The sequence below is a fragment of the Actinoplanes sp. KI2 genome, from assembly GCF_025630775.1.
Lineage (GTDB): Bacteria > Actinomycetota > Actinomycetes > Mycobacteriales > Micromonosporaceae > Actinoplanes.
This window is the reverse complement of the sequence record NZ_JAOSZE010000013.1, coordinates 113,562-167,699: the sequence shown is the minus strand read 5'-3', so window position 1 is coordinate 167,699 and position 54,138 is coordinate 113,562. Positions and strand designations below refer to the sequence as shown.

The 54,138-nt window shown below is 71.3% G+C and carries 58 protein-coding genes (2 of these 58 running past the window's edge); 30 read left to right on the top strand and 28 right to left on the bottom strand.

Annotated features, from left to right (window positions below):
• The 3 genes in view from ODJ79_RS15890 to ODJ79_RS15880 are tightly spaced (at most 3 nt apart) and all read left to right on the top strand, a layout consistent with a single transcriptional unit that may run on beyond the window.
• A protein-coding gene (locus ODJ79_RS15890; protein WP_263024219.1) for an ArsR/SmtB family transcription factor crosses the window boundary here: on the top strand, window positions 1–138 show its final stretch. It extends 225 nt beyond the left edge of the window; only the last 138 of its 363 coding nucleotides appear in the window; the start codon falls outside the window, past its left edge; its stop codon occupies window positions 136–138.
• A gap of 3 nt (window positions 139–141) precedes the next feature.
• Complete coding sequence (locus tag ODJ79_RS15885; protein ID WP_263024218.1) at window positions 142–648, top strand: SRPBCC family protein; 507 nt, start codon at window positions 142–144, stop codon at window positions 646–648.
• Window positions 648–1,268 (top strand): dihydrofolate reductase family protein, encoded by a 621-nt coding sequence (locus tag ODJ79_RS15880; RefSeq protein WP_263024217.1) that lies wholly within the window; start codon window positions 648–650, stop codon window positions 1,266–1,268. The genes ODJ79_RS15885 and ODJ79_RS15880 overlap by 1 nt, the downstream gene beginning before the upstream one ends.
• On the opposite strand, the gene ODJ79_RS15875 is transcribed toward ODJ79_RS15880, so the two are convergent.
• Window positions 1,265–1,846: a hypothetical protein gene (locus ODJ79_RS15875; RefSeq protein WP_263024216.1), complete on the bottom strand. Its 582-nt coding sequence runs from the start codon at window positions 1,844–1,846 to the stop codon at window positions 1,265–1,267. The two genes, ODJ79_RS15880 and ODJ79_RS15875, sit on opposite strands and share 4 nt — an antisense overlap.
• Before the next feature lie 77 nt (window positions 1,847–1,923).
• On the opposite strand from ODJ79_RS15875, the gene ODJ79_RS15870 reads away from it, so the two are divergent.
• The 3 genes from ODJ79_RS15870 to ODJ79_RS15860 all read left to right on the top strand — a co-directional run bounded on the left by ODJ79_RS15870 (window position 1,924) and on the right by ODJ79_RS15860 (window position 3,796).
• Window positions 1,924–2,700 carry an FKBP-type peptidyl-prolyl cis-trans isomerase gene (locus ODJ79_RS15870; RefSeq protein WP_263024215.1) on the top strand — a complete coding sequence of 259 codons (777 nt, stop codon included), beginning with the start codon at window positions 1,924–1,926 and terminating at the stop codon, window positions 2,698–2,700.
• 207 nt (window positions 2,701–2,907) lie between these two features.
• The gene (locus tag ODJ79_RS15865; RefSeq protein ID WP_263024214.1) at window positions 2,908–3,189 is read left to right on the top strand and encodes a hypothetical protein; all 282 of its coding nucleotides are present in this window, start codon (window positions 2,908–2,910) and stop codon (window positions 3,187–3,189) included.
• Between the two features lie 175 nt (window positions 3,190–3,364).
• Window positions 3,365–3,796: a PH domain-containing protein gene (locus ODJ79_RS15860; RefSeq protein WP_263024213.1), complete on the top strand. Its 432-nt coding sequence runs from the start codon at window positions 3,365–3,367 to the stop codon at window positions 3,794–3,796.
• A 348-nt stretch (window positions 3,797–4,144) separates the two neighbouring features.
• On the opposite strand, the gene ODJ79_RS15855 is transcribed toward ODJ79_RS15860, so the two are convergent.
• On the bottom strand, window positions 4,145–4,789 hold the full coding sequence (locus ODJ79_RS15855; protein WP_263024212.1) for a dihydrofolate reductase family protein: 645 nt from the start codon (window positions 4,787–4,789) through the stop codon (window positions 4,145–4,147).
• A gap of 131 nt (window positions 4,790–4,920) precedes the next feature.
• Here ODJ79_RS15855 and ODJ79_RS15850 point away from each other — a divergent pair, with 131 nt between their 5' ends.
• Together ODJ79_RS15850 and ODJ79_RS15845 are read left to right on the top strand one after the other, a co-directional pair.
• Window positions 4,921–6,258: an FAD-dependent oxidoreductase gene (locus ODJ79_RS15850; protein WP_263024211.1), complete on the top strand. Its 1,338-nt coding sequence runs from the start codon at window positions 4,921–4,923 to the stop codon at window positions 6,256–6,258.
• Window positions 6,259–6,366: 108 nt separating this feature from the next.
• Window positions 6,367–6,789: a hypothetical protein gene (locus ODJ79_RS15845; RefSeq protein WP_263024210.1), complete on the top strand. Its 423-nt coding sequence runs from the start codon at window positions 6,367–6,369 to the stop codon at window positions 6,787–6,789.
• Window positions 6,790–6,958: 169 nt separating this feature from the next.
• Here ODJ79_RS15845 and ODJ79_RS15840 read toward each other — a convergent pair whose 3' ends face one another.
• Window positions 6,959–7,336 carry a nitroreductase family deazaflavin-dependent oxidoreductase gene (locus tag ODJ79_RS15840; protein WP_263024209.1) on the bottom strand — a complete coding sequence of 126 codons (378 nt, stop codon included), beginning with the start codon at window positions 7,334–7,336 and terminating at the stop codon, window positions 6,959–6,961.
• Window positions 7,337–7,620: 284 nt separating this feature from the next.
• On the opposite strand from ODJ79_RS15840, the gene ODJ79_RS15835 reads away from it, so the two are divergent.
• The 5 genes from ODJ79_RS15835 (at window position 7,621) to ODJ79_RS15815 (ending at window position 13,769) form a co-directional block, all read left to right on the top strand.
• The gene (locus ODJ79_RS15835; RefSeq protein WP_263024208.1) at window positions 7,621–10,758 is read left to right on the top strand and encodes a cyclic nucleotide-binding protein; all 3,138 of its coding nucleotides are present in this window, start codon (window positions 7,621–7,623) and stop codon (window positions 10,756–10,758) included.
• Between the two features lie 15 nt (window positions 10,759–10,773).
• Entirely contained in the window at window positions 10,774–10,989 is a 216-nt protein-coding gene (locus ODJ79_RS15830) for a hypothetical protein (protein WP_263024207.1), read from the top strand.
• 45 nt (window positions 10,990–11,034) lie between these two features.
• On the top strand, window positions 11,035–11,973 hold the full coding sequence (locus ODJ79_RS15825; RefSeq protein ID WP_263024206.1) for a hypothetical protein: 939 nt from the start codon (window positions 11,035–11,037) through the stop codon (window positions 11,971–11,973).
• Window positions 11,974–12,068: 95 nt separating this feature from the next.
• A complete protein-coding gene (locus ODJ79_RS15820; protein WP_263024205.1) occupies window positions 12,069–12,425 on the top strand; it encodes a YciI family protein in 357 nt (118 codons plus the stop codon).
• 81 nt (window positions 12,426–12,506) lie between these two features.
• The gene (locus ODJ79_RS15815) at window positions 12,507–13,769 is read left to right on the top strand and encodes an RNA polymerase sigma factor (protein ID WP_263024204.1); all 1,263 of its coding nucleotides are present in this window, start codon (window positions 12,507–12,509) and stop codon (window positions 13,767–13,769) included.
• Window positions 13,770–13,775: 6 nt separating this feature from the next.
• On the opposite strand, the gene ODJ79_RS15810 is transcribed toward ODJ79_RS15815, so the two are convergent.
• From ODJ79_RS15810 to ODJ79_RS15765, 10 genes are all read right to left on the bottom strand, one after another.
• The gene (locus tag ODJ79_RS15810; protein WP_263024203.1) at window positions 13,776–14,822 is read right to left on the bottom strand and encodes a hypothetical protein; all 1,047 of its coding nucleotides are present in this window, start codon (window positions 14,820–14,822) and stop codon (window positions 13,776–13,778) included.
• Between the two features lie 132 nt (window positions 14,823–14,954).
• Window positions 14,955–15,932 carry an alpha-ketoacid dehydrogenase subunit beta gene (locus ODJ79_RS15805; protein WP_263024202.1) on the bottom strand — a complete coding sequence of 326 codons (978 nt, stop codon included), beginning with the start codon at window positions 15,930–15,932 and terminating at the stop codon, window positions 14,955–14,957.
• Complete coding sequence (locus ODJ79_RS15800; RefSeq protein WP_263024201.1) at window positions 15,920–16,948, bottom strand: thiamine pyrophosphate-dependent dehydrogenase E1 component subunit alpha; 1,029 nt, start codon at window positions 16,946–16,948, stop codon at window positions 15,920–15,922. The genes ODJ79_RS15805 and ODJ79_RS15800 overlap by 13 nt, the downstream gene beginning before the upstream one ends.
• A gap of 17 nt (window positions 16,949–16,965) precedes the next feature.
• On the bottom strand, window positions 16,966–18,198 hold the full coding sequence (locus ODJ79_RS15795) for a M24 family metallopeptidase (protein WP_263024200.1): 1,233 nt from the start codon (window positions 18,196–18,198) through the stop codon (window positions 16,966–16,968).
• Complete coding sequence (locus tag ODJ79_RS15790; RefSeq protein WP_263024199.1) at window positions 18,195–19,106, bottom strand: NAD(P)-dependent oxidoreductase; 912 nt, start codon at window positions 19,104–19,106, stop codon at window positions 18,195–18,197. The genes ODJ79_RS15795 and ODJ79_RS15790 overlap by 4 nt, the downstream gene beginning before the upstream one ends.
• Entirely contained in the window at window positions 19,099–19,833 is a 735-nt protein-coding gene (locus ODJ79_RS15785) for an ABC transporter ATP-binding protein (RefSeq protein WP_263024198.1), read from the bottom strand. The genes ODJ79_RS15790 and ODJ79_RS15785 overlap by 8 nt, the downstream gene beginning before the upstream one ends.
• Before the next feature lies 1 nt (window position 19,834).
• Window positions 19,835–20,569: an ABC transporter ATP-binding protein gene (locus ODJ79_RS15780; RefSeq protein WP_263024197.1), complete on the bottom strand. Its 735-nt coding sequence runs from the start codon at window positions 20,567–20,569 to the stop codon at window positions 19,835–19,837.
• Window positions 20,566–21,498 carry a branched-chain amino acid ABC transporter permease gene (locus ODJ79_RS15775; RefSeq protein WP_263024196.1) on the bottom strand — a complete coding sequence of 311 codons (933 nt, stop codon included), beginning with the start codon at window positions 21,496–21,498 and terminating at the stop codon, window positions 20,566–20,568. Before ODJ79_RS15775 ends, ODJ79_RS15780 begins: the two co-directional genes overlap by 4 nt.
• Window positions 21,495–22,361 carry a branched-chain amino acid ABC transporter permease gene (locus ODJ79_RS15770; protein ID WP_263024195.1) on the bottom strand — a complete coding sequence of 289 codons (867 nt, stop codon included), beginning with the start codon at window positions 22,359–22,361 and terminating at the stop codon, window positions 21,495–21,497. Before ODJ79_RS15770 ends, ODJ79_RS15775 begins: the two co-directional genes overlap by 4 nt.
• Before the next feature lie 4 nt (window positions 22,362–22,365).
• A complete protein-coding gene (locus ODJ79_RS15765; protein WP_263024194.1) occupies window positions 22,366–23,604 on the bottom strand; it encodes an amino acid ABC transporter substrate-binding protein in 1,239 nt (412 codons plus the stop codon).
• A 112-nt stretch (window positions 23,605–23,716) separates the two neighbouring features.
• On the opposite strand from ODJ79_RS15765, the gene ODJ79_RS15760 reads away from it, so the two are divergent.
• A complete protein-coding gene (locus ODJ79_RS15760; protein ID WP_263024193.1) occupies window positions 23,717–24,739 on the top strand; it encodes a LacI family DNA-binding transcriptional regulator in 1,023 nt (340 codons plus the stop codon).
• A 77-nt stretch (window positions 24,740–24,816) separates the two neighbouring features.
• On the top strand, window positions 24,817–26,010 hold the full coding sequence (locus ODJ79_RS15755; RefSeq protein ID WP_263024192.1) for a TetR/AcrR family transcriptional regulator: 1,194 nt from the start codon (window positions 24,817–24,819) through the stop codon (window positions 26,008–26,010).
• Window positions 26,011–26,031: 21 nt separating this feature from the next.
• Here the strand turns inward: ODJ79_RS15755 and ODJ79_RS15750 are convergent, their stop codons facing one another.
• Together ODJ79_RS15750 and ODJ79_RS15745 are read right to left on the bottom strand one after the other, a co-directional pair.
• Window positions 26,032–27,240, bottom strand: a complete 1,209-nt coding sequence (locus ODJ79_RS15750; RefSeq protein WP_263024191.1) for an oxygenase MpaB family protein — start codon at window positions 27,238–27,240, stop codon at window positions 26,032–26,034.
• Window positions 27,241–27,360: 120 nt separating this feature from the next.
• The gene (locus ODJ79_RS15745; protein ID WP_263024190.1) at window positions 27,361–27,738 is read right to left on the bottom strand and encodes a VOC family protein; all 378 of its coding nucleotides are present in this window, start codon (window positions 27,736–27,738) and stop codon (window positions 27,361–27,363) included.
• A 178-nt stretch (window positions 27,739–27,916) separates the two neighbouring features.
• On the opposite strand from ODJ79_RS15745, the gene ODJ79_RS15740 reads away from it, so the two are divergent.
• Together ODJ79_RS15740 and ODJ79_RS15735 are read left to right on the top strand one after the other, a co-directional pair.
• Entirely contained in the window at window positions 27,917–29,908 is a 1,992-nt protein-coding gene (locus ODJ79_RS15740; protein WP_263024189.1) for a purple acid phosphatase family protein, read from the top strand.
• 98 nt (window positions 29,909–30,006) lie between these two features.
• On the top strand, window positions 30,007–30,300 hold the full coding sequence (locus ODJ79_RS15735) for a hypothetical protein (protein WP_263024188.1): 294 nt from the start codon (window positions 30,007–30,009) through the stop codon (window positions 30,298–30,300).
• Between the two features lie 6 nt (window positions 30,301–30,306).
• Here ODJ79_RS15735 and ODJ79_RS15730 read toward each other — a convergent pair whose 3' ends face one another.
• A complete protein-coding gene (locus ODJ79_RS15730; protein WP_263024187.1) occupies window positions 30,307–31,290 on the bottom strand; it encodes an NAD(P)H-dependent flavin oxidoreductase in 984 nt (327 codons plus the stop codon).
• Between the two features lie 94 nt (window positions 31,291–31,384).
• Here ODJ79_RS15730 and ODJ79_RS15725 point away from each other — a divergent pair, with 94 nt between their 5' ends.
• Window positions 31,385–33,910 (top strand): glycoside hydrolase family 3 C-terminal domain-containing protein, encoded by a 2,526-nt coding sequence (locus ODJ79_RS15725; protein ID WP_263024186.1) that lies wholly within the window; start codon window positions 31,385–31,387, stop codon window positions 33,908–33,910.
• Here ODJ79_RS15725 and ODJ79_RS15720 read toward each other — a convergent pair.
• Genes ODJ79_RS15720 through ODJ79_RS15695 form a run of 6 tightly spaced genes read right to left on the bottom strand, consistent with a single transcriptional unit; the run spans window position 33,907 to window position 39,665 of the window.
• Window positions 33,907–34,602, bottom strand: coding sequence for a GNAT family N-acetyltransferase (locus ODJ79_RS15720; protein ID WP_263024185.1), 696 nt, complete (start codon window positions 34,600–34,602; stop codon window positions 33,907–33,909). The two genes, ODJ79_RS15725 and ODJ79_RS15720, sit on opposite strands and share 4 nt — an antisense overlap.
• Window positions 34,599–35,930, bottom strand: a complete 1,332-nt coding sequence (locus ODJ79_RS15715) for an NtaA/DmoA family FMN-dependent monooxygenase (protein ID WP_263024184.1) — start codon at window positions 35,928–35,930, stop codon at window positions 34,599–34,601. Before ODJ79_RS15715 ends, ODJ79_RS15720 begins: the two co-directional genes overlap by 4 nt.
• Entirely contained in the window at window positions 35,923–37,068 is a 1,146-nt protein-coding gene (locus ODJ79_RS15710; RefSeq protein ID WP_263024183.1) for an LLM class flavin-dependent oxidoreductase, read from the bottom strand. The genes ODJ79_RS15715 and ODJ79_RS15710 overlap by 8 nt, the downstream gene beginning before the upstream one ends.
• A gap of 4 nt (window positions 37,069–37,072) precedes the next feature.
• Complete coding sequence (locus tag ODJ79_RS15705) at window positions 37,073–38,041, bottom strand: ABC transporter substrate-binding protein (protein ID WP_263024182.1); 969 nt, start codon at window positions 38,039–38,041, stop codon at window positions 37,073–37,075.
• Window positions 38,042–38,055: 14 nt separating this feature from the next.
• Window positions 38,056–38,796 carry an amino acid ABC transporter ATP-binding protein gene (locus ODJ79_RS15700; protein WP_263024181.1) on the bottom strand — a complete coding sequence of 247 codons (741 nt, stop codon included), beginning with the start codon at window positions 38,794–38,796 and terminating at the stop codon, window positions 38,056–38,058.
• Complete coding sequence (locus ODJ79_RS15695; protein ID WP_263024180.1) at window positions 38,793–39,665, bottom strand: amino acid ABC transporter permease; 873 nt, start codon at window positions 39,663–39,665, stop codon at window positions 38,793–38,795. Before ODJ79_RS15695 ends, ODJ79_RS15700 begins: the two co-directional genes overlap by 4 nt.
• 121 nt (window positions 39,666–39,786) lie before the next feature.
• Here ODJ79_RS15695 and ODJ79_RS15690 point away from each other — a divergent pair, with 121 nt between their 5' ends.
• The 6 genes from ODJ79_RS15690 to ODJ79_RS15665 all read left to right on the top strand — a co-directional run bounded on the left by ODJ79_RS15690 (window position 39,787) and on the right by ODJ79_RS15665 (window position 43,618).
• A complete protein-coding gene (locus ODJ79_RS15690) occupies window positions 39,787–40,890 on the top strand; it encodes an LLM class flavin-dependent oxidoreductase (protein WP_263024179.1) in 1,104 nt (367 codons plus the stop codon).
• 182 nt (window positions 40,891–41,072) lie between these two features.
• Window positions 41,073–41,708 carry a TetR/AcrR family transcriptional regulator gene (locus tag ODJ79_RS15685; protein ID WP_263024178.1) on the top strand — a complete coding sequence of 212 codons (636 nt, stop codon included), beginning with the start codon at window positions 41,073–41,075 and terminating at the stop codon, window positions 41,706–41,708.
• Complete coding sequence (locus ODJ79_RS15680) at window positions 41,705–42,148, top strand: acyl-CoA thioesterase (protein WP_263024177.1); 444 nt, start codon at window positions 41,705–41,707, stop codon at window positions 42,146–42,148. The genes ODJ79_RS15685 and ODJ79_RS15680 overlap by 4 nt, the downstream gene beginning before the upstream one ends.
• Before the next feature lie 247 nt (window positions 42,149–42,395).
• Complete coding sequence (locus ODJ79_RS15675) at window positions 42,396–42,557, top strand: hypothetical protein (protein ID WP_263024176.1); 162 nt, start codon at window positions 42,396–42,398, stop codon at window positions 42,555–42,557.
• 184 nt (window positions 42,558–42,741) lie between these two features.
• Window positions 42,742–43,167: an NUDIX hydrolase gene (locus tag ODJ79_RS15670; protein WP_317620670.1), complete on the top strand. Its 426-nt coding sequence runs from the start codon at window positions 42,742–42,744 to the stop codon at window positions 43,165–43,167.
• A 16-nt stretch (window positions 43,168–43,183) separates the two neighbouring features.
• Complete coding sequence (locus ODJ79_RS15665; protein WP_263024175.1) at window positions 43,184–43,618, top strand: oxidoreductase; 435 nt, start codon at window positions 43,184–43,186, stop codon at window positions 43,616–43,618.
• A gap of 40 nt (window positions 43,619–43,658) precedes the next feature.
• Here ODJ79_RS15665 and thrS read toward each other — a convergent pair whose 3' ends face one another.
• The 3 genes from thrS to ODJ79_RS15650 all read right to left on the bottom strand — a co-directional run bounded on the left by thrS (window position 43,659) and on the right by ODJ79_RS15650 (window position 47,029).
• Entirely contained in the window at window positions 43,659–45,668 is a 2,010-nt protein-coding gene (gene thrS, locus ODJ79_RS15660; RefSeq protein ID WP_263024174.1) for a threonine--tRNA ligase, read from the bottom strand.
• A gap of 90 nt (window positions 45,669–45,758) precedes the next feature.
• A complete protein-coding gene (locus tag ODJ79_RS15655) occupies window positions 45,759–46,718 on the bottom strand; it encodes a WXG100 family type VII secretion target (RefSeq protein WP_263024173.1) in 960 nt (319 codons plus the stop codon).
• Window positions 46,718–47,029, bottom strand: a complete 312-nt coding sequence (locus ODJ79_RS15650; protein ID WP_263024172.1) for a hypothetical protein — start codon at window positions 47,027–47,029, stop codon at window positions 46,718–46,720. The genes ODJ79_RS15655 and ODJ79_RS15650 overlap by 1 nt, the downstream gene beginning before the upstream one ends.
• Before the next feature lie 100 nt (window positions 47,030–47,129).
• On the opposite strand from ODJ79_RS15650, the gene ODJ79_RS15645 reads away from it, so the two are divergent.
• The 5 genes from ODJ79_RS15645 to ODJ79_RS15625 all read left to right on the top strand — a co-directional run bounded on the left by ODJ79_RS15645 (window position 47,130) and on the right by ODJ79_RS15625 (window position 51,133).
• Window positions 47,130–48,743, top strand: coding sequence for a CocE/NonD family hydrolase (locus ODJ79_RS15645; RefSeq protein WP_263024171.1), 1,614 nt, complete (start codon window positions 47,130–47,132; stop codon window positions 48,741–48,743).
• Window positions 48,744–48,855: 112 nt separating this feature from the next.
• Window positions 48,856–49,065, top strand: a complete 210-nt coding sequence (locus ODJ79_RS15640) for a ribbon-helix-helix domain-containing protein (protein ID WP_263024170.1) — start codon at window positions 48,856–48,858, stop codon at window positions 49,063–49,065.
• Window positions 49,066–49,121: 56 nt separating this feature from the next.
• Entirely contained in the window at window positions 49,122–49,361 is a 240-nt protein-coding gene (locus tag ODJ79_RS15635) for a hypothetical protein (RefSeq protein WP_263024169.1), read from the top strand.
• A gap of 89 nt (window positions 49,362–49,450) precedes the next feature.
• On the top strand, window positions 49,451–50,449 hold the full coding sequence (locus ODJ79_RS15630) for a magnesium transporter CorA family protein (protein ID WP_263024168.1): 999 nt from the start codon (window positions 49,451–49,453) through the stop codon (window positions 50,447–50,449).
• A 30-nt stretch (window positions 50,450–50,479) separates the two neighbouring features.
• Window positions 50,480–51,133, top strand: coding sequence for an ABC transporter ATP-binding protein (locus tag ODJ79_RS15625; RefSeq protein ID WP_263024167.1), 654 nt, complete (start codon window positions 50,480–50,482; stop codon window positions 51,131–51,133).
• Between the two features lie 32 nt (window positions 51,134–51,165).
• Here the strand turns inward: ODJ79_RS15625 and ODJ79_RS15620 are convergent, their stop codons facing one another.
• The gene (locus ODJ79_RS15620) at window positions 51,166–52,008 is read right to left on the bottom strand and encodes an ABC transporter ATP-binding protein (protein ID WP_263024166.1); all 843 of its coding nucleotides are present in this window, start codon (window positions 52,006–52,008) and stop codon (window positions 51,166–51,168) included.
• 68 nt (window positions 52,009–52,076) lie between these two features.
• Here ODJ79_RS15620 and ODJ79_RS15615 point away from each other — a divergent pair, with 68 nt between their 5' ends.
• Window positions 52,077–53,015 (top strand): ribose-phosphate diphosphokinase, encoded by a 939-nt coding sequence (locus tag ODJ79_RS15615; RefSeq protein WP_263024165.1) that lies wholly within the window; start codon window positions 52,077–52,079, stop codon window positions 53,013–53,015.
• Between the two features lie 96 nt (window positions 53,016–53,111).
• On the opposite strand, the gene ODJ79_RS15610 is transcribed toward ODJ79_RS15615, so the two are convergent.
• Together ODJ79_RS15610 and ODJ79_RS15605 are read right to left on the bottom strand one after the other, a co-directional pair.
• Window positions 53,112–53,747, bottom strand: coding sequence for an NADPH-dependent F420 reductase (locus ODJ79_RS15610; RefSeq protein ID WP_263024164.1), 636 nt, complete (start codon window positions 53,745–53,747; stop codon window positions 53,112–53,114).
• Window positions 53,748–54,004: 257 nt separating this feature from the next.
• Window positions 54,005–54,138: the end of a lytic polysaccharide monooxygenase gene (locus tag ODJ79_RS15605; protein ID WP_263024163.1), read on the bottom strand. It continues 964 nt past the right edge of the window; 134 of the gene's 1,098 nt are visible here — the last part of the coding sequence; its start codon lies beyond the right edge, outside the window; it ends in the stop codon at window positions 54,005–54,007.

Below are 54,138 nucleotides of genomic sequence, written 5' to 3'. Positions count from 1 at the left end.
CGCGGGCTGCGGCCGATCCACGAGTGGGTCGGCGGGTTCGAGCGGTTCTGGGCCGAGAGCTTCGACCGGCTGGATGCGTACGTGCAGGACCTCAAGCAGACACGGCAGGACCTCAAGCAGACACGGCAGGAGGAATGACCGATGGCAGAGGCGGGGCGGGAAATGCGGGCGGGGCCGGCCACGGCCGATCGGGAGATTGTGCTCTCCCGGGTCATCGACGCGCCGCGGGAGCTGGTGTTCGAGGCGTTCACCGAGGTTCGGCACCTGTCGCAGTGGTGGGGACCGGCGGGGTTCAGCACCACCACGCGGTCGTTCGAGTTCCGCGTCGGCGGTGAGTGGGCCTTCGTGATGCACGGACCGGACGGTACGGACTATCCCGAGTGGATCACCTGGACCGAGATCGTCCCGCCGGAGCGGATCGCGCTGCGGCACGGCGAGTTCCGCGACAACCCGAACACCTTCGAGTCGACCCTGGCCTTCGCGCCGCACGGCACCGCGACCCGGATCGAGATGCGCACGGTCTTCCCCACCAAGCACCTGCGCGACCAGGCCGTGGAGAAATACCACGCGATCGAGGGCGGCGAGCAGACGCTGAGCAACCTGGCGGCCTACGTCGCCGGGATCGTACGGAAGGGAGCCGAGCGCTGATGGCCGGGAAGGTGTTCTTCAGCGTGTCGATGTCACTGGACGGGTTCATCGCGCCCGAGTCCGCCGAGGAGTTGATGGGACAGCGGTGGAGGGAGCTGCAGGCGTGGGTCTTCCCGCTGCGGTTCTTCCGGGAGAACCTGAAGTTCGGCGAGGGCGGTGAGGAAGGACGCGACAACGACATCGCGCGGGAGACGTTCGAGCGCACCGGCGCGAGCGTCATGGGCAAGCGCATGTTCGACGCCGGCGAGCACGCATGGCCGGCGGAGGCGCCGTTCCACACGCCGGTCTTCGTCGTGACGCATGAGAAGCGTGACCCCTGGGAACGGCCGGGCGGGACCACCTTCCACTTCGTCAACGACGGCATCGAGGCCGCGCTCGACCAGGCGCGGGCGGCCGCCGGCGACCGCGACGTGCGCATCGCGGGCGGCGGCGCGACGATCCTGCAGTACGTGAACGCCGGCCTGGTCGACGAGTTCTCGATCGCGTTGTCGCCGGTGCTGTTCGGCTCCGGAGTTCGCCTGTTCGACGGCGTGGACGCGGATCGGGTCGCGCTGGAGCCGATCCGTTCGGAGTCGTCGCCGCGGGTGACGCACCTTGCTTATACCGTCCGCCGACGCTAGCCGGTCGCGCCGAGCCGCAGCGGGCCGGGCGCGGGCCGCCCGGTCAACGCCGTCGGGTCGATGCTCCAGGCGTCGGCCACCCGGAGCACGTCCTTCTCGCCGACCAGAATGGTCTGGTCCTCGTCGAGCTCGGCCGGCAGGCCCGCGTCCCGCTCGGCCGGGCCGGGCTCGCCGTGCCAGCTGGTGACCTCGCCGGTCTGGCCCACATAGCCGAAGGCGCGGACCAGCTCGCCGCCGACGGCCCGCTGCCAGCGGTGCAGCTCGGTCACCCGATGGGTGGCGAAGAACTGCACCTCGGTGTCGAGAGCCGCGGACAGGCCGATCACGTCGACCGGCGCGGCCGGCAGCAGCAGCCGGCGGCCGGTCGCCAGGATCCAGTCGGTGTCGCGGGCGCCGGGCAGCGGCGGGGTCACCGCCACTCGGTCGTCGGTCAGGTACGCCAGGTCGATGCCCTCGCGCCACGGCACCGGGCCGAGGTCGCGCAGGCCGAGCGCCTCGATCAGCGCCACCGGGTCGTCGCCGGCCACCGCCAGCCACGCCTGCTTTCCGCCGAATCCGACCATCGCGCCGTCGCTCATGCTCCCACGCTATCCGGGACGGCGCGGCGACGCGCCGGGCCGAGCTGCTTCCGGACCGGGTGCCTTATTGTCGTACGGTGTCCGATTCCGTGGAGGGTCGCAGCAGCGACGCCGCCAAGCGTGCCGCCGCTCCGCAGAGCAAGAGCGCGAGCGGGCAGCCAATGCCGCGTAAGAGCGCCGGCGGGCAGCCGATGCCGCGTAAGAGCGCCGGCGGGCAGCCGATCAAGACGAAGGCCGAGAAGCGGGCCGAGGCCAAGGCGGCCAAGGCACGCGCACGGGCGGCGCAGAAGCGCCGCCAGGCATTGACCGTCGGCGGCGTCGCGGCGGTCGTGGTGGCGCTGCTCGTCGGGCTGGTCGTGTGGATCGGTCACTCGTCGTCGTCGCCGCCGAGCCCGGGCGCCGCGACCGCGAGCGCGGAAGCCGGCTCCAGCCCTGCCCCCACCGCGTCGAGCGCGGCGTTCCCGCCGGTGCCACCGGGCGCCGACCCCGCCCTGAGCACGAAACCGACCGTGACCGCGGGCACCGGCACCCTCACCGAGCTCAAGACGACGACCCTCATCAAGGGCAAGGGCGCGCCGGTCCAGTCGGGTCAGACGGTCACCGTGAACTACGTCGGCGCCACCTACGCCGACGGCAAGGAGTTCGACTCGTCCTGGAGCCGTAAGGAGGCGTTCAGCTTCCCGATCGGGGCCGGCCGCGTCATCCCGGGCTGGGACAAGGGGCTGATCGGGGTGCCGGTGGGCAGCCGGGTGCAGCTCGACATCCCGGCCGACCTGGCGTACGGCGACAACCCGGGTGGCGGCCAACCGGCCGGCGCGCTGCGGTTCGTCGTCGACGTCCTGGCGGCGTCCTGACCCACCGCTCGGCCTTCTAGTGCCGTGACCACGAACGTTCACGGTGTTGACTGACACGCCGTTGGCCCTGCCGTGGTTGCGACGTCGCGGCGGTCAGGCCGTTGCGGTGGCAGATCCCGTACGCGTGCGGCGGCTGAGTGACCAGGAAGGTCGAGGCTGGCGATCGAGAGCGGCAGAAGAGCTTCCCGGTTAGCTAGCCTCGGATCCGTGGTGGACGATCAACTGGCTGACGTTCGCTCCGCGGTCAGCGTGCTGTCGGAGATGTTCGGCCAGTGTGCCGACTGCATGGTCCGGGCCGACCCGGCTGACCTCGAACGCTGCCGCGCGGTCTGCGAGGCGCTGCGCGCGATGTCGACCGTTGATGACCGCATTCTGTTCCTGGTGGGGCAGTTGGAGGCACTCGTCCGCGATCAGGATCCATCCTGGGGCGGCGTGGGAGCTATCGCCCTGGTGCTGGGCGACTTGGATGCCGCGCTTCGGCCCGTCTGAGTGACAAGGCTCTGGTATCGGGAGTGGTCGCTGCGTGGCGGCGTACTGGGCGTCAGGCAGGCCAGCATCCAGCTGGCGATCACCGGTTCTGCCCGGCGATCGCAACGGCGAAGCAGGTCAGCGCGGGCGTCCGTCCCGCCCCCACCGCTTTCCGTTCCGGAGGCACGATGGCGGGGTGCTGCTTAACGAACTCATTCTGCTCGGGCTCAGCGGGCGCGGCCGACCCCTGCCACGGGTGCGTATCCAGGACGACGGGCTGCTGCTGCGTCCCCTGTTCGGACGCTCGTCGTTCGTGCCCTGGACGAAGATCAAGGGAGTGCGGACCGCGCCGGCCGATCGATGGTCGGGCCCGAACGCGTCCCGCGGGCAAGACGGCTACTACATGATCCAGGTGAAGTTGGCCGGCGAGTGGCGGCGGGTGGGCGAGATCCGCCGTGTGGAGCACACCATCCTGCCGCCGTCCGTCCGGGAGAATTTGTTCGGCCCGAGGCACGCCCTGCCGGCCAGGGAGGTCGGCCTGCTGACCGGGTACGAATTGATCCGCTACCGGTGGGTGGCCGCCGGCGGCAAACCCGGCGAGGAGGACGACAATTGGCCGCCGCTGTGAGGGACGTCGAGGTGACCGGGCCGCACGGCGATCCGGCCCATCTCGATCGCGGTGTGCTCGGTCAATTCCGCACTTGCCGGATCGTGTCCTCGTCCGCCTGGACCAGGCGAGCGATCGCCGGCACGGTGTTACCACCGGCCGAGGCCAGCACAACCATCGCCCGCCGTTATCGAATCGGTGAACCGGTACCTCTACGAGTGATGCGCAGCAGCTGCCGACCTTCCTGGTCACTCAGCCGCCGCACGCGTACGGGATCTGCCACCGCAACGGCCTGACCGCCGCGACGTCGCAACCACGGCAGGGCCAACGGCGTGTCAGTCAAAACCGTGAACGTTCGTGGTCTCGGCACTAGCGACGGGTGCAGGTCACATGGGTGACGCCGCTCGGGGTTGTCACCGACTCGATCGTGAAGCGGTCCTCCAGGCTCTCCAACCCGTCCCAGAGGCGTACGCCGCGGCCCAGCACGATCGGGACCAGGACGACGTGCAGGTGGTCGATCAGGTCCGCCGCGAGGAACTGGCGGACCGTGCTGGGGCCGCCGCCGATGCGTACGTCCCGACCGCCCGCCGCGTCACGCGCCTGCGCGAGCGCCTCGGCCGGACTCGCGTCGACGAAGTGGAAGGTGTTGCCGCCCTCCATCGCCAGGGTCGGCCGCGGATGATGGGTCAGCACGAAGACCGGCGTGTGGAACGGCGGGTTGTCGCCCCACCAGCCCTTCCACTCCTCGTCCTGCCACGCTCCCCGCTGCGGCCCGAACTTGTTGCGGCCCATGATCTCGGCTCCGATGCCGGGCCCCCACGCCGCGGCGAACGCGTTGTCGACGCCCTCGCTCCCGCCGTCCCGCCCGTTCATCGACCGGAACGTACGCGTCTCGAAGAACCACTCCATGAGCCGTACGCCCGCATGCCCGAACGGCGCCTGCAGGCTCTGCCCCTCCCCGGTGGCGAACCCGTCCAGGGAGACCGCGAAGTTGTGCACCCGTACTTTCGACACCGCCTCAATCTACGTTGACATGTCGCATGCACGGCAGCACCGATGCCGGAACCCTCCGCCGGTGTCAGCCTCGGCCTCGGGGAACGACCGGCTCGGGCGAACCGGGCCGACACCTGGGGGGAGCAAACGTCATGGTCGGAAACACCGGCAAACACGCGCTGGTCCTGGGCGGGAGCATCGCCGGCCTGCTGGCCGCGCGCGTGCTGGCGGACCGGTACGCCACCGTCACGATCGTCGAGCGAGACCGTCTACCCAGCACGGCGGTGCAGCGGCGGGGCGTGCCGCACGGGCAGCACGTGCACGCCATGCTGCCCCGCGGCCTGCAGATCATCGAGGGCCTGCTGCCGGGCTTCACCGCGCAGGTGGTCTCCGCCGGCGGGCTGACCGGCGACATCCTGGCCAACGTCCGCTGGTACCTCAACGGGCTGCCGCTGCGGCGGACCGCCATCGGCCTGACCGCCCTGTCGGCCAGCCGCCCGCTGCTGGAAGGAACCGTGCGGGACCGGGTGCGGGCGCTGGCCAACGTCACCATCCTCGACGGGTACGACGTGACCGGGCTGTGCGCGTCGGCCGGCCGGGACCGGATCACCGGCGTCGTCGTGGCGCGCCGCGGCGGTGCGGGCCCGCGCGTCGTGGACGCCGACCTGGTCGTCGACGCCACCGGCCGCGGTTCCCGGACGCCGCGCTGGCTGGCCGAGCTGGGCTACGAGACACCGCCGGCCGACCGGGTCGCCATCGACCTGGCGTACAGCTCGTTCCTGGTCACGGCGCCGGACCATCTCATGGGTGACGACCTCGTGGTGGTCACTGCCCGCTTCCCCGGACAGCGGCGCAGTTCGGTGATGCAGCGCCTGGAGGGCGGCCGGGTCCTCGTCACGCTCGCCGGGGTGCAGGGCGAGCGGCCGCCGGTCACGCCCGCGGATCTCCCGGCGTACGCGCGCACGCTGGCCAGGGACGACACCTACGACGTCCTGCGCGCGGCGAAACCGCTGGGCACACCGGTGGCGTACCGCTTCCCGACGTACGTGCGGCATCGCTACGACCACCTGCGCCGGCTGCCCGCCGGCCTGCTCGTCACCGGCGACGCGACCTGCGGCTTCAACCCGGTGTACGGCCAGGGCATGTCCGTCGCCGCGATGAACGCCGCCGCTCTCGCCGAGGAGCTCGGTCACGGTGACGAGCCCGACCCGTACCGTTACTTCCAGGCCGTCGCCCAGATCCTGGAGGCGCCGTGGCGTCTGGCCGTCGGTGCCGACCTGGCACTTCCCGGCGTGACCGGCCCGGCCCTGCCCGCCTCCCCGCTCACCCCCGACTACCTTCGGCGGTTGCAGCTGGCGGCGACCGAGGACGCCGAGGCCGCCGCGGCCCTGGTGCGAGTCACCAGCCTGGTCGAGCCGCCGCAGACCCTCCTTGGCGCCGAGGTCGTCCGGCGCGTCGAGCGGGTTCCGGTAGCTCCCGCCGCACCCTGATCGGCCGGGATTGATTGATCTCTCGCCGATTTGGTCGAGATCAATCAATACGGCCGGTAGAAAGTTGCCGCGACGAGAAGACACGTCAATGGCACGAAGGGAACCCTCATGAAACTCATCCGACTGGCCCAGGTCGGTCTGGCCCTGGCGGCGAGCGCGATCATGGTCGCCGGGCCGGCGAGCTCCGCCTCCGCGAGCGGGTCCAACGTGACCATCAGCAAGAGCTGGGGCACGACGACGTTCATCCCGGACGGTGACTGGCTCTACGTCCACGACCTCGACGCCGACACCTACGCGGTGCACGGCAAGATCCAGGAGTACGTCTGCGCCAACGTCGGCTGCGACGGGTACCACTGGGTGGACCTGCGTACCGGCTGCAACGACAACACCAGCATCGGCGACGACGGCACCGAGGTCCGCCACTGCAACTACGACATCAGCGAGAACGTCACCGTACGCGCGTGCGAGGTCCGCTCCAAGGGTGGCGTCCCGTACGGCGACTGGGTCTGCAGCGCCTCGACCAAGTCCTGATCTCGGGCTACTCCGACGGGCCGCATCGCAAGGGATGCGGCCCGTTCGGTCACCCGGCCCTCGGCGATGGTGACGCTGAGCTGCTGGAACCCCGGCTCGCCGGCGGGAAGCGGCACGGCCGACCGCTTCATGCCGCTATGAAGGCGCCGGGGACCCCGTACGCGTCAAGTCAGGCGAAGGTGACCTCGACCAGCGGGCTGCTCGCCACCCAGACCTCGGGCTCCTGGCCCGGCTGGCTGGTGAAGGCGCCGAGCGGGGCGAGCACTCCGGCGAGGACCTTCTCGCGCTCGGCCGGGTCGGTGATGGGGCGGGCGGTCGCCGGCAGATCGGCGGTCGCCGACTCCTTGAGGTGGAAGGTGAATCCCGGGTGCGCGACGAGGTTGGCGTACCAGTCGCGAGGGCGGCCCGGGGTGCCGGTGATGTAGTACCGACCGTCGAACCGGTGGAACCAGATTTCGATCCGGCGCGGTTGGCCGGTCTTGCGCCCGACGGTGGTGATGTCGATGGTCCGGTCCTGCGCCAGCGCCGCGGCGGTCTCGTCACTCATGTTCGCTGCTTCCCTCGTGTTGATCTGAGTGGCCGTGAGAGGAACCTCCGGCGCCGGCGGATCTATTCCGGGTCCCTGCATCGGGCCGGCGGGCGTCCTTTCGCGGACGGGGCCGTACCGGGTGACCTGGCCATGTGGCCGAGTCGCGGCTGGTCCGGTCGGGAAGTAGACATTGCGTCCGATTTGCGGTGATCAATGGGACCGTCCCGTCACAGAGGTTCGCTTTCGACCGGGACGAACGCCTACTCTCCATGGGCCGACGGCTAGTGGAAGGGCCGAGTGGAGTGACGTACGTCGAGACCCGGATCAGTGTCTGGGAGGCTCTGGCCGGGCGCGCGCCGGGTGAGCCTCTGGGACCGGCCGACCCCGGACTGTGGGGCGCGGTGGTCGAACGGCTCAACCCGGCCAAGGCCCGGCCGGTGCTGCGCACGGGCGTCGAGTGGGTGGAGCTGACCAGCGTGCGCGGCTCCACGTACGTGATGCTGCGCTCGCCCGACGACGGCGGTCGCGCCTGCTATCTGCGGCTGACCCCGCAGGAGTGGCAGCTCGCCCTGATGATGGACGGCACGTACACGGTGGCCCGGCTGGTCGCCGAGTTCGCCCGCCTGTCCGGCCGGCTCGCGCCCGACCAGGTCCGCCGGATCGTGGCCGACCTGGCCGGTAACCGGATGCTCGACGAGTTGCCGGTCGACGCGTTCGGGCCGTTGCGGAACATCCAGCGCAAGCCGCTGCCCCAGCGGATCGGCAGCGGGCTGCTCGCGGCCGCGCGCGGGCGCCGGATGCTGGTCGTCGACATCGACGGCGTCGTCTCGGGGCTGTACCGATTCGGCGGCCGGTTCTTGTTCACCAAGTTCGCCGCGGCGCTGCTGTCGGTCGTCGCGGTGCTCGGGCTCGGCGTCTTCGTGGCCACCTGGTTCCGGGGCAGCCAGGCGCTCTTTCTGAGCCACGGCTCGTATCTGCTCGGCGCGCTCGTGCTGCTGCTGCTCAACGTGTTCGCGCTGGCCTGCCACGAGCTGGGGCACGCGCTGGCCGCCAAGCACGCGGGCCGCGAGGTGCCCGCCGCGGGCCTGCTCGTCTACTTCGGCATCCCGTCCGTCTTCGTGGATACGACCGACGTCTGGATGGCCGGTCGGCGGGCCCGGCTGCTGGTCACCGCCGCCGGTCCGCTGACCGGCGTGGTGCTGGCCGGCTCGATGCAGCTGGTCGCCCTCGCGATCCCGGCGGTCGGCCCGCTGGCCTTCAAGCTCTCCTTCGCCTGGTACCTGAACGGGTTGTTCAACCTGAACCCGTTCATCGCACTCGACGGCTACTACCTGCTGATGGACTGGCTGGAGATCCCGAACCTCCGGACCCGCGGGATCGCCTGGGTGACGGGCCGGCTGCGCCGCCGGCCGCCGGCGTGGGCCGGGCTCGACGTCGAAGGCAAGATCGTTGCGCTGTACGGGGTGCTGGCGGTGCTCTGGCTGGCCATTGCCGCGAACCTCGCGTACCGGATCTGGGCCGACCGGGTCTCCGGGCTGGTCACCGGCCTGTGGCACAACGGTGTCGCCGGTCAGCTGCTGCTCGTGCTCATCCTGGGCGGGCTCTGCGCACCCCTCATCTATCTGCTCGCCGGCCGGCTGGCGAGGTGGTGGCGGCGCTACCGCGAGCGCTCCGCCGAACGCGCCCGCGAGGCCGACTCTCCGCGCCGGGTGGCCGCGCTGCGCGCCTCCGACCTGGGTGGCTTGCCGGAGCCGGCGCTGGCCGGCCTCGCGGCCCGGGCACACTGGCTGCGCCCGTCGAGCGGCCGGCAGCTGGTCTTCGCCGGCGGCGCCCAGCAGGACGTGTACGTCGTCGTCGACGGCGCCATGGAGGCCCGGCAGGACGGGGATCCCGGCGGCACCATCCGGCACCACGTCGGCCCCGGTGGCGTCGTCGGCCTGGCGAGCGCGCTGACCGGCCGCCCCACCCGGCTGAACTGGCACACCGCGGGCACAACCCTGCTGGCCGTGCCGGCCGCGACCGTGGCATCCGTGATCGGACCGCTGCCCGGGCCGCCGCCGAGGGACCGCGACGAGGCCGAGACGCTGTTCGCCGACACCCCCGCGCTGGCCGAGCTGCCCGTCGACGCGCGGCTGGCGCTGATCGCCGGCGCCCACCCCGTCGACCTCGAGCCGGGCGCGCCCGTCGTCCTGCCCGGGCCGACCCAGGCGGTCGTCGTCGAGTCGGGCGTCATCGCCACGCCCGACGGCGTCGAGCTGCGTCGCGGCACCCTGGTCGGTCCGGTCGGCGAGGGCGATCCCGGCGAGGTGGCACAGACGCGTACGCCCGCCCGGCTCTGGGTCATCCCCGACGCGTCCAACCTGCCGCCGCTGGTCGGCGCCGCGGGCCACGTCGCCGGTTCGCCGCAGCCGTCGGGCCGGGCGATCACGGCCGCCGGCCTGCACGGCGCCGGCGTCTACCCGCCGCTCGCCGCGCCGCCGGGCCCACCCGACGGCACCGAAGACCCGGAGGTGGACCGCCGGTTCGCCCGCCGGATGTGGTGGCTCGTCCTGCTCCTGCTCCTGCTCGCGATGATGCTCACCGTGGCCAACTTCGTGCCCGGGCCGGTCTGGGCGGAGATGGCCACCGACAAGGTGCTGCTCACGGCGGACCGTGGCCCGGTCACCGTGGGCGGCGGCGGTGGCACCACGACCAGGCTCGAGCAGGGCGACCGGCGGTACCTCGGCGAGGGTTCCTGGATCGAGGTGCCGGCCCGGTCCACCGGACGGCTCACGTTCTCGGGCGGCTCCACCGTCCTGCTCTGCGCCGGTTCCCGTACGGACGTGGGGGTGCTGTGGACCGGCACGGGCCGGCAACGCTCGCCGCACGGCACGCTCGGCGTGGATGCCGGCCGCCTGCTGGCCGACACCACCAGCACCAGCGGCGCGTACCATCCGCTCTCGCTGCTCCTGCGCCGCCCGGCCGGTGATGTCCGGAACACCGGCGAGGCGTGGTACGCCGTCGACCCGGGCGCCGTTACCGTGTCCATCGGGTCGGTCGCCGTGGCCGGCACGCCCGTCCCCGCCACGTCGAACGATCTGACCTGCGGTGACGGTGTCGTGATCCAGCCGCCCGCGACCCAGCCGCCGAGCCAGCCACCGAGCGAGGAGCCGTCGCCGACCGAGGTCACCCCGTCGGTGAGTGTCGCGCCCCCGACGGTGAATGTTCCGACTACGATTCCTCAGCCGCGCCGCAATCCGCGGCCGAACCCGCGGACCACACCGCCGCCGACCACCACGCGGCCGCCGACCACCACGCCCACGCCTACCACCCGCCCACCGACCACCACGCCCAGCTCGCCCTCGACCTCGCCCTCGCCGTCGACCTCGACCTCGCCATCGCGGTCGACCTCACCGTCGCCGTCGGCCACGTCCTCGTCGCCACCCATCATCATCGGCTGATTTTCAAGGAGAAAAGTGCTCTGCTGGTTCTGCGCCAAGGCGGCGCGGGCTTCGTGCCGCTTCTGCGGTCGCGGCGTCTGCGAGGATCATGCGCGCTTCGGTCCGTACTTGTTGCAGGTGCTCCGGTCGCAGGTGCGCGGCCGGGCGGAGGCGCTGGTGGTGGAGGACGCCGTGCAATGCGGCAGCTGCCGGCCGCGGCCCCAGCCCGTGGCGATGCCGGAACTCGACTGACAGCCCGATAGCCCGGACTCGACGCGGTCTTCTAGCCTTGCTGCCATGAGCGACTTCGATGCGGTGTTGGAGCGCCTGCTCGGCGAGCCGGCCTTCGCGGCCGCGCTGGCGGCCGATCCGGACGCGGCGCTGTCCGGCTACCAGCTGGACGCGGGCGAGGTCGAGCTGCTGCGCAGCCAGGTCTCGGCCGACTCCGGCGGTGGGCTGGCGGCGGTGGAGACGCGCACGAACAAGTCGAGCACCATGGGCCTGTTCTCGGCGTTCGCCGACCTCGGCCACTCGCTGTCGGGCGGATCGACCGCCGGCGCGGCCGCGGGGCACGTCGGGGACGCGGTCGGCGCGCACGGGGCCGGGCAAGGGATCGGTGACGCGCCGGGTGGCGGGGGCGCCGGCGGCGGCTCGGCACACCAGCCGTGGCAGCCGACCGAGCGCAGCGGGTTCGGCGACGCCACCCGCAGCGGGTTTGGCGGTGCCACCGACAGCGGGCTCGGCGGTGCCACCCACAGCGGGTTTGGCGGTGCCACCCGCAGCGGGTTCGGCGGTGCCACCGACAGCGGGTTCGGCGGTGCCACCGACAGTGGGCTCGCCGGTGCGACCCACAGCGGGTTCGGCGGTGCCACCGACAGCGGGCTCGCCGGTACCGCATCCGACGGCGGGTTCGGCGACCAGCCCGTGCTCGGCCGGATCCTCGACACGGCCGAGCACCTCGCGCCGCCGAAGGGCTACCACCCGCACATCGACGCCAACGGCGACGGGCACTGGGACAAAGCGACCTTCATCGGTACGAAGGGCGACGGCGTCGAGATCCTGGTCGACGTGGACCACGACGGGCACGTCGATTTCATCGGGCACGACACCGACGGTGACAAGCTCGTCGACTACGCCGACTACGACAAGGACGACAACGGCACCTTCGAGAAGCGCATGTACGACGACAACGGCGACGGCTGGCTCGACCGTACCGTCTGGCACAAGGACCGGTAGAAAAGTTTCTCGACGGGGCTGTCGATATCGCGGTTCCCGATCGTCGTGACGGTGGAAGCGGCCGATCGGCGGCCACCCGACGTGAGGGGACCATCATGCGTTACCTGTTGCTGATCTACAGCGAGGAATCCACCGCCGCGCCCGACCCGGCCGAGGCCGAGCAGGTGATGAACGAGTACTGGGCGTACACCAACGCGATCACCCAGGCCGGGGCCAGCTCGGGCGGTGAGGCCTTGCAGGACAGCAAGACCGCCACCACCGTACGGGTCAAGGGCGGCGAGCGCGTGGTCACCGACGGGCCGTTCGCCGAGACCCGGGAGGTCCTCGGCGGCTACTACCTGATCGACGTGCCCGACCTCGACGCGGCGATCGACTGGGCGGCCAAGTGCCCGGGCGCGAAGTACGGGTCGGTCGAGGTGCGGCCGATCATGGAGTTCGACAGCGCGTCCTGAGGCAGCGCGTCCTGAGGCAGCGCGTCCCGAGGCAGCGCGTCCCGAGGCAGCGGGTCCGTGGGCAACGTGGGGGGATCACCGATGGGTACGGCGGCCGACTCGGTCGAGGCGGTCTTCCGCGAGGAGTGGGGGCGCCTGCTGGCCACCCTCGTGCGTACCCTCGGTGACCTCGACCTGGCCGAGGAGGTCGCCGCGGACGCCGTCGCCACCGCGTTGCAGCGGTGGCCGCGCGACGGAGTGCCGGACCGCCCGGCGGCGTGGCTGCTCACCACGGCCCGCCACCGGGCGGTCGACCTGCTACGCCGGGACCGGGTACTGGCCGCGAAGCTGGCCCTGCTGCGGGTGGAGGCGGAGCGGTACGAGCCGCCGCCGCCCGAGCCCGACCCCGGCTGGGCCGACCCGGACGATGTGCCGGACGAGCGGCTGTACCTCTTCTTCACCTGCTGCCACCCGGCGCTGGCGCTCGAGGCGCAGACCGCGCTCACGTTGAACTGCCTCGGCGGCCTCAGCACGCCGGAGGTCGCCCGCGCGTTCCTGCTCCCGAACGCCACGATGGCCCAGCGGCTGGTGCGCGCGAAGCGCAAGATCCGCGAGGCTCGGATCCCGTTCCGGGTTCCGAGCGGCGCGGAGCTGACCGAGCGGCTGCCGGCCGTGCTCCGGGTGATCTATCTGATCTTCACCGAGGGGTACGCCGCGACCGGCGGCCCCGCCCTGATGCGCCACGACCTGGCCGACGAGGCCGTGCGGCTGGCCCGGATCCTGCACCGCCTCATGCCCCGGCAGCGGGAGGTGTCCGGTCTGCTGGCCCTCATGCTGCTCGTCGACGCCCGCCGGGACGCGCGCGTGGACGTCCGCGGCGACCTGGTGCTGCTCGACGACCAGGACCGCGCGCGGTGGGACGCCGGCAAGATCGAGGAGGGGCGCCGGCTCGTGGTCGGCGCGCTGACCGGCGGCCGACCCGGTCCGTACGCGCTGCAGGCCGCCATCGCGGCCGTGCACGACGAGGCCGCGACCGTCGCGACCACCGACTGGCCGCAGATCGTCGCGCTGTACGACGTCCTCCGAACGGTGTCGCCCTCGCCGCTGGTCGAGCTCAACCGGGCGGTGGCGGTGGCCATGGTGGACGGTCCCGCGGCCGGGCTCGCGCTGCTCGACGCCTTGGCGGCCGACCGGCGGCTGGCCGGATATCACCTGCTGCCCGCGGCTCGCGGCGATCTGTTGCGCCGGCTGGACCGTAAGGCGGAGGCGGCGGACGCCTACCGGCAGGCGCTCGACCTCGCCGGCAACGAGCCGGAACGGGCGTTCCTGCGCCGCCGCCTCGCCGAGACCGGGCCGGACGCCTGACCGGGATCAGATCGGCTCGAGGGCCAGCAGCATGGGCGGGGTGGATTCCGCGCCGCCGTCGCCGTACTTGCGGAGGAACTCCGCGGTCACCACTCCGTTCATCTCGGACTCGGAGGACAGCCGGGACATCGAGTACGTGCAGTCCGACTCGAACGGCCGCACCCCCATGCTCCCCGACGCGGTGATGTGGTCGCGTCCGAAGTCGACCAGCAGGTCCGCGATCCGGCCGCCGTCGATGAAGATCGCCTCGTGCATGCGTACGTAGCGGACCGCGCGTTTGGCGACCGGCTCGCCGTCGCGGCAGAACACCAGCGGCGTAGTCCACCAGTCCTCGAGGACGGTCGTGTTGCCGTGCTGCCACAGCTCGTGGAAGCGGCTCTCGGCGAACTGGCCGAGCGACGAGTCGATGTTGATCTCCAGGTGCGGCGAGGCGGACGCGCGCTGGCCGACCGGGTAGAACGAGATCAGCGCCCGGCCGTCCCACTGGTGCAGCTGCAGGGCGGGCAACGCGTCGTAGGTCCGCACGGCCAGGTTCTCGGCGTGCGCGACGCTCATGCCGGCCCGGCAGCAGTACAGGAAACGAAGGTTCTCGACGATCACGCCGCGGACGTCGACCGGTCTGATCTCCTCGGCCCGCTGCTCGGTCGCTTTGGCGTCGGGGTCGAGCAGGAGGATCTCGATCCGCACGCCGTGCTCGGCCGCCGTCCGGATCGCTTCGAGAAAGCGGTCGCGCTGCCGGCCCTCGAGGATGTGGTTCCCGGTGTCCATGATGCGGACCGTCGATGAGGCGTTCTGCACGTTCCGGCTGAACCGCACGTCGTCGAAGAACGGCTGCTCGATGACTCGGGACCGACGAAATTCCTGGAAGACCGGGTCGAAGATGGCATAGGTGAGCGCCACCACCAGGAGGCTCGTGCCGAGATTGATCAGGACGTCGCGCGAGTAGCCGTCGTATACCTCGCCCGAGACCAGCATGGCCAGCGAGGCCGCCGACAGCAGCCCGAAACCCCAGGGCCGCACCTTTTGCGAGAGCAGGACGCGAAATCGACTCATGCACCGCGGCTTCCTCAAGCTCCACTCGACCGAGCGGGTTACCCTGAGCAACGGCACTGTTGCCTTCTGTTCTCAGGATCTCCGGTGGCCAGACGCGAGGGAAGACCTCATCGACGCCAAACTCGGGGCCGGTCAGGACTTCATGGCGGTGCGGATGGTTTCGGTGATCCGGTCCACGGACGGGATCGCCTGGTCCTCCAGGAAATCGGCGGCGGGCAGCGGAATGTGCGGCGTGGTGATGCGGACGATCGGGCCGTCCAGTTTCCAGAAACACTCCTCGGCGACGATCGACACCACCTCGGCGCCCCAGCCGAGCAGCCGGGGGTTCTCCTCGACGGTGAAGAGACGGCCGGTGTGTGCGACCTCGCGCAGGATCGTCCGGGTGTCCACCGGGACCAGGCTGCGGACGTCGACCACCGTGGCCTCGATGCCGTCCTCCGCCAGGCGATCCGCGGCGGCCAGGGCGCGGGGGACCATCGCGGCCAGGGCCAGGACGGTCACGTCGTCGCCGGCCCGGCGGACCACCGCCGTGCCCAGGGTGTCGACGATCTCGCCGTCCGGCACCGGCGCCTTCACCGGGTAGAGGGCCTTGTGCTCGAAGAAGAGCACCGGGTCGGGGTCGCGGACGGCCGCGGCGAACAGGCCGATCACGTCGCGCGGGGTGGCCGGGGCGACCACCTTGAGGCCGGGAACGGCCATCGCCCAGTTCTCCACCGCCTGCGAGTGCTGGGCGCCGAAGCGCAGGCCGCCGCCGTTGGCCGCGCGGATCACCAGCGGCAGGCTCACCTGGCCGTCGGTCATGTAGCGGGCCTTGGCGATCTGGTTGGCGACGACATCCCAGCAGACCGCGAAGAAGTCGGCGAACATGATCTCGGCGATCGGGCGCAGGCCGGTCATCGCGGCGCCCATCGCGGCGCCGAGGATCGCCTGCTCGGAGATGGGTGTGTCGCGCACCCGCTCGGGGCCGAAGCGGTCCAGCAGGCCCGGCGTCGCCTTGAAGACGCCGCCGGGGGCGCCGACGTCCTCGCCGAGGAAGACCACCCGCTCGTCGCGCGCCATCTCCTGCGCGATCGCCCGGGCGACCGCGTCGCGATAGGTCAGTTCCGCCATGACGAGCCTCCGTCCGCCCACAGGTTGGTCAGCAGGCGGTCCGGGCCGGGCGTGGGCGCCCCCTTCGCGGATACGGTCGCCTTCTCCACCTCGGCCGCCGCCTCCGCCTCGATGCCGTCGAGCGTGGAGGACGGCACGCCGGCGTCCGACAGCCGCCGCCGGTAGAGGTCCAGCGGGTCGTAGGCCGCCCACGCGGCAACTTCGTCGGCCGGCTTGTAGTGCGCCGGGTCGGCCCGCGAGTGCCCGGTCGACCGATAGGTGTAGGCCTCGATCAGGGCCGGTCCGTCGCCCGCGCGGGCCCGTCCGACGAAGTGTGCGGCGGCGAGGAAGACCGCGTCGGCGTCGTTGCCGTCGATCAGAACCGGTTCCATCCCGTACGCCGCGGCCCGATCCGCCGCCGGCCGCCGCACGGCGGTCACCGCGCGGATCGGCGTGTATTCCATGTACTGGTTGTTCTCGCAGACGAACACGACCGGCAGCCGCCAGGTCGCGGCCAGGTTCAGCGCCTCGTGGAAGGCGCCGATGTTGGTCGCCCCGTCGCCGAAGAACACCACCGTCACCCGCGGCCGGCCCAGGTACCGCGCCGACCAGCCGGCCCCGAGCGCCACGGTCAGGTGCGCGCCGACGATCGCGTACGAGCCGAGCACGCCGTGCGTGACGTCGGTGAGGTGCATCGAGCCGCCCTTGCCGTGCAGCAGCCCGGTGTCCCGGCCGAGCAGCTCGGCGAGCACCGCGTCCATCGGCGCGCCTCGGGCCAGCGTGTGCGCGTGGCCGCGGTAGGTCGCGAAGGTGTAGTCCTCGGGCGTCATCGCGGTGGCGAACCCGGCCGCGATCGCCTCCATCCCCAGCGAGAGGTGACTGGTGCCCTTCACCAGGTTCTGCAGGAACAGGTCGTACGCGCGCTTCTCGAACCGGCGCAGGCGCGCCAGCGTACGGAAAAGGTCGAGCGCAACCGGCGCAGGCACGGTGCCCGCCGGGGTGTAGAGGTCCTGGGCCGACAGGCCGGGAGGTGGCATCGAGGCCTCCAAGGCGATCAGTAGCGGTTGGCGACGAAGAGCTGTTCGGCCGGGAAGAGCGTGAGCACCGACGCGCCGTCCGCGGTGACCACGACCTCCTCCTCGATCCGGGCCGCCGAGTAGCCGTCGTCGGCGGGGCAGTACGTCTCCAGCGCGAAGACCATGCCCTCGCGCAGCTCCACCGGGTGGGTCAGCGAGTTGAGCCGCGAGATGATCGGCCGCTCGTGCAGTCCGAGGCCGAGCCCGTGCCCGAACTGCAGGCCGAACGCGGCCATCTCGTCGGCGAAGCCGAACTCGGTGGCGGCCGGCCAGAGCCGGGCGATCCGGTCGGTGGTCACGCCCGGGCGGACCAGCTCGATCGCCGCGTCGATCCACTCGCGGGCCCGGGTGTACGCGTCCCGCTGCGAGGCCGTCGCCCGGCCGACCGCGAAGGTGCGGTAGTAGCAGGTCCGGTAGCCGTTGAAGGCCTGAATGATGTCGAAGTACGCCTGGTCGCCCGGCCGGATCAGCCGGTCCGAGAAGTTGTGCGGGTGCGGGTTGCAGCGCTCGCCGGAGACCGCGTTGATCGCCTCGACGTCGTCCGAGCCCATCTCGTAGAGCCGCTTGTTGGCCAGCGCGACGATCTCGTTCTCCCGGACCCCGGGCTTGAGCGCCTCGGCGATGTCCTGGTAGACGCCGTCCACCATGGCCGCCGCGGTGGAGAGCAGCATGATCTCGTCGGCCGACTTGATCAGGCGGGCGTCCAGCATCACCTGCTGCCCATCCCGTACGTCGATGCCGGTGCGCTGCAGTTCCAGGAACATCGGCGTCTCCGCGATGTCCACCCCGACCGGCTGCCCGGCCACGCCGTGCTCGGCGAGCAGCCCGCCGATCTCGGCGACCGCCGCGGCGATCAGACCGGCGTCGGGGGCGACCGCGCCGCGCAGCCCGAGCATCCCGGCCCGGCTGTTCGAACCGACGATCCACGGGGCGTACAGCTGGTGATGCCGGGCGGCCGAGCCGAAATCCCAGACCACCGGCTCGCCGGTACGGGTCAGCAGGGTGTAGCGGGCGACCTTGTCCCGGGCCCACTCGCCGATCATGGTGGACGACACGTACCGGATGTTGTTGATGTCGAAAAGCAGCAGCGCACCCAGGTCGGAGGCCTCGAGGGCGGCCCGTGCCCGGCCGAGCCGGTAGGCGCGTAGCCGCGCGAAGTCGACCCGCTCCTCGAAGTCGACGCCCATCCGGCCGGGCGACGCCGGGATCATGACCCCAGCCCGTCGTCGACCTCCACCTGCTCGGGCTCCAGCTCGAGCCCGGCGCTGCGGGCCTGCTCAACGATCAGCGCGGCGAAGTCGGTGTCGCCGTGCCCGCGCCCGACCGCCGCCTGCACCAGCTGGTAGGCCGCCGCCGCGACCGGCATCGGCACCTCCAGCCCGCGCCCGGCGGCCAGCCCCAGGTCGAAGTCCTTGCGCAACAGGCCGGTGGTGAAGGTCGGGGCCAGGTCGAGGTTCACCAGCGCCGGCGACTTGTACCGGCTGAACGTCGAGCCGAGCACGGAGTCGTTCAGAAAATCCAGGAAGACATGCCGCGGTACGCCGCCACGCTGGGCCAGCACCGTCACCTCGGCCAGCGCCTGGGTCACCACGCCGAGCAGCACGTTGTGCGCGAGTTTGACCAGGCGGGCCTGGTCGCCGTCGCCGACGTAGGTGACCGAGGCGCCGATCGCCCGCAGCAGCGGCTCGACGTCGTCGTAGGCGAACCTCGGCCCGGAGACCACGATCGAGGCCCGGCCGGCCCGCACCACCTTCGGGTTGCCGCTGACCGGGGCGGCCAGCAGCGTGGTGCCCCGGTCGGCGGCGAACTGCCGGACCCGGTCCGAGGTCTCCGCCGCGACCGTGCTGGCGTCGACCAGGTAGCCGGGCGACGCCGGCCCGCGCAGCAGCCCGCCCTCGCCGATCGTGACGCCCAGCAGCGACGCGTCGTCGGCCACCGTGGTGAAGACGACCTCCAGGCCGGCCAGGTCGCCGGGTGCGTCGGCGACCTTGGCCCCGGTCAGCGCCTCGGCCTTGTCCCGGGTGCGGTTCCAGACGCGGACGCCGTACCCGGCCGCCAGCAACCGCCGGGCCATCGCGCCGCCCATCCGCCCGGCGCCGATCCAGCCGACTTCACTCATCATGGGTCCTTTCTGCCGTGCGCGCGCCCAGATACAGCCGCGCCACCTCGGGGTCGTCGAGCAGGCGGGCGGCCGGGGCGACCAGCCGCACCACGCCGCCGTCAAGCACCGCGCCGGTGTCCGCCGCGGCCAGCCCGGACCGGGCGTTCTGCTCGACCAGCAGGATCGTGCGCCCGGCCCCCGCCAGTTGCCGGACGCTGTCGAAGACCTGCCGCCGCGACCGTGGGTCCAGCCCGATCGACGGCTCGTCGAGCAGCACCAGCGCCGGGTCGAGCAGCAGCGTGCGAGCCAGTTCGACCTGCTTCTGCTCGCCGCCGGAGAGCGTCCCGGCGTGCGCGCCGGCCCGTCGCGCGCAGATCGGGAAGGCCGCCACCGCCCGGTCGATCCGCTCCCGCAGCAGCCGCTGGTCGCGCAGCAGATAGCCGCCCATCAGCAGGTTGTCCCGCACGGTCATGGCCGGGAAGAGGCTGCGCTCCTGCGGCACGTGCACGATGCCGAGCAGCAGCCGCTCGCGCGGGCCGCGCCGGCCCAGGTCGTCGCCGCGGAAGAGCACCCGGCCCCGGCTCGGCCGCAGCAACCCGCTGACCGTCCTCAGCAACGTGGACTTGCCGGCGCCGTTCGGGCCGATCAGGCAGGTGACGCCGCCCTCGGCGACGTCGAGGTCGAGGCCGCGCAGGACCTCGCCGGCGCCGTACCCGGCCACCACTGAGTCGAGGCGCAGCAGCATGTCAGCCGCCCAGGTAGGCGTCGAGGACCCGCGGGTCGGCGCGAACCATGGCCGGGTCGCCCTCGCTGATCGGGCGGCCGGCGTCCAGCACGATGACCGGGTCGCAGAGCCGCATCACGAACGACAGGTCGTGCTCGACGATCAGGAACGTGACGCCGGCCGCGTGCCGGGACCGGACGTGCTGCTCCATCCGCTCGACCAGCACCGGGTTGACCCCGGCGATCGGCTCGTCGAGCAGCACCAGCCGGGGCGCGCTCATCAGCACGGCGGCGAACTCGAGCAGCTTGCGCCGGCCGTAGGAGAGCTCGGCCGCGATCCGGTCCGCGTCCCCGGTCAGGTCGAACTCGGCGAGCAGCGTCCCGGCCCGCGCGCGGTCGGCGGCGCTCACTCGCGGCGTGGCGAGCTGCCGCCACCACCGGTGCCCGGCTGCGGCCACCATGTTCTCCACCACCGTGAGCTGCGGGAACACGCGGGCCTGTTGGAACGTGCGGGTCAACCCCGCGCGGTAGAGCCGGCCCGGACCGCGGCCGGTGACGTCCCGCCCGGCGAACGCCACCAGCCCGGCGTCCGGTTTTTGATAGCCGGTGATCAGGTCGAACAGTGTGGTCTTGCCGGAGCCGTTGGGCCCGATGAGCGCGGTCACGGTGCCCTCGGCGACGGCCAGCGAGCAGTCGTCGACCGCGGTCACCCCGCCGTAGCTCTTGCGCAGACCGTCCACTCGCAGCAGGTCGCTCATCGCAGCCGCCCGGCCAGCGAGGGCAGGATGCCGCGGGGGAGCGCCAACATGACCAAAAGAAAAATCATGGCGTACGCGATCAGGTAGAACTGGCCGGCGCCCAACTCGTACGCGAGGTACTGCTGTCCGCCCTCGAGCAGCACCGCGCCGAGCACCGGACCCCAGAGCGTGCCCCGGCCGCCGAGGAAGGTCATCAGCACCACCGCGATGGTGATCAGGGGGTCGACCGCGAACTGCGGATAGATGATCCCGACCTGGTAGTAGGCCCAGACCGCGCCGACCATCGCGGTGAGCCCGACGCTGACCGCGAAGGCCAGCACCTTCGCACCCGCGACCGGAATGCCGAGCCCGCGCGCCTTGTCCTCGTCGCCGCGCACGGTGGCCAGCGCCAGCCCGATCTTGCTGTGCAGCGTGCCGTACGTCAGCAGCATGGCCAGCACGAGCAGGGCTAGCAGCACGTAGTAGAACGGCCGCTCGAAGGTGTCGGCCGGGAACGGCGCGACCGGAAAGGACAGCCCCTGCGCGCCGCCGGTCAGCCCGTGCAGGTTGAACGCCAGCGTCTGCACGACGAAGAGCAGGGTGATGGTGACGATCGCGAAGACGTCGGCCCGGGTGCGCATCGCGATCGCGGCGATCGGCACGCCGATCAGCGCCACGCCGACGCCGATGGCGGGCAGCCAGGCGAACGGCTGCCAGCCTTCGGTCAGCTCGGCCTGCCGGTGCAGCAGCAGGGCGAACGCGTACGCGCCCATGCCGAAGAACGCCGCGTGTCCGAGCGAGGGGTAGCCGGTCAGGCCGCCGACCAGGTTCCACGCGCTGGCGAGGGCGGCGAACATCAGCACGAACACCAGCATGTTGAGCACCCAGTGCGGCAGCCCCAGCAGCGGCAGCACGGCCAGCGTCGCCACGAACAACGCGCCCTTGATCACGTGGGCCTCCCGAAGAGGCCTTGCGGTCGGACCAGCAGCACGGCCAGCAGCAGCACGAAGAAGGTCATCGGAGCCCAGGACGGTGAGATCGTCGAGGCCACCACCGCCGACGAGACCGAGATGATCAGCGCGCCGGCGATCGCGCCGCCGATGCTGCCCAGGCCGCCCAGCACCACGATGGACAGCAGCAGCGAGATCAGGTCGTAGTGGCTGCCGGCGTTGAACGGGTAGAGCAGGCCGTAGACCGAGCCGGCCGCGGCCGCGGTGGCCGCGCCCAGCCCGAAGCCGAGGGCGGCCACCCGCTCGGCCCGCACCCCGAGCAGCCGGGCCGACTCCGGGTTCTGCACCGTGGCCCGGATCGCCCGCCCGAAGCGGGTCCGGTGCAGCAGGAGGACCAGCAGGCCGAGGGCGACGGCCGAGAGCGCGAAGGCGGCGAACCGGACCACCGTGATCTGGTAGCCGCCGACCGTCCAGCTGTCGTTGGCGTACGAGGTGTTGATGCTGCGCCGGGTCGTGTTCCAGACGACGCCGATGACGCCCTCGATCAGCAGCGCCACCGCGAACGTGACCAGCAGGCTCAGCTCGGCCCGGTCCTCCCGGCGCAGCGGGCGCAGGAAGGCCAGGTGCACGCCCACGCCGACGGCGAACATCACCGCGGTGGTCACCGGGATCGCCAGGAACGGATCTATCCCGTACGAGACGAACAGCTGGTACGAGAGGTACGCGGCCAGGATGACCATCGCGCCCTGGGCCAGGTTGACCACCTTCATGATGCCGAAGACGAGCGTCTGACCGGAGGCCATCAGCGCGTAGACGCCGCCGGTCAGCACGCCCAGGATCAGCCCTTGGACCAGGGCGTGCACACGCTCACCCGCCCCAGGCCGGCTTGGGGGAGACCGGCTGGGCCTGCGCTACGTTCGCCGGGTAGACCGGCACCAGCTTGCCGTTCTGCCACTGGATCAGCGCGAAGCTGCCGTTCGGCCGCCCGACCGCGTCCCAGCTCAGGTCGCCGAGAACGGTCGGCCAGGTGCCCTGATGCAGGGTCGCGACGATGGTCGCGTTGTCGATCTTGCCGGTCTTGGTGGCGACCGCCTCGACCAACTGCCCGGCGGCGTACGCCTCGGCGCTGGTGTTGTCGATCGTGTCGGTGGTGCCGCCGTACTTCTGCACGTAGGCCGCGGCGAACTCGTCGCTGCCGTACGCCTTGCTGGCCGGGAACCAGTCGCCGGAGGACATGATGCCGGCCGTGTTGGCCGCGCCGACCTTGTCGGGGAACTCGACCGGCGAGTTCGCCCCGTTGGACAGGAACATGAACCTCGGGCTGAACTTGAGCTGCACCAGGCTCTTGACCTGCCCGTACGCGTCCTCGCTCTGGGTGCCGCCGACCAGCACGTCCGGCTTGGCCGCGGCGACCTTCGCCATCATCGTCGAGAAGTCCTGGGTCTCGGCCGGGTACACCTGCTTGTAGACGGTCTTGATGCCGGCCGCCTCGAAGCGGAGCCGGATGTTCTCCGCGACCGGCGTCGCGAACGGGTCGTCCAGCTCGGTGTAGGCGGCGGTGGCCGGGCGCTGGGCGGCCGGCAGCGAGAGCACCCAGTCGGCGAAGACGTCACCCTGCTTGACCACCGGGGCGGGCTGGACGAAGAAGAGGTTGGGCAGCTTCTGGGCGAAGACCGCCGGGCCACCGCCGGCCGGTTCCAGGAACGCGTACCCGTACCGCTTGGCGACCTGCGACGAGGGCACCGTGAGAAGGCTGGAGAAGGGCCCGAAGACCAGGTCGACCTTGTCCTTGTTAATCAGGTTCTGGTAGTTGGTGACCACCTGGTTGGGGCTGGACGTGTCGTCCACGATCTTCATCTGGACCTGGCGGCCGAGCACGCCGCCCTTGGCGTTGACCGCGTCCGCCCACAGCTCGTAGCCGTTCTTGACCGCCTTGCCGGGGTCGGCGAAGTCACCGGTCAGCGAGACCGACGCGCCGATCACCAGCGGTTGCTTCGGCGCGGCCGAGGAGCCGCCGGACCCGGACCCGGACGAGGAGCAGGCCGCGAGGGCCAACGCGGCGCCGGTCGCGAGGCCGGCCCGCCAGAAACGATTGTTCGTCGACATAGCCGTTCCCTCACAATCGATTGCAGGCGAGCATTCGCTCCCTTTTGGAGGACGTCAATCTGGTGTTTCGTCAGATGGCGCAATCGATTGTGGCGCGGGATACGCTGACGCCATGCAGCGGATCAAGCTGGCCGACGTGGCCCGGGCGGCCGGCGTCCACCCGGGCACGGCCAGCCGCGCGCTCAACCCGCAGACCCGCGAGCAGGTCAGCCCGGCGACCGTGCGGCGGGTGGCCCGGGCCGCCCAGCGCCTCGGCTACGTACCGAACCCGGTGGCACGCGGTCTGCGTACGGCCCGGTCGTTCCTGATCGGCATGGTCGTGCCGGACGTGACCAACCCGCTCTTCCCGCCCATGGTCCGCGGCGCGGAGAAGGTGCTCACCCGGGCCGGCTACACGCTGGTGCTCACCGACACCGACAACGACGCGGCCACCGAGCGCCGGCAGATCGAGCTGCTGCGGGCCCGTGGCACCGACGGCTTCATCGTCGCCACCGCCCGCTGGGAGGACGAGCTGCTCGCCGAGATCGCCGCGGCCGGGGTGCCGGCGGTGCTGGTCAACCGGAACACCGCGAGCGCAACGCTGCCGTACGTCGGCGGCGACGAGCGCACCGGCGTCCGGCTCGCCGTCGACCACCTGGTCGCGCTGGGCCATCGGCACATCGCGCACCTGGGCGGGCCGGCCGACACCTCGACCGGGCGGGAACGGGCCGCCGCCTTCCGCCAGTCCGTCCTCCAGCACGGCTTGCCCGCCACCGATCTGGTGTGGGCCTGCGACGCGTACACCGAAGTGGCCGGCGCCGCGGCGGCCGGCCGGCTGATCGCCTCGGGCCGGGAGTTCACCGCCGTCGTGGCGGGCAACGACCTGATCGCGTTCGGTGTGCTGGACGCGCTGACCCGGGCCGGGCTGTCCTGTCCCGGCGACGTGTCGCTGATCGGCTTCAACGACATGCCGCACCTGGACAAGCTGGCTCCGCCGCTGACCTCGGTGGCGCTGCCGCTGGCCGAGATGGGCGCGCAGGCCGCCCAGATCCTGCTGGCCACCGTGGACGGACCGGGCCGCGAGCCACCGACCCAGTCGCTGCTGGGCGTGGAGCTGAAGATCCGGGAGAGCACCGCCTCTGCGTCCGGGAAGTGACCGATCCATGACCCTCGTCCGGTCGAGCACTACCGGGATCGCTGATCGGGCTGTGATTGACTAGCGGTCATGGGTCTGTGCTCGCCGACGTCGGTTACGGCGCTGTGACCGCCGAGCCGGCCGCGGCGGCCACCCGGCCGCGCAACCGCCGGCAGCTCATCGTCGAGGCGGCCGGGCAGGTGTTCAGCGAGCGCGGCTACCACGCGGCCTCGATGGAGGAGATCGCCGCCCGGGTGGGCATCAGCGCGGCGGCGCTGTACCGGCACTTCCCGAACAAGTACGCGCTGTTCGCCGAGTCGGCCACGGTCATGGTGGACCGGCTGGCCGAGGCGGCCGACGAGTCGCCGGCCGACGCGCCGCTGACCGAGGTGCTCGCCGCGATCATCCGGGTCACCGTCGCGCACCGGGCCTCGGGCGGCCTGTACCGGTGGGAGGCCCGCTACCTCGAGCGCGACGACCGGCGGCGGCTGCGCGCCAGGTTCGACCACGTCGTGGCCCGGGTGACCGAGGTGGTGCGGCGCGAGTTCCCGCTGCCCGAGGAGCACCTGCGGGCGGTGGCGGCGCTCGGCGCGATCGGGTCGGTCACCATGCACCACACCTCGGTCGCCCAGCGCCGGATCGAGGAGTTGCTGCTGGCCTCCGCGCTGCGGGTGGTGGCGACCGACCCGGCGGCGGCCGCGGGCAGCGCCCGGCTGGTCGAGCTGCCGGCCCAGCCGGTGCCGCGCACCCGGCGGGCGGAGATCCTGGCGGCCGCGATCCCGCTGTTCGCGCGGGACGGGTTCGCCAACGTGACCAACGCGCAGATCGCCCGAGCGGTCGGGCTGGCCCCGTCCGCGATCTACCGGCACTACCCGGGCAAGGTCGACATCCTGGTGGCCGCGTGCCTGCAGGCGGCCGGGCTGCTGGCCCAGGCGGTGGACCGCAGCCTGCACGCGGCGGCCGACCCGCGCCGCGCGGTGGCGGCGCTGGCGGCGACCTACGTGGCCTACAGCTTCGAGCACAACGCGCTGAACAGCGTGGCCGAGGCGGAGGTCGCCGGTCTGCCGGCCGACCTGCAGCGGCCGGTGATCCTGGCCCAGCGCGAGCACATCGCGGTCTGGGAGCAGCAGTTGCGGCTGGCCCGCCCGGAGCTGGACCCGCGTCAGGCCCGGCTGCTGGTGCACGCCGGCTTCGGCGTGGTGGTCGAGGCCGGGCGCGCCCTGCGCTGGCAGGACGAGCCCGGCCACCGGGACGCGGTCACCGCGCTGGTGATCGGCGCCCTGAGCGTTTGACGGCTCGGGGCGTCCGACGGCTCAGGTTCCCGGCCGGTTTCCGGTCGGGATGGTGATCGGGGTGTAGGTCGCCGACGTGCCGTTGTTGAGGAACAGCATCGCGATGCCGCGCACGAGCTGGTTGATCACGTCGAAGCCCTGCGGAATGATCGGCGACAGTCCCTCCTGGAACAACACGTACGCCGGCCAGGCGACCTCGATCAGCGCTCGCGCCGCGTAGTCGCGCGGCAGCCGGAGCCAGTCGCCGATCTTGTCGCTGAGCGCGTAGCGGGCGAACTCCCGCTGAATTCCCTCGGTGAGGCCGCCGTCGACCTGCGCGACCAGCCCGAGCAGGATGTTGGCCAGGTCGATGCCCTCGGGTGTCGGGGCGAGCAGCGGCGTCAGCACGTAGTTCGACTGCGAGTCGGCCGCGGCCCAGGTCGCCGGGATGAAGTCGTCCCGGACGCCCAGCAGGTGCAGCGCGACCTGCCACTGATGCAGGTAGGCGGCCTCCTCGGCGGCCGACATCCGGATGCCCCAGGACTTCAGCTTGCGGTGCACGAACGTGCCGAGACTGTGGAATGTGATCAGGATGTCGCCGTTGCTGATCGGGACCGAGTTGTCGGTGACCGCTCGCCAGGCCGCCGACTGCGGCAGCAGGTGCCGCACCGCGGCGTGGGTCAGGCGCGTCTTGTTGGAGGTCGTGATGAAGTGGCCGGTGGGCAGGAAGGCGTCGATCGCGCTCAGGTCGTACCCGTAGGTGAAGGTCTTGGCCGCACGGGACTGCATGTCGGCGCCGCCCGCCGAGTAGTAGACGTTGCGCGCCTCCCGGGGGATCACCGTGCTCATGATCCCGCTGCCGAGGCCGTACAGCAGGAACAGGTAGAGGCTCATGCGCTTGTTGAACTGGGCGGCGGCGGCCAGCTTGGCCGGGTCGGCCCACGACGGGAGCCGGTTGACCTGCTGGAGATAGGTGACGAGCTCGGCGGGCAGGCCGGCGGGCAAGGCATCGCCGTTGTTCACCCACGACCGGAAGGCGGTGTTGACCGCCGGGATCCGGCCGTTGTCCAGAAGCGAGGCGACCAGCGGATCGGTGGCGTCGTCCCAGACGGACCACGGGTCGGTGACCGTGTCGGTCGCGGCGATCGAGCCGGCGGACGACCACGCCCAAGCCTTGGACGGGGCCGCCACGCCGGCCAGACCCAGCGCTGCGCCCAGGGTCAGGATGCGTCTTCTACTGAGATTCTCCATTCGCTTGCCCCATTTCCCGGAGGCCAGAAGACCGGTGTCACAGGGTTGTTTCAATGCCAGCCGGTCTGTGATTTCCCATTAACATAGCGGGACCGGGAGTCATCGGCAAGACTGGATGTCTCAGCCGTTGGGGCGGTAGTCGAGCGCCTGCAGCGCCCAGCTGTTTCCGTCCGGGTCCTTGAAGTGGACGAAGTTGCCCCACGGCTGCGGGTCGACCTCGCTCGCCTCGACGCCCGCCGCGAGCAGGTGCCGGCGGGCGGCGTGCGCGTCGGCCACCACGACCTGGATCTCCTGGGTGCCGGGCGTCTTCTCGGTGATGCCCTCGCCGATCGCGAACGAGCAGGCCGACCCGGGCGGGGTGAACTGGACGAAGCGCAGGCCCTCGCGGACCGTGCGGTCCATGTCGGCGTTGAAGCCGATCTTCTCGTAGAACGCCTTGGCCTGGTCGACGTCGGTCACCGGGACCGGGATGAGCTCGATCTTCCACGTTGCGGTCATGACTCGATCGTCGCAGCCATTGCGGTCAGTTCTTGACCGCATGGATTGGCTCGATCCCGGTGAAAGTCTTCCGGGGACTGACGGGCGCAAATCTCCACTTCGGTTCAGGCGCAGGTCGAGTTCAGTTCACCGAGGGATCACCGGAATGACGGGACGTTGACCCGGCAGCCGTTTGAGGATGACGGTCGTGACCAAACGTTTCCCTGATCGTCCCGTCACGGTCGACGAATTTGCCGAGTGGAACACGCGGGCGCTGGCCCGGCAGTCCGTCAGCCGACGGTCGATGTTGAAGGCCGCCGTCGCCGGAGCCGGTGGCGTGGCGGTCGCCCAGTTCACGCTCGCCAATGCGGCGTTCGCCGCCGGTGGTGGCACGGCCGGCTCGGCCGGCGTGGTCGTCTCCGGCCGGCACCTGTCGTTCGTCCCGGCCTCGGACGGCCTGCTGCGGCCGGCCATGGCGGTCACCGCCCAGCTGGTCAGCAAGACCGGCACACTGCCGCACCACCTGCGGGCCTGGGTCGAGGTCGGCACCGCGCCGGGACACTACGGCGACTGCCACGAGGCCGACATCCAGCACCTGTACGGCCAGTACGCGATCCCCGGCGGCCCGGTGAGCAGCCAGTTCTACGTGAAGGCGGTCCTCACCGGGCTGCGGCCGAGCAGCTTCTACCACTACCGGGTGCGGCTCTCCGACGGCACCGTGAGCGGCGACGCACACTTCACCACGGCGCCCGCGACCCACGGCCACGACCTGCGCCCGCCGAAGCCGTTCACCTTCACGGCCTTCGCCGACGTCGGCACCAACACCGCGCCGACCGACCCGAAGTGGGCCTGGGGTCAGGACCCGGCGTCGGTGACCGGGGCCGGTGGCGTCTGGCCGGCCGGGGTGTTCGACGACAACTACTACAACGCGGCCGACCCGGTGGCCGGCACCAACGGCACCGACCGGACCCCGGCGGTCACCCAGACCAGCCTGATGGCCACCCAGAACCCGGTCTTCACGCTGCTGGCCGGCGACATCTGCTACGCCGACCCGGACGGCTCGGGCCTGCCGGCCGACGACAGCGCGGTCCCCGGCACCCCACCCGGCAAGAACCGCTACAACCCGTACGTCTGGGATGTGTTCCTCACCCAGATCGAGCCGCAGGCGGCGTTCACGCCGTGGATGTTCGCGACCGGCAACCACGATATGGAGCCGCTGTACGGGAACACCGGCTTCCTCGGCGACAGCCCGAACCACGGCTACGGCGGGCACGCCAAGCGGCTCGACATGCCGGACAACGGCCCGCACACGTGCCCGTCGGTCTACCGGTTCGTGTACGGCAACGTCGGCGTGCTCTCGGTGGACGCCAACGACCTGTCGTACGAGATCCAGACGAACACGGGGTACTCGGGCGGCGCCCAGCTCAGGTGGCTCGAGGACACGCTGCGGGAGTGGCGGCGGGGCGGCCTGTCCGACACCGTCGACTTCGTCGTCGCGTTCTTCCACCACTGCGCGTACTCGACCACCAACAACCACGCATCGGACGGCGGCCTGCGCGACAAGCTCGACCCGCTGTTCAGCAAGTACCAGGTGGATCTGGTCGTGCAGGGCCACAACCACCTGCTCGAGCGGACCGACCCGATCCGGTACGGCCGGCGCACCCGGCCCGCCCCGGACGGCTCGACGATCCGCCCGGCCGACGACGGTGTCACCTACCTCTGCGTCGGTTCCGGCGGTCGTCCCCGGTACCCGTTCCGGCCGGCGCCCAGCCCGACCGCCCCGCCGCCGCCCGGGGTCACCCCGACCGGCCCGCAGTTGCTCCCGGAGGGGCAGCGCTACCGCGGCTACCAGCCGGCCGGCGGCGCCAACACCGCCGAGAACAACACCGAGAACGTCGTGAACAGCTACGTGTGGTCGAAGGACGGCACGGCGGTCAACGCGTCCGGCTACCCGCAGGGCACCAAGGTCCCCGAGGTCATCGAGTGGTCGCAGGTCCGCTACGACGACTATGCGTTCATCGCGGTCGACGTGGTCCCGGGCCGCCGCGGCCACCGCACCACCTTCACCGTCCGGACGCTCGCCGACGCGTTGCCCGGCTCCGGCGAGCCGTACACCGAGATCGACCGGATCACCTTCGAGCGGACGGCCGGCCGCAGCCGCATCCGCACCATCGAGCGCCCCGGCCACTGATCACGCCCGCCGCCGGATTCCGGCGTTCATCCCACGGGGATGAGCTCGGAGCCCGGCGGCTCGGGCTTTCATGGACGCGGGCTCATCCAGGAGGACGTATGCGATACATGGCCAATTCCCGGATTGCGGACGGTGTTTCCCGTGCGGAGCTCGTCCAGTTCTTCGCAGAGAACACGTTTTCGCCGGCTTCCTGGGATCTCGTCCGCCGGCGGACCGTCATCGAGTACGCGATGAAGGAGGGCGACATCCCCGGCGTCCTGCTGTTCCTGGAGGCCGACTCCGCGGAACAGGCCGCCGCCATCGTCAACGAGTTGCATGTGGTCAAACGGGGCCTGCTCGCCTTCGACATCGACCCGCTCGGCAAGACCATGCACCTGCAGCTCGACGGCTGAGGCCGGTCAGCGGCGGTATCGGGCCAGGCACTCGACCGCCTCGGCGGTCATGTCGGCGATCACCGACTCGGCGCCCTTGACCGCGTCGACCAGGCCCACGCCCTGGCCGGCGAGCAGCGGCATCTCGTCGAGGTCGCCGGTGGTGAGGCCGCGCATCGGCACCATGGTGGTGTAGCGATGCAGCTCGATCACCTCGTCGCCGAGGCGGGTCCGGCCGATGACCGGGCGCTCGTCGGTGTGCGGCTCGTCGATGGCCCGGTTGCGCAGCACCCGCATCGGGTTGAACTCCGGCATCTCGGGGCCGAACAGCGACGTGCGTACGGTGTCGGTGGCCGCCGCCGACACCAGGCGGGCCTTGTAGTCCTCGTGGGCCATCGACTCGTCGGTGGCGACCAGCCGGGTGCCCACCCATGCGCCGTCCGCGCCCAGCATCAGCGCGGCGGCCAGCCCTCGCCCGTCGGCGATCCCGCCCGCCGCCAGCACCAGTGCCGGGGCGACCGCGTCGACCACCAGCGGCACCAGCGCGAAGGTGGGCAGCGTCGCGAAGTTGTGGCCGCCCGCCTCCAGACCCTGCGCGACGATCACGTCCACCCCGTCGTCGACCGCTCGCTTGGCGTCGTCGACCGAGCCGACCTGCTCGAACACCTTGCTGCCGGCCTCGTGCAGCCGGTCGATCCAGGTACGCGGCGGATGTCCCCAGTGGAACGACACCGCCGCCGGTGCGGCCTCGCCGACCGCGTCGATGCGGGCCTCGTCGGTGAGGATCGTGATCAGGTTGACGTGGAACGGGCGCGGGGTGCCGGCCCGGATCGCCGCGATGGTCTGGGTGATGGCCGGCGGCGGCAGCAGTCCGACGCCGAGCGAGCCGAGCGCGCCCGCGTTGCTGACGGCGACGGCCAGCTCCGGCGTCATGCCGACGAACGCCATTCCGGCCTGCGCGATGGGCGTGCTCAGCCCGTACGCCTCGGTGAATCTGGTCTTCAGCTCCATGCCCTCGACGATGGCCGAAACGGGCCGGTAACGATGTCACCTGGAGGACAGCCCCTTGCACTAGCCTGGGAACGCTCCCAGGGGAGGGTGGCGGATGAAGCGTGCGTTCGCGGCGTCGGCGTTCTTGGTGGTGCTCGTTCTGCTGGCGGGCGACCTGTCCGCCGCGCGGGCGAAGGACCGGATCTATCTCGATCCCGCCTACTCGCCGGCCGAGCGCGCGGCCGACCTCGTCGCCCGGATGACCCTCCCGGAGAAGGCATCCCAGATGATCAGCAGCCGGGCGCCGGCCATCCCGCGGCTCGGGGTGGCGGCGTACGGCTGGTGGAACGAGGCCGCGCACGGGGTGGCCCGGGAGCAGACCAACGACGGGGACAACCCGCCGGATCTGACCAACACCACCTCGTACCCGGTCTCGCTGTCGCTGGGGTCGACCTGGAACCCGGACCTGGTCTACCGCGAGGCCTCGATGATCTCGGACGAGGCCCGCGAGGTGGTCAGCGACAACCGGTACGACCTCGACTTCTACTCGCCGACGGTGAACCTGTCCCGGGATCCGCGGTGGGGCCGCAACGACGAGACGTTCGGCGAGGACCCGATCCTCACCGCAGCGCTGGCCGGTCAGTTCGTCAACGGCCTGCAAGGACAGACCGAGCAGGGGGTACGGCAGAACGGCTACCTGAAGGCGATCGCCACCCTCAAGCACTACGCGGCCAACAACAGCGAGGCGAGCCGGCTCAACGGGTCGTCCGACATGGATGAGCGCACCCTGCGTGAGTACTACACCGCCCAGTTCCGGGACATCATCGCGGCGAGCCACCCCGGCTCGATGATGAGCGCCTACAACAGCGTGAACGGCGTGCCCGCCGCGGCGAACGGCCACCTGATCGACACGCTGGCCCGCCGGACGTACGGCTTCGACGGGTATTTCACCTCGGACTGCGACGCGATCTACGAGATCATGGCGGGTCAGAACTGGCTGCCGCCGGGCGGGGGCGGGCCGCTCGACCAGTACGGCCGGAGCGCGGTCGCGCTGAACGCGGGCGAGGACCTCGACTGCGACATGGGCTACCACGACGACTTCAACTACGCCAATACCCTGCCCGAGGCGGTGGCCAAGGGGTTGGTCAGCGAGGACACCGTGGACATCTCGGTGCAGCGGCTGTTCACCGCCCGGATGGAGCTGGGCGAGTTCGACGCGGAGGCCAGGGTGCCGTGGGTGGCGGCGGCCCGCACCCGGCTCGCCCCCGGCAGCTGGACGAACAGCGAGGCCAACAAGGCGGTCACGCAGACCCCGGACCGGCTGGCGATGGCCCGCGAGGTCGCCGACCAGAGCATCGTGCTGCTCAAGAACCAGGGCAACCTGCTGCCGCTGAAGACGGCCAGGAAGATCGCGGTGATCGGCGCCTTCGGCGACCCGGCCGACTTCTACCTGGGCGGGTATTCGAGCGTGCAGACCCACTCGGGCATCGCCAACTCGGTGACCGGCTATCAGGGGTTGCGGCAGGCGTACCAGGTCGACTTCCTCCCGGGCACTCTGCCCGGCACGCTCACCGCGATCGACCCGGCGATCGGGCAGAAGGCCAAGACGTACGACGCGGTGATCGTCTACGCGGGCACCGACGCCGAGTACGCGAGCGAGGACCACGACCGGGCCACCCTCGCGCTGCCCGGCGCCCAGAACGAGCTGATCCGCGAGGTCGCCGCCGCGAACCCGCGCACGATCGTCTATCTGGAGACGGTCGGCCAGGTCGACGTCTCGTCGTTCGCCGGCCGGGTGCCGGCCATCCTGTGGAGCTCGTTCAACGGGCAGCGCAAGGGCGAGGCGCTCACCGACGTCGTCAGCGGCAAGGTCACGCCGAGCGGCCGGCTGCCGTTCACCTGGTACGCCGACGAGAACCAGCTGCCGCCGATGGCGGACTACGCGATCCGCCCGTCGGCCACCAGCCTCGGCCGCACGTACCAGTACTTCACCGGCAAGGTCGCGTACCCGTTCGGCTACGGCCTGAGCTACACCAGCTTCGCGTACTCCGCCCTGTCCTATTCGGACGGCAAGGTCACCGCCACGGTCACCAACACCGGCGACCGTCCCGGCGCCGAGGTCGTCCAGCTCTACGCCGCCACCCCCGACTCGCCGGCTCGCCTGCAGCGTCCTCGCAAGCGCCTGATCGCCTTCCGGAAGGTCAGCCTGCCACCGCACCGGAGCATTTCGGTCACCCTGCCGGTGCGCGGCGACGACCTGGCCTTCTTCGACGAGAAGAGCTCGGCCTTCCGGCTCGATCCCGGCCGCATCGGCCTGCAGCTGTCCACGTCGAGCGCCGATCGGGACATCAAGCTTCAGACGTACGTGTCGATGGGCCCCACGCCGGCTCCGCAGCCGTCCGTGGTCACCGCCAACCCCGGGCGGCTACGGTTCCTGTCCGGCAGCCGCATCGACCCGCGGCCGACCGTCGCGTACACCGATCAGAGCCTCCGGCACACCGGCGTGACGTACTCCAGCAACCGCCCGTCGGTCGTGTCGGTCGAGGGCGACCATCTGGTCGCCCGCAGCCCGGGCGTCGCCACCATCACCGCGACCGCCGGCCCGGCCGGCGGCACCTTCGTCATCGACGTGGTCGCCTAACGGATCAGCCGGTAGCGGCCGAAGGTGGTGCGCCGCCGCAGCCTGAACCCGATCGCCTCGTAGAGCCGGATCGCCGGTGCGTTCTCGGCCGCCGTGTGCAGGAACGGCGTCTCGCCCCGCGCCCGGATCCCGGCCGCCACCACCCGGACCAGCGACGTCGCCAGCCCTTGCCCGCGGTACGCCGGATCGGTGCAGACCGCGCTGATCTCGGTCCATCCCGGCGGGCGCATCCGCTCGCCGGCCATCGCGACCAGCGCGCCCTGCCGGCGGATGCCCAGATAGGTGCCCAGCTCGATGGTCCGCGGGCGGAACGGCCCGGGCCGGGTGCGCTCGATCAGGTCGAGGATCTCCGGCACGTCCGCCGCGGTCAGCCGCACAGCCTCGGCGTTCGGCGCGACGCGCAGCGAGACGTCCACCAATTGCACGCCGGGGATCTCGGCGACCAGCTCCCATCCCGGGAGCCTCGCCGGGACCCGGCCGGCGACCGCCACCTCGGCCCCCGGCCCGGTCAGCTCGGCAAGGTCGGCCCAGGCGCCGGGATCCTCGGGGTCGGCGAGCGCGTAGAACTGCGCCACCTCGTCCGGGTAACGACCCGCCCGCCCGTGCAGTTCCGCCAGATGCGCGTGCGCCCCGGTCAGTGAGTGCCAGATCGGGTTGTCCAGCACCGCCCGATCCGGGGTCACCGTGGTCATCGGGTGAGGCCCAACTGGTCGCGCAGGGTGGGCCCGGCATATTCGGTACGGAACACGCCGCGCTCCTGCAGCAGCGGCACCACCGTGTCGGCGAACTCGTCGAGCCCGCCCGGCGTCACGTGCGGTACCAGGATGAACCCGTCGCTCGCGTCCTGCTGCACCAGCTCGTCGATGCGCGCCGCGACCGTCGCCGCGGCTCCGATGAACGTCTGCCGCCCGGTCACCTCGATGATCAGCTCGCGGATGGACAGGTGGCCCGCCTCGGCCCGGTCCCGCCACTCCCGCGCGGTGGCGATCGGGTCGCGATGCATCCGGACGCTGGCCCGCCCGCGCGCGATGTGCCCGTCCGAGACGTCCGGATCGATCGCCGGCAGCGGCCCGTCCGGGTCGTACCCGCTGAGGTCCCGGTTCCACAGCTGCTCGAGCAGCTTGATCGCGGTCGGCCCGCTGACCTGCTGCCGGCGCACCTCGGCCGCACGCTCGGCGGCATCCGCGTCGGTGTCGCCGAGCACGAAGGTGGCGGCCGGCAGCACCAGCAGGTCCTGCTGCCGCCGGCCGTACCGGGCCAGCCGCCCCTTGACGTCCGCGTAGAATTTCTGGCCCTCGACCAGCGTCCCGTGCCGGCTGAAGATCGCGTCGGCGGTGGCCGCCGCGAACTCCCGGCCCGCGTCCGAGTCGCCGGCTTGCAGGATCACCGGGCGGCCCTGCGGCGACCGCGGCACAGTGAACCGGCCGCCGATGTCGAAATGCGCGTCGGTGTGCCGGAACGTGCCGGCGTGCCCGTCCCGCAGGAACCGGCCGCTCTCCCGGTCGGCCACGATCGTGTCGGCCGGCCACGAGTCGAACAACTCCTTGGCGGTGGCCAGGAACTGGGTGGCCCGGCCGTACCGGTCGGACTCGGCCAGGAACCCGCCGCGCCGGAAGTTCTCCCCGGTGAACGCGTCCCAGGAGGTGACCACGTTCCACCCGGCCCGCCCGCCGGAGAGATGGTCGAGCGAGGCGAACTGGCGGGCCACCTCGTACGGCTCGTTGAACGTCGAGTTGATCGTGCCGGTCAGCCCGAGGTGGGTGGTGACCGCGGCCAGCGCGGCCAGCACGGTGAACGTGTCCGGCCGCCCGACCACGTCCAGGTCGTAGATCTCGCCGCCCTGCTCGCGCAGCCGCAACCCCTCGGCCAGGAAGAAGAAGTCGAACTTGGCCCGCTCGGCGGTCTGCGCGAGCTTGACGAACGACGAGAATTCGATGTGGCTGCCCGCGGCGGGGTCGCTCCACACCGTGGTGTTGTTGACGCCCGGGAAGTGCGCGGCGAGGTGAATCTGCTTAGGCAACGGTCGCTCCCAGCGCATAGCGGTTGGCGGGTCGGGGCAGGCCGAGCAGCCCACGCAGGGTCGTCGACTCGTACGCCTCGCGGAAGACCCCTCGGCGCCGCAGCTCCGGCACCAGCTCCCGGGTGATCGAACGGAGGTCGGCGGGCAGCCGGCCCGGGCGCAGTCGGAAGCCGGTGATCCCGGCCGCCCGCCACTCGATCAGCAGGTCGGCGAGTTGCGCCGGGGTGCCGCTGAAGATCGCCGCATCCGATCGGTAGACCTGGCGGTCGAGGGTGTCGAGTCGCTCCTTCGCGCCGTCGGTCAGGAAAACGACCAGGTCGGCGAAGACGTGCCGGGTGCCGACCTGGCCGGCGATCTGGCGGGCATGGTCGGCGTCGGCCGGGGTCACGTAGGTCAGGTCCGCCGAGCGGGACGCGAACGCGTACGCAATCCCGGCGTGCGCGAGGGCGGTGACCAGCGGTTGACCCTGCGGGGGCCGGGGCGTGATCGACGGGCCGCGGACGCTGAAGTACTTCCCCTCGAAGTCGATGTAGTGCAGCTTGTCCCGGTCGATGAACCGGCCGGTCGCGGCGTCCCGGATCTCCGCGTCGTCCTCCCAGCTGTCCCAGAGCCGGCGCACCACCTCGACGTAGTCGGCCGCCTCGTTGAAGAGCTCCTGAACGACGGCGCGCGTCGCCGGCTCGTCGATCTGCCCCGGCTCGATCACCGGCAGCGTGCGGCGCCCGAAGTGCCCGGCCTCGTGGGCCTTGCCGGAGACCTGCACCCGCCACCCCGCCCGGCCCTGGCTCACGTAGTCCAGCGTGGCGATCGCCTTGGCGACGTGGAACGGCTCGGTGTGCGTGACGGTCGCGGTCGGCACCAGTCCGATGTGGCTGGTGGCGGGCGCCACCCGGGCCGCGATCAGGACGGCGTCCAGCCGCCCCCGTACGTGATCGGTCCGCTCGTCCGGCCCGTCGGGCCGATCCGATTGCAGGCCGAGCGCGTCCTCGATGGTGACGAAGTCCAGGGTGCCCGCCTCGGCCTCGCGGACGAGGTCGACCCAGTACCGCGCGGTGAACAGCTCGGCCGGCCGGGCGTCCGGCTCCCGCCAGGAGGCGGGGTGCCAGCCGGTCCCGTCGAGCGCTACGGCTAGATGCATCGTCCTACTTCCCGTCGATCGGGAGGCCGGGCGGGTTGACCTCCGGTGTGGTGACGGCCTCGTTGGCCAGGTTCCAGCGCTGCAGGATCTTGGCGTAGTCGCCGGACTTCACCAGTTCGTCGAGCGCCGCCTTGTACGCCTGCACCAGCCCGTTGTCCTTCTTGGTGGTGAGCGCGATCAGCCCCTGCAGGTTGGCGCCCGCCCCCGAGTAGGTGCCGATGATCTGCGTCTGGCCGGCCACCGCGACGTGGTAGGCGGCCGTCGGGTTGGGACCGAGGTACGCGTCGATCTGCCCCGACCCGAGCGCCAGATACGTGGCCTGGTTGGTCTGGTAGTACTTGATGTCCACCGCGGGCAGGCCGTTCGCCACGTCCTGCTTGCTCCACTCGACCAGGATCTTCTCCTGGTTCGTCCCGGAGCCGACCGCGACCTTCTTGCCGGCCACGTCCTTGGGCCCGGCCACCGTCCAGGTCGCGCCCTTCTTCGCCTCGAACGCGAGGTCGTCCTTGCGGTAGGAGACGAAGTCGTACTTCTGCTTGCGCAGTTCGGTGACCGTGATGTTGGAGGCGCCGACGTCGTACTTGCCGCTGTCCAGGCCGATGAACAGGTTCTCCCAGGAGGTGTTCTGCAGGTCGGGCTGCAGGCCGAGAAGACCGGCGACGGCGACCGCGATGTCCGGCTCGTTGCCGATCAGCGTCTTGTTGTCGGTGGCGGTGAAGGCGAGCGGCGGGAAGCCCGAGCCGGCCGCGCCCACGCCGATCGTGAGCTTGCCGGTGGCCCGGACCTTCTCCGGCACCAGCCGCGCGATCGCGTCCACCTTGGCCGGCACGATCCGGTTCTGCTCCGGACTGTCGTTGACTTTCGGTGCGTCGGCCTGGACCGCCGCGGTCTGCACCGTCTCGGCGGGCGCGGCGCAGGCGGTCAGGCTCGCGGCGAGCGCGGCGGAGAGCAGAGCAATTCTTACCGTACGCATGGGAGCTCCCGGATTCAGACGAGGACCTTGGACAGGAAGGCCCGGGTTCGGTCGTGCTGGGGTGAGTCGAGGACCTGGGCCGGCGGCCCCTGCTCGACGATGCGGCCGCCGTCGAGGAAGACGATCGAGTCGGCCACCTCGCGGGCGAAGCCGATCTCGTGCGTGACGACGATCATCGTGGTGCCGGCCCTGGCCAGGTCCCGCATCACGTCGAGCACCTCGCCGACCAGTTCCGGGTCGAGCGCCGAGGTGGGCTCGTCGAAGAGGACCAGCTTGGGGTCGAGGGCCAGCGCCCGGGCGATCGCCACCCGCTGCTGCTGACCACCGGAGAGCTGCCGCGGGTAGGCGTCCACCTTGTCGGCCAGGCCAACCTTTTCCAGCAGACTTGTGGCCTTTTTTCGGGCTTCCGGCTGCTTGCGGATTGCCTCGGCCACGTTCTCCACGGCGGTGAGATGCGGGAAGAGGTTGAAGGTCTGGAAGACGAAGCCGATGCCGGCCCGCTGCTTCAGGACCAGACGCTCGGGCAGCTCGTGCAGCTTGGCGCCCTCCTGGCGGTAGCCGATCAGCTCGCCGTCGATCCGCACGTGGCCGCGGTCGACCTTCTCCAGGTGGTTGATCGTGCGGAGCAGCGTCGACTTGCCCGAGCCGGACGGGCCCAGGATCACCGTGACGCTGCCCCTGTCGGCGGTGAGGTCGATTCCGTTGAGGACCTCGGTGGTCCCGAACGACTTGTGCACGCCGCGGATCTCGATCATCGCCGCCACCCCCGGGCGAAGTGGCGCTCGACGTAGTGCTGGAAGACACTCAGCAACGCCGTCAAGATCACGTACCAGACCGTGGCGACCATGAGCAGCGGCACGACCCGCCCGTTCCGGCCGTAGACCACCTGCACCTGGTAGAACAGCTCGCCGATCGCCAGCACGTACACGACCGAGGTGCTCTTCAGGAGGTTGACCAGCTCGTTCGCGGCGCTCGGCAGGATCGCGCGCATGGCCTGGGGTAGCAGGATGCGCCGGAACTGCCGCAGCCGCGGGATGCCGAGCGCGGCGGCCGCCTCCAGCTGGCGCTGGTCGACCGAGATGATGCCGGCCCGGACGATCTCGGCGGCGTACGCGGCCTCGTGCAATGCCAGGCCGATCAGCGCCGCCCCCAGCGAGCTGATCAAGCTACTCGTGCCGACGTGGAGAAAGCCCGGCCCGAACGGCACGCCGAGCTGAAGGGTGTCGTAGAGGTAGCCCAGGTTGGCCCAGAACAGCAGCTGCACGATCAGCGGCACCGAGCGGAAGACCCAGATGTACGTCCAGCTCACCGACCGCAGCACCGGGTTGCCCGACAGTCGCATCGGGGCGAGCACGATGCCGCCCAGGAAGCCGAGCACCGCGCCCGCGAAGGTCAGCTCCAGCGTGACGAGCAGTGCCTGCATCACCGACTCCTCGAAGAAGTAGCCGGCGAACGTGGCCCAGTCCCAGCCCGGATTGGTGACCAGCCCGTGGGCGAACTGGGCGACGAGGACCAGGACGGCGGCGGCGCCGACCCAGCGCCACGGGTGCCGGGCGGGCACCACGGTGAGCCGTTCGGCCGCGGGTGAGGCGGTGGTCGCGGGCGGCGGGGAGAGGACGCTCATGCCATCCCACGCTAGGTCCGCTCCGGCAAGACGCTCAAGTCCTATAGGTCATGTATGTCATTACGAAGTTGTCAACGCCGCATCGCTTGTCTAAAACCTATTTAAGCGATAGGAAAAGAGAATGACCGCGCCGCTCTCCATCCTCGATCTGTCGCCGCTCGTCTCCGGCGGGACGGCCGCCGACGCGCTGCGCCGCACGCTCGACCTCGCCCGCCAGGCCGAGCAGTTCGGGTACCACCGGTACTGGGTGGCCGAGCACCACCTGACGCCCGGCGTGGCCAGCTCGCAGCCGGCCCTGCTGCTCGGGCAGATCGCCGCGGTCACCGACCACATCCGGCTGGGCTCGGGCGCGGTGCAGACCGGATTTCTCACCCCGCTCGGGGTGGTCGAGCAGTTCGGCATGCTCGACGCGCTCTACCCCGGCCGGTTCGACCTCGGGCTGGGCCGGTCGGCGCAGCGCCGGCAGTCCGGGGTCGAAGAGCCCGCGACCGAGCCCCGGACCGTCGACGGGCTGCTCATCCCGAAGTCGTTCTCCTTCACGCCGATCTTCCGGTCCTCCCGGTCGGCGCTGTTCTTCAAGCTGCTGAGCCAGCCGAACGCGTCCCCGGTCGACCTCGACACGGCCATCGCCGACATCCGGACGCTGCTGGCCGGGCCCTACACCGACGACGACGGGAACGAGGCGCGGGCGGTGCCGGGGGAGGGCGCCGACCTGCAGATCTGGGTGCTCGGCTCGAGCGGCGGGGAGAGCGCCCGGGTGGCCGGCGCGCGGGGCCTGCCGTTCGCGGCGAACTACCACGTCTCGCCGGCCCGGGTGCTGGAGGCGGTGTCGGCGTACCGCGCGGCGTTCCGCCCGTCCTCGGTGCTGTCCGCGCCCGAGGTGATGGTCTCGGCCGACGTGGTGGTGGCCGAGGACGACGCGACCGCCCGGCGGCTGGCCGCCGGCTATGGGCTCTGGGTACGCAGCGTGCGCACCGGGGAGGGGGCGATCCCGTACCCGTCACCGGCCGAGGCCGAGGCGCACGAGTGGACGGACCAGGAGCGGGAGCTGGTGGCCGACCGGGTGCAGACGCAGTTCGTCGGCTCACCCGCGACGGTCGCCGAACGCCTGGAAACGCTCCGCCGCGTAACCGGCGCCGACGAGCTCCTGGTCACCACGATGACCTACGACCACGGCGATCGGGTGCGCTCGTTCGAGCTGCTCGCGAAACACTGGTACGGCTAGACGGCGAGGTCTACGACTGGGACGGCACGCGGGTGATCAGTTGGCAACGCGGTCCGGAGGCGCTCCGCCGGGTGAGTCGAGGGAGGTCAGCACCGTCGATGTCCGGCCCTCGGCCCGATTTTCTAGGTGACCCGGGCCACAACTATGTTTACGACCGGTCGGTCGTTTTATAGCCTCGGTGTATGACCGTCGACGGCCGGCTCGCCCGGGGCGAACGCACCCGCACCGCGGTGCTCGACCACGCCCTGCGGCTGGCCACCACCGCCGGGCTCGACGGCCTCTCGCTCGGCCAGCTCGCCGAGGCGCTCGGGATGAGCAAGGCCGGCCTCTTCGCGCATTGGCGCTCCAAGGAGTCGCTCCAGCTCGCGGTCATCGAGCACGCCCGCGACCAGTGGACCGCCGAGGTCATCCGGCCCGGCGTGCGCGCGCCCCGCGGGGTCCGCCGGCTCTGGGCCGTGCACGACCTGCGACTCGCCTTCTACGAGACCGAGCGGCTGCCCGGCGGCTGCTTCTTCGCCAACGCCAACTTCGAGTTCAACGCCCGGCCCGGCGCCGTCCGCGACCGGCTCGCGATCCAGCTGCGCGAGTGGATGGACTTCCTGACCGGGCTGGCCGCCGACGCGGTCGAGGGCGGGGAGCTGCGCGCCGGGACGGATGCCGGCGCGATCGCGTACGAGACCGAGTCGCTCGCCGTCTGCGCCGTGATGCAGGCGCCGACGCTCGGCGCCGAGGTCACCTTCCGCCACGCTCGCAACGCCCTGCTCGGCCATCTGCGAGCGCTTGCCACCGACCCTTCGATCCTTCCGGAGCCGACATGACCGCCGTAGCCGTCGAGTATGGACACACGACCCGGGTCCCGGTCCACTTCGACGACCTGGACGCGCTGGGCGTGCTGCACAACGCGCGCTACGCCGTCTTCGTCGAACGCGCGATGATCAGCTGGTGGGCCGAGCGCGGCGTCTCGTTCGCCGACGGCCGGCCCACCTCGCCGGACGCGTTCAACGTCGTCCGCGAGTACTCGATCACGTTCCACGTGCCGGTCCGCGGCACCGGCGAGATTGCCGTGCACTTCTGGGCCGAAAAGCTCGGCACCACCAGCGCCGACTATCGCTTCCGGGTCACCTCGACCGACAACCAGATTGTGTACGCCGAGGGCCGTCGCGTCATCATCAACCTCGACCCCGCCACGATGCGCCCGTCCCCGTGGTCGGACGAGGGCCGCCGCCTCGCGACGCGGCTCCTGCGCCCATCGAGCTAGGGGCCACGCCTCGCTCCCGCGTGACCGGCAGAACCGGCCTCGCGCCCGTGAGCCCGGCCTCGCGCCCGTGAGTCCGGCCTCGCGCCCGTGAGTCCGGCCCCGCGCCCGTGAGTCCGGCCCCGCGCCCGTGAGTCCGGCCCCGCGCGCCCGTGAGCCCGGCCGCTCGGCGCGAGGACGGTCGCGCCGGGCGGCCGCTGTCCGCGCCACCCGCGATGTCCGTGCTGTTGGGACCTCGGAACCGCCCGAGATGCTGCCGCTCGGCGACGACGCGCTGAGCGCCTACGCGGCGGTGCCGGACGCCCGGCGCGCCGAGATGCAACGGTGGCGCGACCTCAGCGCCGGCACCGACTTGCAGCAGCCTCGCTTCGTGATCGTCGACCGCGCGCTGACCGACCGCCGTTGCGCCTGATCCCGGCCGCGGCATCCGATCTGCTGCGCGCCCACCAGGCGCCGCCGCGGCTCGCCGCCCACCTGCGGGCCGCGCACGACGTCGCCCATCAGCTCGTGGATTGGCCGGCCGGGCTCGACTTCCCGGGCCGACGACCGGCTCGCCTTCCAGAACAGCTACCCCGTCCACGTGGCATGATCTTGCGGTGGCCAGCTACGAAGTCGCGCTCGTCCTGCTCGTCCAACGGTCCGGCGCGGTGCTGCTGCAGCACCGCGACGAGCACGCGCCGACCTCGCCCAATCAGTGGGGTCTGCCAGGGGGCCGCGTCGAGCCCGGCGAGACGCCGGAGCAGGCCGCTCGCCGGGAACTGCTGGAGGAAACCGGCCTGACCGCCGGTGAGCTGCACCCGGCCTGGTCCGGCCCGCGGCCCGTCGAGGAGGGTTTCCCGCACACCGTCACGATCCACGTCTTTCGCGGCACCACCGAGGCGCGGCAGGAGGACGTCGTGCTCGGCGAGGGGCGAGCCATGGTGTTCGTTCCCCGCGACGAGGTGCTCGACCGGGACCTGGCGGCCACCGCGGCGATGGTCCTGCCGCTCTGTCTTGCGCCGGAGCCCGAAGCCCGCGGGTAAGCGTATGTTCGGCGACATGACCAGCGTGTATGAGGCCGCGGGCGGCCACGATGGACTGGTACGACTGGCCGCGGCCTGGCACGAGCGGGTGCTCGCCGACGAGGTGGTCAGCCACGCCTTCGAGCACGGCTACCGCCCGGACCACACCGAGCGCCTGGCCGCGTACTGGGGTGAGGCCCTCGGCGGCCCGCCGGGTGGGCTCGACGAGAGCGAGGTCGTCCGGATGCACAGCGGCAACGGCCCGCACGAGGAGATGGACCGCCGGGCCATCGCCTGCTTCGACGCGGCGCTGGACGACGCCGGGCTGACCGGCGAGCCGCTGCGGCAGGTGCTGCACGACTACTTCGCCTGGGCGACCACCACGACCATGGCGCGGTACCACCACTCGGCCGCGGACGTGCCGGCCGGGATGGCCGTCCCACGCTGGTCGTGGGACGGCCGGCAGGCCTAGGGTCTGTCCTGCCGATCACGAGGGAGCGGCAGGACAGACCCTAGGCGGCGGACGGGCCGGTGTTCACCCGGGAGCGGACGATCTCGACCACGTGCGCGACCGCCTCGTCGACGGCGACGCCGTTGCGCTGCGAGCCGTCCCGGTAGCGGAAGGACACCGTGCCGGCGGCCACGTCGTCGTCGCCGGCGATGGCCATGAACGGGATCTTCTGCTGCTGGGCGGTGCGGATCTTCTTCTGCATGCGGTCGTCGGAGTAGTCGACCTCGGCGCGGATGCCCTGCGCCCGAAGTTTCGCGACGAACTCCGACAGGTAGTCGGCGTGGTCGTCGCGGATCGGGATGCCGACCACCTGCACCGGCGCGAGCCAGGCCGGGAACGCGCCGGCGTAGTGCTCGACCAGCACGCCGAAGAACCGCTCGATCGAGCCGAACTTCGCCGAGTGGATCATCACCGGCTCCTGCCGGGTGCCGTCGGCGGCCTGGTATTCGAGGCCGAAGCGGGCCGGCTGGTTGAAGTCGTACTGGATGGTCGACATCTGCCAGGTGCGGCCGATCGCGTCCTTGGCCTGCACGCTGATCTTCGGGCCGTAGAAGGCGGCGCCGCCCGGGTCGAGCACGAGTTCCAGGCCGGACTCGGTGGCCACGTCCTCGAGCACCTTGGTCGCGGCCGCCCACTGCTCGTCCGTACCGATGAATTTGTCGCTCTTCGGGTCCCGGGTCGACAGCTCCAGGTAGTAGTCATCGAGGCCGAAGTCGTCGAGCAGCGACCGGACGAACTTGAGCAGGTGCTTGATCTCGTCGGGCGCCTGCTCGGCGGTCACGTACGAGTGCGAGTCGTCCTGGGTCAGGCCGCGCACCCGGGTGAGACCGTGCACCACGCCGGACTTCTCGTAGCGGTAGACCGAGCCGAACTCGAAGAAGCGCAGCGGCAGCTCACGGTAGGACCGCCCGCGCGCCTTGAAGATCAAGTTGTGCATCGGGCAGTTCATGGCCTTGAGGTAGTAGTTCGCCCCCTCCAGCTCCATCGGGGGGAACATCGTGTCCTTGTAGTACGGCAGGTGCCCGGAGGTGTGGAACAGCCCCTCCTTGGTGATGTGCGGCGACCCGACGTACTGGAAGCCCTCCTCGATGTGGCGCGCGCGGACGTAGTCCTCCATCTCGCGCTTGATCACCCCACCCTTCGGGTGGAAGACGACCAGACCCGACCCGATCTCATCGGGGAACGAGAAGAGATCCAGCTCGGTGCCCAGCTTGCGGTGGTCGCGGCGTTCCGCTTCGGCAAGGCGGTTGAGGTACGCCTTGAGCTCGTCCCGCGACGGCCAGGCCGTCCCGTAGATGCGCTGGAGCTGCGGGTTCTTCTCGCTGCCCCGCCAGTACGCGGCGGCCGAGCGCATCAGCTTGAACGCCGGGATCAGCCGGGTGCTCGGCAGGTGCGGCCCGCGGCACAGGTCGCCCCAGACCCGCTTGCCGTCCTTGTCGAGGTTGTCGTAGTGGGTCAGCTCGCCGTGGCCGACCTCGACAGACACATCGGAGGCGTCCGCAGCGTCATCCAAGCCCTTGAGGTCGACCAGCTCCAGCTTGTACGGCTCGGACGAGAGCTCGACCTTCGCCTCGTCGAGCGACTTGTACTCGCGGCGGCGGAAGCTCTGCCCGGCCTTGACGATCTCCTGCATCCGCTTCTCGAGCTTCGACAGGTCCTCCGGCTGGAACGGCTTCGGCACGTCGAAGTCGTAGTAGAAGCCGTTCTCGATCGGCGGGCCGATGCCGAGCTTGGCCTCGGGGAAGGTGTCCTGCACGGCCTGGGCGAGCACGTGCGCGGTCGAGTGGCGCAGCACGTTCAGCCCGTCCGGCTCGTCGATCGCGACCGGGGTCACGTCGGTGTCGAGCTCGGGCTCCCAGTCGAGGTCACGCAGCCGGCCGGCCGCGTCGCGGACGACGACGACCGCCTTGGGCCCGCTGGTGGGCAGCCCGGCCTTGGCCACCGCGTCGGCGGCCGTAGTCCCGGCCGGGACGACCAGAGGGTCGGCAGCGGGGGTACGGGTTCCGGACACGGTTGTTCTCCTTCGACGACACAGCGGGCCGTTGACGATGCTATCCGGCGAGCCGGACGGCCATGCGCCTGCCTCGAAAGGAGCACCCGGTCAGCCCGGGACCCGCCGGGCCGGTGGCTGCCAGTCGTCCCACCTCGGGTCGGCCGTGCCGATCACCGCGGGCGGGTAGCCGAGCAGGCGGGCGCCCGGCGTGCTGGCCAGCTTCTGCTGCACCGCGGCGATGTCGGCCAGCCGGCGGTCGGTGTTCATGGTGGCCCGGCTGGCGGCGCCGTCCTGCATGACGTCCAGCCGCTCCTGGCGGGCCAGCGCGTCGGTCTTGGCCCGGGCCAGCAGCAGCCGGTTGGCCCGGTCCCGGTCGACGGTGGGCAGGCCGACGGTCGGCCCGATCAGCTCGGGGTGCTCGGTGATCAGCCGGTCGCGGTTGAGCTGGTTCATGTCGTTCCAGGCCTGCGCCTTGAAGTCCGGCGAGTAGTCGTCGCTCTGCAGGAACTGATAGTCCTGCAGCAGGAAGTCGTTGGACCCGGACTCGGCCAGCTCGGCGTTCAGCGGGGTCGGGTCGTTGTCCATCTGGTCGATCAGATCGGCCGCCTGCCGGTCGGCGTCGTTGGCCTGGGCCAGGATCTGGGTGAGCCGCCGGGAAAACTCGTCCATGATGCCCCGCACGGCCGTGACCGAGTCGTTGGTGACCGGGCCGGTCGTGCTGATCTGCCCGGTCCGCAGGTCGACCCGCATGCCGTCGGCCCTGGCGTCGTCGACCACGGCGTACACCAGGGTGCGGCAGTGCTCGAACTTCTCGGCCAGGCCGCGCAGCTGTTGCGCGACGACGTGGAAGCCGTGCGGGACGTTGCCGATCTCGATCTGGAAGGTGCGGTTGCGCTGCTCGGCGGCCTCGGCCGCGTCGCCCTCCCAGTGGTTGGGCAGGTCGCCGGTGCCGCGCGCCATCTGCTCCACGGTCGCGTCGAGCTCGTCGGCGATCTTCTCCCAGCCGGCTGCGGCGTCCCGGATCCGGCCGGTGTCGGCGTGCATCAGCGCGTCGAGCGTGATCGCCATCAGTAGTACCCCGCCTCGGAGCTGAGCCGGGCGGCCGCCTCGGCGTCGGTCTCGTGGTAGTCGCCGGCCGCCTTGTGCAGGTCGCCGGCGAAGGCACGCACCTGCCCGGCGAGGTCGGTCAGGGTTTCCCGCCAGCCGATCGCGTAGTTGCCGGTGGCACCGAGCGCCGCGGAGCCCTCGACGGCCGAGTCGGTGATCGAGCCGCACCGGTCGACCTCGCCGGAGACCCGTTCGAGGCGCCCGGCCACGTCGAGCACGGCGTTCCCGATCTTGGACACCTCGGGTTGGTCTATCCGGACCATCGCGCCCATGCCATCCTCCCATCGATACCGATAGTGACCGTACCGCTACTCGGCAACGTTCTGTCGTACCGGTCTGGCAAGGTGTTCCCAGCAGATCGAGGAGGCGACGATGGCGCTGCAGGATCAACTCGCGAGCCGGGTGCTCAAGCTACCCGGCGCCGTCCAGCCCTTTTCGATCGACCGAGGGCTGCGCATTCCGATGCGCGACGGCGTGACCCTCGCCGCCGATCACTACGTGCCGGCCGGCGAGCCCGCCGGCACCCTGCTGGTGCGCGGTCCGTACGGCCGCCGGTTCCCCTTCAACCTGCTGTATGCGAGGCCCTACGCCGCCCGCGGATACCACGTGGTGTTCGTGTCCTGCCGGGGCACCGCCACCTCGGACGGCGACTTCGACCCGATGCGCACCGAGCGCGCGGACGGCCGCGACGTGGTCGCCTGGCTGCTCGCGCAGCCCTGGTTCACCGGCACGTTCGCCACCATCGGCCCGTCCTACCTGGGCTATGTCCAGTGGGCGCTGCTGGAGGACCCGCCCGACGAGATGGCCGCCGCGGTGATCACGGTCGGCCCGCACGACTTCGCCCGGCACTCCTGGGGGACCGGCTCGCTCAACCTCGACCTGGTCGGCTGGAGCGACATGGTGTCCCGGCTGCCCCGCTCCGACAAGTCGTCGCTGACCGCCCGGGTGTCCGAGCTGTTCGCCGGCCCGGCGCGGACAAGGGCGTTGCGGTCGGTCTTCACCGACCTGCCGCTGGTCGAGGCGGCCGAGCGGCACTACGCGGGCCGGGCGCGCTGGTTCCGCGACCGGGCCACCCGCACCGACCTGGCCGATCCGTACTGGGAGCCGATGCGCCACCCGCTCGCCCTGGAGCGGGCGCGGATACCGATCCTGCTGCACAGCGGCTGGCAAGACCTCTTCCTGCAACAGACCATCGAGCAGTACGAGCGGCTGCACGCCCGCGGCGTCGACGTGGCGCTCACCGTCGGCCCGTGGACGCACACCGAGGTGATCGGGCGGGGCGCGTCGATCCTCATCCCGGAGACTCTCGACTGGCTGGGGGCGAAGCTGCGCGGGGAGCCGCTGCGCCGTGCTCATCGCGTACGCGTGCAGGTCACCGGAGCCCGCGACTGGCGCGAGTCGGACGCCTGGCCGCCACCCACCCGGGAGCTCGCCCTGCATCTGCGCCCCGGCGGCGGCCTCGGGGAGGCCGCCGCGGGCGAGGCGGCGTTCACCTTCGACCCGGCCGAGCCCACGCCGGCGATCGGCGGCCCGCTGCTGGAGGACGGCGGCTATGTCGACGACTCCGCGCTCGCCGCCCGCCCCGACGTGCTCGCCTTCACCGGCGAGCCGCTGGCGGCCGCGTTCGAGGTGCACGGCTCGCCGGTCGTCGAGCTGGCGCACCGCACCGACAACCCGCACGCCGACCTGTTCGTGCGGATCAGCGAGGTCGACCCGGCCGGCCGCTCGCGCAACGTGACCGAGGGCTACCGCCGCCTCGACCCCGACCGCGACCAGAACGCCCCGGTCCGCCTCCCCCTGCTGCCGATCGCGCACCGCTTCGCCGCCGGCTCCCGCGTGCGAGTCCTGATCGCCGGCGGCTGCTACCCCCAGTTCGCCCGCAACCTGGGCACCGCCGAAAACCCGGGCCTCGGCACAAAACTCCAGCCCACCCGGCACACGCTCGCCCTCGGCCCGTCCCGCATCGTGCTGCCCCGATCGAGTTGAGCCCCGTTCGCGTGCCAGGAAGAAGCAGGTCGAGGCGGGCTTGGCACAGGCCGCCCGCCCCCACCATCCCGGTCATGGTGTGATTGGTATTGGTGTTGGTATTGTGATCGGCGTGACCGCCGACACGATCTCCGTGACGCTCGACCCGGACCTGCGCAAAGACCTGGACGCGGAGGTTGCCGGCGGCAATCGGTCGGCTGTCGTGGCGCAGGCCGTCCGGGAGTACCTCGACCGTAAGCGGATCGCCGCTGCAGCAGAGTGGCACGCGAGTCTGACCGGCGACGACGCGGCAGCGCTCGAGGCGTTCGACGCGCAGTGGTGACCCGGGGCGACATCGTCGAGTACACGCAGGGAAGCCGGCGCATCAGAGTCCTCGTCGTGAGCGCGACCCCTTACAGTCGCGTGTATCCGGTGATCGTGTTGGTCCACGACCGGGCCGACGGCGATGTGCCAGGCATCCTGATCCCGCTGCCGGCCGACATCGGGGGCGGCGGCACCATCGACCTGTCCAGGATTCGGTTCGCGGACCCGTCCGCATTCGGGCGGCGGCTTGGGCGCGTCACGGCCACGATGTTGACCAATATCGATGCGGGCCTGCGTCGACTGCTGGCGCTCTGAGCTCGGTGGGTCGACGCGTCCTGTCCCGGTGATCGGGCCTGGCCGCGGCTCGTGGCGTGGCGGGGTGACCGGTGGGGCATAGTGTGGCGGTGAACGCTCCATCGTGTCCGGCCGAGACCCGCCTGTACGAGAACGGCAAGGTCATCGCCGAGGACTTCCCGGCCGGCGAGGTGGCCGAGAGGCTGGCCCGGCATCCGAACGCCGTGCTCTGGCTCGACCTGTACCGGCCCACCGCCCAGGACCTGGCCACGGTGGCCGAGGAGTTCCGCCTGCACCCGCTGGCCGTCGAGGACGCCACCCAGGAGCACGAGCGGCCGAAGCTGGACCGGTATCCGCAGCATCTGTTCCTCAACGTGTACGCCGTGGACGTCGCCACGAAGCCCGAGGACCCGCCGTTCGGCAAGACCGAGATCAGCGCCTTCGTCACCGACCGCGCCCTGATCACGGTCCGCAAGGCGCCCAGCGACACCGCCAAGTTCGTCGAACGGTGGGACGCCAGCGCCAAGCTCACCGAGATGCGGGGCGTCGCCTTCCTGCTCTACGGGCTGCTCGATGTGGTGGTCGACGGGCACGTCAGCGCCGCGCAGCAGCTGGACGTCGCGATGGACAGCGTCGAGGACATCCTGATCGAGGAGGGTGGCGCGCCTCGCGAGGTTCGCATGCACGGCCTGCGGCTGCGCAAGACGGTCGCCGGGCTGCGCCGGGCGGTGGCGCCCATGCCGGATCTCGTCTCGCAGGCCATGCGCCCGGACCTCGAACTGGTCGACGAGCATCTGATGCCGTACTTCCGGGACGTCGAGGACCACGCCCGGCACGCCGAGGACCAGGTCGAGCACCTGCGCGACCGGATCGACTCGCTTTTGCACGCCGACCTGGCCGAGCAGGGCAACGTGCTCAACGACATCACCCGGAAGCTGGCGGCCTGGGCCGCGGTGATCGCCGTCCCCACCGCGCTTACCGGCTATTTCGGACAGAATGTGCCATACCCCGGCTTCGCCAAACCTTGGGGGTACGTGCAGAGCATGGTGCTGATCATCTGCTCGGCCGGCGGCCTGTGGATCTATCTTCGGCGGCGGCACTGGCTCTAGGGTGGGGCGCATCGAAACGGGGAGCCGCGCGTGAAGACCTTGGCCGTCGACGGCGTCGACCTGTCCTGGAACGGCGGCCCCCCGGTGCTGACCGGCCTCACGGTCACCGCCCGGCCGGGGGAGATCCTGGCCGTCACCGGCACCTCGGGCGCCGGCAAGACCACGCTGCTCAGCGCGATGGCGGGCCTGCTGCCCCCGGCCTCCGGCGTGGTGCTGATCGACGGCGACCCGCTCGGCGACCGCGACCGTGCGGTGTCGCTGGGCGTCGTGCTGATCCCGCAGGACAACGGCCTGGCCGCGATCCTCACCGCCGCCGAGAACATCGCCGTGGCGGTCATCGCGACCGGCGGCACGCCCGCCGAGGCCCGCCGCCGCACCGCCGAGGCGCTGGAGCCGCTCGGCCTCTCCGGCCAGGCCGACCAGCTGATCGAGGAGCTGTCCGGCGGTCAGCAGCAACGCACGGCGATCGCCCGCGGGCTGGCCCTGCGGGGCGACGTCCTGCTGGCCGACGAGATCACCAGCGAACTGGACGCGGCCAACCGCCAGCGGGTGATCGAGCTGCTGCGCGGCGAGGCGACCCGCGGCGCGGCGGTCGTCTTCGCCACCCACGACCCGGAAGCCGCCGCGGCCTGCGACCGGGAACTGCACCTGGCCGACGGCGCCGCCGTCTGGGCCCGGCCGTAGGGCTGTCCCGCCGATCACGACGGGCTGCGGCTCTACGGAACGTGCTCGGTGCCGCTGGGTACCAGCGTGACCTCGCCGTCGAGGTGCTGCACGGTGAAAAGGGTCCCCGGCGGATAGTTGCCCAGCACCTCCGGCGGCAGCTGCACGGTGCCGTCCCCGGCGACCACCGCGAAGTCCTGGCCGCCGCGGCCCTCGGCACCGACCCGGCCGTCCCGGATCGTCACCGCCCGGCCCAGCCGCGCGCCCACCTCGTTGTCGTGGGTCACCACCACGATCGTGGTCTGCCGTTCCGCGTTGACCGTCTCCATCGCGGCCAGGACCTCGTCGCGGCCGGCCGTGTCGAGGCGGCTGGTCGGCTCGTCCACCAGCAGCAGCCCCGGCCCGGCCGCGATACCGACCGCCAGCGCCGCCCGCTGCCGGCCACCCGGGGTCAGGTCGGCCAGGCGTTGCCGGCCCTGGCCCGGCAGGCCGACCAGGTCCAGGATGCGGTCCGGATCGTCCAGCTTGATGCCCCGGGTGTGTGCGGCCCGCCGCTGCGCCAGCCAGATGTTGCGGTGCAGCGACGCGTACGGCAGAAGGTTGCGGCCCGCGCCCTGCAGGACCACGCCGATCTCCGTGCCGCGCAGCCGGGAGATCTCGCCGTCGGAGAGCTTGCCCAGGTCGTAGGTGCCGATGTTGATCCGCCCGGCCGACGGCCGCATCAGGCCGGCCAGCAGGGCGATCAGCGTCGACTTGCCCGAGCCGGACGGCCCGACCAGCGCCAGCGTCTCACCCGGCGCGATCGACAGGTCGACCCCGGCCAGCGCGACCACGTCACCCGCCTGCGCCCGATAGATGTGCACCACGCGGCGGCAGGCCACGGCAAGCCCGTTCATGCGGCACACGGTAGCGGTACCCCTGGTCGCTCGAAAGTGTCCGGCCCTAGGCTTCTAGGGTGATCCCCGTGCGTGACATCGCCGTTTTCTCCGGATCCGCCCATCCCGAGCTCGCCGCCGAGATCTGCCTGCATCTGGGCGTGCCGCTGATGCCCACCAAGACGTCCCGCTTCGCCAACGACTGCATCGAGGTCCAGCTCCAGGGCAACTGCCGCGAGCGGGACGTCTTCCTGATCCAGCCGCTGGTACCACCCGTACAAGAGAACTTGGTGGAGCTGCTGTTCATGCTCGACGCCGCCCGTGGTGCGAGCGCCGGCCGCATCACCGTGGTGATGCCGCATTACGCGTACGCCCGCAGCGACAAGAAGGACGCGCCCCGCATCTCCATCGGCGGCCGGCTGGTGGCCGATCTGCTCACCACGGCCGGGGCCGACCGGGTGCTCGCGATGACGCTGCACTCCCCGCAGGTGCACGGCTTCTTCAGCATCCCGGTCGACCATCTGCACGCGCTGCGCGAGCTGGCCCACCACTTCCGCGGCTACGACCTGAGCGACACCGTCGTCGTCTCGCCCGACCTGGGCAACGCCAAGGAGGCCGCCGCCTTCGCCCGCATGCTCGACATCGACGTGGCGGCCGGCGCGAAGCAGCGCTACGCCGACGACAAGGTGGTCATCACCACGGTGATCGGCGACGTGACCGACCGCGACGTGATTGTCCTCGACGACGAGATCGCGAAGGGCAGCACCGTTTTCGAGCTGCTGGCCCGGTTGCGCGAACGCAACGTCCGCAGCGTCCGGGTGGCCTGCACGCACGGGTTGTTCACCGGTGACGCGATCCGCCGCCTCTCCGACGAGAAGGAGATCGAGGAGATCGTCTGCACCAACACGGTGCCGATTCCCCGCAAGAACCACACCGAGAAGCTGACGGTTCTCTCGGTCGCCCCCGCGTTGGCCGAGGCGATGCGCCGCATCCACAACGGCGAATCGGTCAGCGCGTTGTTCGCCTGACGGCGAGCCGTCCCCGGCGCCGGCCGCACGCAGCAGGTTGCCTGGTGCTGCGCGTGCTCCAGCACCGCGGCGCCACCACCGTCCGTGCCCGGTCGCCTACCCGGGCACCACGCCGATGCGGGCGCGCAGGTCATCGGCCGTGAGGTCGGCGGCGTAGACGTCGCTGCCCGGCTGATGCTTGCGGCCGCCCTGGGCCAGGCTGCCGGCGTTGACCGGCTCGTAGCCCATCTGCTCGATGATGTCGCACACCTCGCGCTTGGCCGCCGCGTCGTCGCCGGAGATCGGGATCCCGTAGCGCTCGAGCGACCCGGCCTCGTGCCCGTAGTCGCGCAGGTGGTCCCAGCGCATCGCGTTGAACGCCTTGACCACCCGCGCGCCGGGCAGGAACTCCTGCACCAGCTCGCTCGAGGTGGTCCAGTCGTCGTCGAGCGCCGCGATGTGCCCGTCCCGTTCGGGCAGGTAGTTCTCGGCGTCGATGATCGTCTTGCCGGCGAGCTCCGCGGCCGGCAGTTCGCGATAGTGGCCGAACGGGACGGCCAGCACGACCATGTCCCCGTACGCGGCCGCCTCCTGCGCGGTCATGGCGTGCGCATGCCGGCCGAGCGTGGTCTCCAGATCGTGCAGAGTCTCCGGCGCCCGGGAGTTGGCGACGGCCACGTCGTGCCCGGCCGTCACGAACGAGCGGGCCAGCGTCGAACCGACATGCCCGGCGCCGATGATCCCGATGTGCATGATCCCTCCTCACCGTTGGTGCGGACCGGGAGGAGGAGTGCTGCAGGAGAACGCTACCCCAGCAGCCGTGGTGGTGAGCGGGGGACGGGGAGGGCGTCCCGTCCCCCGCTCCAGTCCAAGCGGACGGATGGTGTCTCTAGGAACCGGTGTCACGCGATAGTGCAGTCTGATTGGCCTCCCTTCATTTGTGATGGTCGATGTTGGGAGCGCTCCCAAAGAACTTTACCGGTACGCAACAAAGATGAACAGGGGGTGTGTCAGGTCGTCGCCGTGCAGGTGACCGTCGGCGTCGTTGCCGTGCCCGAGCCGAGGAACCCGAACGTCGTGCTCCCGCCGGCGCTCAGCGCCCCGTTGTAGCTGACGTTGGTGGCCGTGAGCACGGTGCCGCTGA

What these genes read in the sequence shown, in the direction of transcription:
- ODJ79_RS15765 (WP_263024194.1), bottom strand. Translation starts at nt 23,604, where the DNA reads ATGTCGACGAACAATCGTTTCTGGCGGGCCGGCCTCGCGACCGGCGCC.
- ODJ79_RS15710 (WP_263024183.1), bottom strand. Translation starts at nt 37,068, where the DNA reads ATGCATCTAGCCGTAGCGCTCGACGGGACCGGCTGGCACCCCGCCTCC.
- ODJ79_RS15815 (WP_263024204.1), top strand. Translation starts at nt 12,507, where the DNA reads ATGGGTACGGCGGCCGACTCGGTCGAGGCGGTCTTCCGCGAGGAGTGG.
- ODJ79_RS15745 (WP_263024190.1), bottom strand. Translation starts at nt 27,738, where the DNA reads ATGACCGCAACGTGGAAGATCGAGCTCATCCCGGTCCCGGTGACCGAC.
- ODJ79_RS15735 (WP_263024188.1), top strand. Translation starts at nt 30,007, where the DNA reads ATGCGATACATGGCCAATTCCCGGATTGCGGACGGTGTTTCCCGTGCG.
- ODJ79_RS15705 (WP_263024182.1), bottom strand. Translation starts at nt 38,041, where the DNA reads ATGCGTACGGTAAGAATTGCTCTGCTCTCCGCCGCGCTCGCCGCGAGC.
- ODJ79_RS15805 (WP_263024202.1), bottom strand. Translation starts at nt 15,932, where the DNA reads ATGGCGGAACTGACCTATCGCGACGCGGTCGCCCGGGCGATCGCGCAG.
- ODJ79_RS15810 (WP_263024203.1), bottom strand. Translation starts at nt 14,822, where the DNA reads ATGAGTCGATTTCGCGTCCTGCTCTCGCAAAAGGTGCGGCCCTGGGGT.
- ODJ79_RS15880 (WP_263024217.1), top strand. Translation starts at nt 648, where the DNA reads ATGGCCGGGAAGGTGTTCTTCAGCGTGTCGATGTCACTGGACGGGTTC.
- ODJ79_RS15645 (WP_263024171.1), top strand. Translation starts at nt 47,130, where the DNA reads ATGGCGCTGCAGGATCAACTCGCGAGCCGGGTGCTCAAGCTACCCGGC.
- ODJ79_RS15825 (WP_263024206.1), top strand. Translation starts at nt 11,035, where the DNA reads ATGAGCGACTTCGATGCGGTGTTGGAGCGCCTGCTCGGCGAGCCGGCC.
- ODJ79_RS15740 (WP_263024189.1), top strand. Translation starts at nt 27,917, where the DNA reads ATGACGGTCGTGACCAAACGTTTCCCTGATCGTCCCGTCACGGTCGAC.
- ODJ79_RS15875 (WP_263024216.1), bottom strand. Translation starts at nt 1,846, where the DNA reads ATGAGCGACGGCGCGATGGTCGGATTCGGCGGAAAGCAGGCGTGGCTG.
- ODJ79_RS15790 (WP_263024199.1), bottom strand. Translation starts at nt 19,106, where the DNA reads ATGAGTGAAGTCGGCTGGATCGGCGCCGGGCGGATGGGCGGCGCGATG.
- ODJ79_RS15620 (WP_263024166.1), bottom strand. Translation starts at nt 52,008, where the DNA reads ATGAACGGGCTTGCCGTGGCCTGCCGCCGCGTGGTGCACATCTATCGG.
- ODJ79_RS15780 (WP_263024197.1), bottom strand. Translation starts at nt 20,569, where the DNA reads ATGAGCGACCTGCTGCGAGTGGACGGTCTGCGCAAGAGCTACGGCGGG.
- ODJ79_RS15695 (WP_263024180.1), bottom strand. Translation starts at nt 39,665, where the DNA reads ATGAGCGTCCTCTCCCCGCCGCCCGCGACCACCGCCTCACCCGCGGCC.
- ODJ79_RS15685 (WP_263024178.1), top strand. Translation starts at nt 41,073, where the DNA reads ATGACCGTCGACGGCCGGCTCGCCCGGGGCGAACGCACCCGCACCGCG.
- ODJ79_RS15845 (WP_263024210.1), top strand. Translation starts at nt 6,367, where the DNA reads ATGAAACTCATCCGACTGGCCCAGGTCGGTCTGGCCCTGGCGGCGAGC.
- ODJ79_RS15785 (WP_263024198.1), bottom strand. Translation starts at nt 19,833, where the DNA reads ATGCTGCTGCGCCTCGACTCAGTGGTGGCCGGGTACGGCGCCGGCGAG.
- ODJ79_RS15885 (WP_263024218.1), top strand. Translation starts at nt 142, where the DNA reads ATGGCAGAGGCGGGGCGGGAAATGCGGGCGGGGCCGGCCACGGCCGAT.
- ODJ79_RS15720 (WP_263024185.1), bottom strand. Translation starts at nt 34,602, where the DNA reads ATGACCACGGTGACCCCGGATCGGGCGGTGCTGGACAACCCGATCTGG.
- ODJ79_RS15725 (WP_263024186.1), top strand. Translation starts at nt 31,385, where the DNA reads ATGAAGCGTGCGTTCGCGGCGTCGGCGTTCTTGGTGGTGCTCGTTCTG.
- ODJ79_RS15655 (WP_263024173.1), bottom strand. Translation starts at nt 46,718, where the DNA reads ATGGCGATCACGCTCGACGCGCTGATGCACGCCGACACCGGCCGGATC.
- ODJ79_RS15690 (WP_263024179.1), top strand. Translation starts at nt 39,787, where the DNA reads ATGACCGCGCCGCTCTCCATCCTCGATCTGTCGCCGCTCGTCTCCGGC.
- ODJ79_RS15700 (WP_263024181.1), bottom strand. Translation starts at nt 38,796, where the DNA reads ATGATCGAGATCCGCGGCGTGCACAAGTCGTTCGGGACCACCGAGGTC.
- ODJ79_RS15610 (WP_263024164.1), bottom strand. Translation starts at nt 53,747, where the DNA reads ATGCACATCGGGATCATCGGCGCCGGGCATGTCGGTTCGACGCTGGCC.
- ODJ79_RS15750 (WP_263024191.1), bottom strand. Translation starts at nt 27,240, where the DNA reads ATGGAGAATCTCAGTAGAAGACGCATCCTGACCCTGGGCGCAGCGCTG.
- ODJ79_RS15680 (WP_263024177.1), top strand. Translation starts at nt 41,705, where the DNA reads ATGACCGCCGTAGCCGTCGAGTATGGACACACGACCCGGGTCCCGGTC.
- ODJ79_RS15675 (WP_263024176.1), top strand. Translation starts at nt 42,396, where the DNA reads ATGCTGCCGCTCGGCGACGACGCGCTGAGCGCCTACGCGGCGGTGCCG.
- ODJ79_RS15800 (WP_263024201.1), bottom strand. Translation starts at nt 16,948, where the DNA reads ATGCCACCTCCCGGCCTGTCGGCCCAGGACCTCTACACCCCGGCGGGC.
- ODJ79_RS15730 (WP_263024187.1), bottom strand. Translation starts at nt 31,290, where the DNA reads ATGGAGCTGAAGACCAGATTCACCGAGGCGTACGGGCTGAGCACGCCC.
- ODJ79_RS15650 (WP_263024172.1), bottom strand. Translation starts at nt 47,029, where the DNA reads ATGGGCGCGATGGTCCGGATAGACCAACCCGAGGTGTCCAAGATCGGG.
- ODJ79_RS15665 (WP_263024175.1), top strand. Translation starts at nt 43,184, where the DNA reads ATGACCAGCGTGTATGAGGCCGCGGGCGGCCACGATGGACTGGTACGA.
- ODJ79_RS15795 (WP_263024200.1), bottom strand. Translation starts at nt 18,198, where the DNA reads ATGATCCCGGCGTCGCCCGGCCGGATGGGCGTCGACTTCGAGGAGCGG.
- ODJ79_RS15760 (WP_263024193.1), top strand. Translation starts at nt 23,717, where the DNA reads ATGCAGCGGATCAAGCTGGCCGACGTGGCCCGGGCGGCCGGCGTCCAC.
- ODJ79_RS15820 (WP_263024205.1), top strand. Translation starts at nt 12,069, where the DNA reads ATGCGTTACCTGTTGCTGATCTACAGCGAGGAATCCACCGCCGCGCCC.
- ODJ79_RS15850 (WP_263024211.1), top strand. Translation starts at nt 4,921, where the DNA reads ATGGTCGGAAACACCGGCAAACACGCGCTGGTCCTGGGCGGGAGCATC.
- ODJ79_RS15840 (WP_263024209.1), bottom strand. Translation starts at nt 7,336, where the DNA reads ATGAGTGACGAGACCGCCGCGGCGCTGGCGCAGGACCGGACCATCGAC.